The 56,712-nt window shown below is 53.6% G+C and carries 56 protein-coding genes, 1 other RNA gene and 1 pseudogene (2 of these 58 cut by a window edge); 20 read left to right on the top strand and 38 right to left on the bottom strand.

Translation table 11 applies throughout. The features are described from left to right. Positions 1-441, top strand: partial view of a tRNA-modifying protein YgfZ gene (gene ygfZ / locus SAQUA_RS05485; RefSeq protein WP_380674037.1) — the final stretch only. Its footprint begins 552 nt before the window's first position; only the last 441 of its 993 coding nucleotides appear in the window; its start codon lies off the left edge, out of view; the stop codon is at positions 439-441. A 43-nt stretch (positions 442-484) separates the two neighbouring features. On the opposite strand, the pseudogene SAQUA_RS05480 reads toward ygfZ, so the two are convergent. Then, positions 485-643: pseudogene (locus SAQUA_RS05480) on the bottom strand (DUF2165 family protein); the annotation flags it as partial. Positions 644-649: 6 nt separating this feature from the next. Further along, positions 650-1,324 carry a hemolysin III family protein gene (locus tag SAQUA_RS05475; RefSeq protein WP_380674038.1) on the bottom strand — a complete coding sequence of 225 codons (675 nt, stop codon included), beginning with the start codon at positions 1,322-1,324 and terminating at the stop codon, positions 650-652. A gap of 169 nt (positions 1,325-1,493) precedes the next feature. Here SAQUA_RS05475 and SAQUA_RS05470 point away from each other — a divergent pair, with 169 nt between their 5' ends. Further along, complete coding sequence (locus SAQUA_RS05470; protein ID WP_380674039.1) at positions 1,494-2,102, top strand: HD family hydrolase; 609 nt, start codon at positions 1,494-1,496, stop codon at positions 2,100-2,102. Positions 2,103-2,108: 6 nt separating this feature from the next. Here SAQUA_RS05470 and SAQUA_RS05465 read toward each other — a convergent pair whose 3' ends face one another. The 8 genes from SAQUA_RS05465 to SAQUA_RS05430 all read right to left on the bottom strand — a co-directional run bounded on the left by SAQUA_RS05465 (position 2,109) and on the right by SAQUA_RS05430 (position 12,467). Next, entirely contained in the window at positions 2,109-2,855 is a 747-nt protein-coding gene (locus SAQUA_RS05465; RefSeq protein ID WP_380674040.1) for an SDR family oxidoreductase, read from the bottom strand. A gap of 120 nt (positions 2,856-2,975) precedes the next feature. Next, complete coding sequence (gcvP, locus tag SAQUA_RS05460) at positions 2,976-5,855, bottom strand: aminomethyl-transferring glycine dehydrogenase (RefSeq protein WP_380674041.1); 2,880 nt, start codon at positions 5,853-5,855, stop codon at positions 2,976-2,978. Between the two features lie 155 nt (positions 5,856-6,010). Beyond that, complete coding sequence (gene gcvH, locus SAQUA_RS05455) at positions 6,011-6,397, bottom strand: glycine cleavage system protein GcvH (RefSeq protein ID WP_380674042.1); 387 nt, start codon at positions 6,395-6,397, stop codon at positions 6,011-6,013. 30 nt (positions 6,398-6,427) lie between these two features. Continuing rightward, complete coding sequence (gene gcvT / locus SAQUA_RS05450) at positions 6,428-7,525, bottom strand: glycine cleavage system aminomethyltransferase GcvT (RefSeq protein ID WP_380674043.1); 1,098 nt, start codon at positions 7,523-7,525, stop codon at positions 6,428-6,430. Between the two features lie 491 nt (positions 7,526-8,016). Then, entirely contained in the window at positions 8,017-9,219 is a 1,203-nt protein-coding gene (ubiI, locus tag SAQUA_RS05445) for an FAD-dependent 2-octaprenylphenol hydroxylase (RefSeq protein ID WP_380674044.1), read from the bottom strand. 84 nt (positions 9,220-9,303) lie between these two features. Further along, positions 9,304-10,482, bottom strand: a complete 1,179-nt coding sequence (gene ubiH, locus SAQUA_RS05440) for a 2-octaprenyl-6-methoxyphenyl hydroxylase (RefSeq protein WP_380674045.1) — start codon at positions 10,480-10,482, stop codon at positions 9,304-9,306. Position 10,483: 1 nt separating this feature from the next. After that, positions 10,484-11,797, bottom strand: coding sequence for a Xaa-Pro aminopeptidase (pepP, locus tag SAQUA_RS05435; protein WP_380674046.1), 1,314 nt, complete (start codon positions 11,795-11,797; stop codon positions 10,484-10,486). A gap of 91 nt (positions 11,798-11,888) precedes the next feature. Then, positions 11,889-12,467: a YecA family protein gene (locus SAQUA_RS05430; RefSeq protein ID WP_380674047.1), complete on the bottom strand. Its 579-nt coding sequence runs from the start codon at positions 12,465-12,467 to the stop codon at positions 11,889-11,891. A 308-nt stretch (positions 12,468-12,775) separates the two neighbouring features. Here SAQUA_RS05430 and zapA point away from each other — a divergent pair, with 308 nt between their 5' ends. From zapA to SAQUA_RS05415, 3 genes are all read left to right on the top strand, one after another. Further along, positions 12,776-13,105 carry a cell division protein ZapA gene (gene zapA, locus SAQUA_RS05425; RefSeq protein ID WP_380674048.1) on the top strand — a complete coding sequence of 110 codons (330 nt, stop codon included), beginning with the start codon at positions 12,776-12,778 and terminating at the stop codon, positions 13,103-13,105. Between the two features lie 41 nt (positions 13,106-13,146). Further along, positions 13,147-13,330: non-coding RNA, 6S RNA (ssrS, locus tag SAQUA_RS05420), on the top strand. Positions 13,331-13,384: 54 nt separating this feature from the next. Beyond that, positions 13,385-13,981, top strand: coding sequence for a 5-formyltetrahydrofolate cyclo-ligase (locus SAQUA_RS05415; RefSeq protein WP_380674049.1), 597 nt, complete (start codon positions 13,385-13,387; stop codon positions 13,979-13,981). A gap of 35 nt (positions 13,982-14,016) precedes the next feature. Here the strand turns inward: SAQUA_RS05415 and SAQUA_RS05410 are convergent, their stop codons facing one another. The 4 genes from SAQUA_RS05410 to rpiA all read right to left on the bottom strand — a co-directional run bounded on the left by SAQUA_RS05410 (position 14,017) and on the right by rpiA (position 17,492). Next, complete coding sequence (locus SAQUA_RS05410; RefSeq protein WP_380674050.1) at positions 14,017-14,475, bottom strand: RES family NAD+ phosphorylase; 459 nt, start codon at positions 14,473-14,475, stop codon at positions 14,017-14,019. Beyond that, complete coding sequence (locus SAQUA_RS05405; RefSeq protein ID WP_380674191.1) at positions 14,472-14,918, bottom strand: antitoxin Xre/MbcA/ParS toxin-binding domain-containing protein; 447 nt, start codon at positions 14,916-14,918, stop codon at positions 14,472-14,474. Before SAQUA_RS05405 ends, SAQUA_RS05410 begins: the two co-directional genes overlap by 4 nt. 188 nt (positions 14,919-15,106) lie before the next feature. Next, positions 15,107-16,345, bottom strand: a complete 1,239-nt coding sequence (gene serA, locus SAQUA_RS05400; RefSeq protein ID WP_380674051.1) for a phosphoglycerate dehydrogenase — start codon at positions 16,343-16,345, stop codon at positions 15,107-15,109. A gap of 490 nt (positions 16,346-16,835) precedes the next feature. Next, positions 16,836-17,492 carry a ribose-5-phosphate isomerase RpiA gene (gene rpiA / locus SAQUA_RS05395; RefSeq protein ID WP_380674052.1) on the bottom strand — a complete coding sequence of 219 codons (657 nt, stop codon included), beginning with the start codon at positions 17,490-17,492 and terminating at the stop codon, positions 16,836-16,838. 259 nt (positions 17,493-17,751) lie between these two features. On the opposite strand from rpiA, the gene SAQUA_RS05390 reads away from it, so the two are divergent. Further along, entirely contained in the window at positions 17,752-18,645 is an 894-nt protein-coding gene (locus tag SAQUA_RS05390; protein ID WP_380674053.1) for a LysR family transcriptional regulator ArgP, read from the top strand. A 44-nt stretch (positions 18,646-18,689) separates the two neighbouring features. Here the strand turns inward: SAQUA_RS05390 and SAQUA_RS05385 are convergent, their stop codons facing one another. From SAQUA_RS05385 to SAQUA_RS05375, 3 genes are all read right to left on the bottom strand, one after another. Continuing rightward, on the bottom strand, positions 18,690-19,421 hold the full coding sequence (locus tag SAQUA_RS05385; RefSeq protein WP_380674054.1) for an oxidative stress defense protein: 732 nt from the start codon (positions 19,419-19,421) through the stop codon (positions 18,690-18,692). Positions 19,422-19,504: 83 nt separating this feature from the next. After that, entirely contained in the window at positions 19,505-20,122 is a 618-nt protein-coding gene (gene argO, locus SAQUA_RS05380) for an arginine exporter ArgO (RefSeq protein WP_380674055.1), read from the bottom strand. Positions 20,123-20,242: 120 nt separating this feature from the next. Next, complete coding sequence (locus tag SAQUA_RS05375; RefSeq protein ID WP_380674056.1) at positions 20,243-21,061, bottom strand: IclR family transcriptional regulator; 819 nt, start codon at positions 21,059-21,061, stop codon at positions 20,243-20,245. Positions 21,062-21,414: 353 nt separating this feature from the next. Here SAQUA_RS05375 and SAQUA_RS05370 point away from each other — a divergent pair, with 353 nt between their 5' ends. The 11 genes from SAQUA_RS05370 (at position 21,415) to araD (ending at position 32,182) form a co-directional block, all read left to right on the top strand. Beyond that, positions 21,415-22,956, top strand: coding sequence for a sugar ABC transporter ATP-binding protein (locus SAQUA_RS05370; RefSeq protein WP_380674057.1), 1,542 nt, complete (start codon positions 21,415-21,417; stop codon positions 22,954-22,956). Beyond that, complete coding sequence (locus SAQUA_RS05365) at positions 22,946-24,031, top strand: ABC transporter permease (protein ID WP_380674058.1); 1,086 nt, start codon at positions 22,946-22,948, stop codon at positions 24,029-24,031. Before SAQUA_RS05370 ends, SAQUA_RS05365 begins: the two co-directional genes overlap by 11 nt. A gap of 16 nt (positions 24,032-24,047) precedes the next feature. Further along, the gene (locus SAQUA_RS05360) at positions 24,048-25,148 is read left to right on the top strand and encodes a substrate-binding domain-containing protein (RefSeq protein WP_380674059.1); all 1,101 of its coding nucleotides are present in this window, start codon (positions 24,048-24,050) and stop codon (positions 25,146-25,148) included. Between the two features lie 19 nt (positions 25,149-25,167). Further along, the gene (locus SAQUA_RS05355; protein WP_380674192.1) at positions 25,168-26,013 is read left to right on the top strand and encodes an SMP-30/gluconolactonase/LRE family protein; all 846 of its coding nucleotides are present in this window, start codon (positions 25,168-25,170) and stop codon (positions 26,011-26,013) included. 243 nt (positions 26,014-26,256) lie between these two features. Beyond that, positions 26,257-27,255 (top strand): 3-dehydro-L-gulonate 2-dehydrogenase, encoded by a 999-nt coding sequence (gene yiaK, locus SAQUA_RS05350; protein ID WP_380674060.1) that lies wholly within the window; start codon positions 26,257-26,259, stop codon positions 27,253-27,255. A 9-nt stretch (positions 27,256-27,264) separates the two neighbouring features. Next, a complete protein-coding gene (locus SAQUA_RS05345) occupies positions 27,265-27,744 on the top strand; it encodes a YhcH/YjgK/YiaL family protein (protein WP_380674061.1) in 480 nt (159 codons plus the stop codon). A gap of 279 nt (positions 27,745-28,023) precedes the next feature. Next, positions 28,024-28,479 (top strand): hypothetical protein, encoded by a 456-nt coding sequence (locus SAQUA_RS05340; RefSeq protein ID WP_380674062.1) that lies wholly within the window; start codon positions 28,024-28,026, stop codon positions 28,477-28,479. Beyond that, positions 28,479-29,972, top strand: coding sequence for an FGGY-family carbohydrate kinase (locus SAQUA_RS05335; RefSeq protein WP_380674063.1), 1,494 nt, complete (start codon positions 28,479-28,481; stop codon positions 29,970-29,972). The genes SAQUA_RS05340 and SAQUA_RS05335 overlap by 1 nt, the downstream gene beginning before the upstream one ends. Further along, positions 29,969-30,625 (top strand): 3-keto-L-gulonate-6-phosphate decarboxylase UlaD, encoded by a 657-nt coding sequence (gene ulaD, locus SAQUA_RS05330; RefSeq protein ID WP_380674064.1) that lies wholly within the window; start codon positions 29,969-29,971, stop codon positions 30,623-30,625. Before SAQUA_RS05335 ends, ulaD begins: the two co-directional genes overlap by 4 nt. A gap of 1 nt (position 30,626) precedes the next feature. Then, the gene (locus SAQUA_RS05325) at positions 30,627-31,487 is read left to right on the top strand and encodes an L-ribulose-5-phosphate 3-epimerase (protein WP_380674065.1); all 861 of its coding nucleotides are present in this window, start codon (positions 30,627-30,629) and stop codon (positions 31,485-31,487) included. Beyond that, entirely contained in the window at positions 31,481-32,182 is a 702-nt protein-coding gene (gene araD, locus SAQUA_RS05320) for an L-ribulose-5-phosphate 4-epimerase (protein ID WP_380674066.1), read from the top strand. Before SAQUA_RS05325 ends, araD begins: the two co-directional genes overlap by 7 nt. A gap of 66 nt (positions 32,183-32,248) precedes the next feature. Here araD and mscS read toward each other — a convergent pair whose 3' ends face one another. The 4 genes from mscS to epd all read right to left on the bottom strand — a co-directional run bounded on the left by mscS (position 32,249) and on the right by epd (position 36,867). Continuing rightward, positions 32,249-33,106: a small-conductance mechanosensitive channel MscS gene (mscS, locus tag SAQUA_RS05315; RefSeq protein WP_380674067.1), complete on the bottom strand. Its 858-nt coding sequence runs from the start codon at positions 33,104-33,106 to the stop codon at positions 32,249-32,251. Between the two features lie 275 nt (positions 33,107-33,381). After that, positions 33,382-34,461 (bottom strand): class II fructose-bisphosphate aldolase, encoded by a 1,080-nt coding sequence (gene fbaA / locus SAQUA_RS05310; protein WP_380674068.1) that lies wholly within the window; start codon positions 34,459-34,461, stop codon positions 33,382-33,384. A 157-nt stretch (positions 34,462-34,618) separates the two neighbouring features. After that, on the bottom strand, positions 34,619-35,782 hold the full coding sequence (gene pgk, locus SAQUA_RS05305; protein WP_380674069.1) for a phosphoglycerate kinase: 1,164 nt from the start codon (positions 35,780-35,782) through the stop codon (positions 34,619-34,621). A gap of 68 nt (positions 35,783-35,850) precedes the next feature. Beyond that, a complete protein-coding gene (gene epd, locus SAQUA_RS05300; RefSeq protein ID WP_380674070.1) occupies positions 35,851-36,867 on the bottom strand; it encodes an erythrose-4-phosphate dehydrogenase in 1,017 nt (338 codons plus the stop codon). Positions 36,868-37,333: 466 nt separating this feature from the next. Here epd and SAQUA_RS05295 point away from each other — a divergent pair, with 466 nt between their 5' ends. Then, positions 37,334-37,621, top strand: coding sequence for a putative quinol monooxygenase (locus tag SAQUA_RS05295; protein ID WP_380674071.1), 288 nt, complete (start codon positions 37,334-37,336; stop codon positions 37,619-37,621). A 63-nt stretch (positions 37,622-37,684) separates the two neighbouring features. Here the strand turns inward: SAQUA_RS05295 and SAQUA_RS05290 are convergent, their stop codons facing one another. Then, on the bottom strand, positions 37,685-38,644 hold the full coding sequence (locus tag SAQUA_RS05290) for a LysR substrate-binding domain-containing protein (protein WP_380674193.1): 960 nt from the start codon (positions 38,642-38,644) through the stop codon (positions 37,685-37,687). 82 nt (positions 38,645-38,726) lie between these two features. On the opposite strand from SAQUA_RS05290, the gene SAQUA_RS05285 reads away from it, so the two are divergent. Further along, entirely contained in the window at positions 38,727-39,812 is a 1,086-nt protein-coding gene (locus tag SAQUA_RS05285) for a tartrate dehydrogenase (RefSeq protein WP_380674072.1), read from the top strand. A 284-nt stretch (positions 39,813-40,096) separates the two neighbouring features. Here the strand turns inward: SAQUA_RS05285 and tkt are convergent, their stop codons facing one another. After that, positions 40,097-42,091, bottom strand: coding sequence for a transketolase (gene tkt / locus SAQUA_RS05280; RefSeq protein ID WP_380674073.1), 1,995 nt, complete (start codon positions 42,089-42,091; stop codon positions 40,097-40,099). Between the two features lie 240 nt (positions 42,092-42,331). Between tkt and SAQUA_RS05275 the strand changes: the two genes are divergently transcribed. After that, positions 42,332-43,084 carry a M48 family metallopeptidase gene (locus SAQUA_RS05275; protein WP_380674074.1) on the top strand — a complete coding sequence of 251 codons (753 nt, stop codon included), beginning with the start codon at positions 42,332-42,334 and terminating at the stop codon, positions 43,082-43,084. Between the two features lie 199 nt (positions 43,085-43,283). Here SAQUA_RS05275 and SAQUA_RS05270 read toward each other — a convergent pair whose 3' ends face one another. From SAQUA_RS05270 to rluF, 15 genes are all read right to left on the bottom strand, one after another. Next, complete coding sequence (locus SAQUA_RS05270) at positions 43,284-44,921, bottom strand: thiamine pyrophosphate-binding protein (RefSeq protein ID WP_380674075.1); 1,638 nt, start codon at positions 44,919-44,921, stop codon at positions 43,284-43,286. Between the two features lie 97 nt (positions 44,922-45,018). Then, positions 45,019-46,488: an aldehyde dehydrogenase gene (locus SAQUA_RS05265; protein WP_380674076.1), complete on the bottom strand. Its 1,470-nt coding sequence runs from the start codon at positions 46,486-46,488 to the stop codon at positions 45,019-45,021. Positions 46,489-46,504: 16 nt separating this feature from the next. Further along, positions 46,505-47,299 carry an aspartate dehydrogenase gene (locus tag SAQUA_RS05260; RefSeq protein ID WP_380674077.1) on the bottom strand — a complete coding sequence of 265 codons (795 nt, stop codon included), beginning with the start codon at positions 47,297-47,299 and terminating at the stop codon, positions 46,505-46,507. Between the two features lie 12 nt (positions 47,300-47,311). Then, positions 47,312-48,106: an SDR family oxidoreductase gene (locus SAQUA_RS05255; protein WP_380674078.1), complete on the bottom strand. Its 795-nt coding sequence runs from the start codon at positions 48,104-48,106 to the stop codon at positions 47,312-47,314. Beyond that, positions 48,103-48,921, bottom strand: a complete 819-nt coding sequence (locus SAQUA_RS05250) for an alpha/beta fold hydrolase (protein WP_380674079.1) — start codon at positions 48,919-48,921, stop codon at positions 48,103-48,105. Before SAQUA_RS05250 ends, SAQUA_RS05255 begins: the two co-directional genes overlap by 4 nt. Further along, the gene (locus SAQUA_RS05245) at positions 48,921-49,445 is read right to left on the bottom strand and encodes a cupin domain-containing protein (RefSeq protein ID WP_380674080.1); all 525 of its coding nucleotides are present in this window, start codon (positions 49,443-49,445) and stop codon (positions 48,921-48,923) included. Before SAQUA_RS05245 ends, SAQUA_RS05250 begins: the two co-directional genes overlap by 1 nt. A gap of 18 nt (positions 49,446-49,463) precedes the next feature. After that, positions 49,464-50,726 (bottom strand): MFS transporter, encoded by a 1,263-nt coding sequence (locus SAQUA_RS05240; protein ID WP_380674081.1) that lies wholly within the window; start codon positions 50,724-50,726, stop codon positions 49,464-49,466. Positions 50,727-50,749: 23 nt separating this feature from the next. Next, the gene (locus SAQUA_RS05235) at positions 50,750-51,961 is read right to left on the bottom strand and encodes an NAD(P)/FAD-dependent oxidoreductase (protein WP_380674082.1); all 1,212 of its coding nucleotides are present in this window, start codon (positions 51,959-51,961) and stop codon (positions 50,750-50,752) included. After that, positions 51,958-52,899: a VOC family protein gene (locus SAQUA_RS05230; protein ID WP_380674083.1), complete on the bottom strand. Its 942-nt coding sequence runs from the start codon at positions 52,897-52,899 to the stop codon at positions 51,958-51,960. The genes SAQUA_RS05235 and SAQUA_RS05230 overlap by 4 nt, the downstream gene beginning before the upstream one ends. Before the next feature lie 106 nt (positions 52,900-53,005). Further along, complete coding sequence (locus tag SAQUA_RS05225; protein ID WP_380674084.1) at positions 53,006-53,800, bottom strand: IclR family transcriptional regulator; 795 nt, start codon at positions 53,798-53,800, stop codon at positions 53,006-53,008. 37 nt (positions 53,801-53,837) lie between these two features. Beyond that, positions 53,838-54,593 (bottom strand): SDR family oxidoreductase, encoded by a 756-nt coding sequence (locus tag SAQUA_RS05220; protein ID WP_380674085.1) that lies wholly within the window; start codon positions 54,591-54,593, stop codon positions 53,838-53,840. Then, positions 54,590-55,633, bottom strand: coding sequence for a Rieske 2Fe-2S domain-containing protein (locus SAQUA_RS05215; protein ID WP_380674086.1), 1,044 nt, complete (start codon positions 55,631-55,633; stop codon positions 54,590-54,592). The genes SAQUA_RS05220 and SAQUA_RS05215 overlap by 4 nt, the downstream gene beginning before the upstream one ends. Positions 55,634-55,652: 19 nt before the next feature. Next, complete coding sequence (locus SAQUA_RS05210) at positions 55,653-55,961, bottom strand: recombinase-like helix-turn-helix domain-containing protein (protein WP_380674087.1); 309 nt, start codon at positions 55,959-55,961, stop codon at positions 55,653-55,655. 2 nt (positions 55,962-55,963) lie between these two features. After that, the gene (locus SAQUA_RS05205; RefSeq protein ID WP_380674088.1) at positions 55,964-56,281 is read right to left on the bottom strand and encodes a Rieske (2Fe-2S) protein; all 318 of its coding nucleotides are present in this window, start codon (positions 56,279-56,281) and stop codon (positions 55,964-55,966) included. A gap of 260 nt (positions 56,282-56,541) precedes the next feature. Then, positions 56,542-56,712, bottom strand: the end of a protein-coding gene (gene rluF / locus SAQUA_RS05200) for a 23S rRNA pseudouridine(2604) synthase RluF (protein ID WP_380674089.1). 693 nt of this gene lie beyond the right edge of the window; the window shows 171 of its 864 coding nt (coding positions 694-864); its start codon lies off the right edge, out of view; the stop codon is at positions 56,542-56,544.

The following is a 56,712-nucleotide window of genomic DNA, read 5'->3' as shown; positions in this document are numbered from 1 at the left end:
AACGACAGTCGCCAATGGTTAGCGCTAGATATTGAAGCCGGTTACCCGGTGATTGATTCGGTAAACAGTGCTCAATTGCTGCCGCAGGCCACCAATCTACAGGCGCTGGCGGGGATCAGCTTCAGTAAAGGGTGCTACACCGGGCAAGAAATGGTGGCTCGCGCCAAATTCCGTGGTGCCAACAAGCGCGCTATGTATTGGCTGGAGGGTAAAGCCAGCCGTACGCCTCAGGCTGGCGAAGATCTGGAGTTAAAACTGGGCGAAAACTGGCGCCGTACCGGTAACGTACTGGCCGCCATTACGCTGGCAGACGGAACGCTTTGGGTACAGGTGGTGATGAATAACGATCTGGAGGCTGACAGCGTGCTGCGCGTGCGTGATGACGCCAGTAGCCAGCTTGCCATCAAACCCTTGCCTTATTCTCTGGCTGAAGAAAAGTAACCCATCCTGCCGCAGGTGTTAACACCTGCGGCTTTCCTCGGCGCTATTCCTCAAGATCACCGTCACGCGGTACCAGATAGATCAGCACCAAAAGGATTGTGACAAAAAAACGGAAAGCACTGGGCACACCGTTCCACTCTGTTGACATCCACATGCCAAACCACTCCCCACCTATGGACATGAAAGCCACTTGCCAGGTCAGGAGACATCAGACGTAGAGGTAAATCGCCATAAAGTGGCATAAGCTGCCGCCAAGCACAAAACCATGCCAGATAGCGTGACCAAAGCGAATGCGTTTTGAGGCATAAAAAATCACCCCCAGCGTATACACCACACCACCAACCGCCAGCAGCGTTACCCCGCCAACCGCCAACTGCGTCGCCAGTTGATAGATAACGATCAACGACAGCCAGCCCATGGTCAGATAGGTGACCAACGACAGCACTTCAAAACGATGCGCAAACGCCAGTTTGAATATCACGCCAAGCAGTGCTAACCCCCAGATCACCGCCATCAGCCCCCTCGCCAAGGGTGAATCCAACCCCACCAGCAGGAAAGGCGTATAGGTACCGGCAATCAGCAGGTAAATGGCACAGTGATCGAACTTTTTCAGCCAGTGTTTGGCCCGTTGATGTGGTACGGCATGATACAAAGTAGAAGCCAGAAACAGCAGGATCATACTGCCGCCGTACAGGCTGTAGCTGGTAATAGCTGTCGCATCTGCACCGGAATTCACGGCCTGAACCAGTAACAGAACCAGACCGACAATACCAAATACCAGCCCTATGCCGTGGCTGATGCTGTTAGCTATCTCTTCTGCCCATGGGTAACCCGCTGCTGGCAAGCTGTCAGCAGCGGTTTTTATTTGATCCCTTTTTGCCATAACGCCTAAGTCCTCAAACGACCGCTGTTATTTGTGATTACCGCTGTTGAGATTAACTGAGAATAATTCCAGTGTACACGTGTACGCTCAAATAAAAATGTGAAGACCTGTAACACGGCTAAGCTAAAATCGGCAGGTTTTGCCAATCATCCACTTTGAGGTTCGTATCATGTCATCCGCTGTACCCGTGTTAGATTTTGGTTCAATGACTCAAGTTATCCACTTCCTGATGGAAATCGACAAACTGAAAAGCATTCAGCGCCGTACCAAAGTGATAGGCACTCAGCGCCAGGAAAACTCTGCCGAGCACAGTTGGCACTTTGCTATTGCGGCAATGAGCCTCGCCCCTTATGCCAGTAAGGAAGTGGACATTCAGCGTGTGATCCAGATGGCTCTGCTGCACGACATCGTCGAAATCGATGCCGGTGATGTCTTTGTTTACGATCTGGCTGCGCGTGCAGCGATCCACGATCAGGAAGTGGCAGCCGCCAAACGGTTATTCGGCCTGTTACCAGAACCTCAGTGCGAACACTTCACCGCGCTATGGCAGGAATATGAAGAGGGTGAAAGCGCCGATGCCCAATTTGCCACGGTGTTGGATCGCAGTATGCCAATGCTGATGAATCTGCATAATGAAGGTCAGAGCTGGATAGAGAACAACGTCAGCCTGGAGCAGGTGCTGGCGCGCAATGGGATGATTGCAAATATCTATCCAGAACTCTGGCAATACCTATTCAGACACTTACAAGACGCCCAACGCAAAGGTTGGCTGAAGTAATCTGTGTCAACGCCCACCGGCAGCATCGATAAAGCTGCCGGTTACGTAAGAGGCCGCGTCAGAAAGCAGCCAGGCGATAATCTGCGCTATTTCTTCCGGTTGACCACCACGCTGCATCGGTAAAAGTGCTTTTACCCGATCCACACGCCCCGGCTCGCCGCCACTGGCGTGCATGTCGGTGTAGATCAAACCGGGCCTCACGCCGTTAACGCGGATCCCCTGCGCCGCTACCTCGAGTGCCAGACCGGTGGTCAACGTATCAACCGCACCTTTTGATGCCGCGTAATCAATGTATTCTCCAGGCGCTCCAAGCCGCGCCGCTGCGGAAGAGACGTTGACAATAGCGCCCCCCTGCCCGCCATGACGCAACGCCATACGTTTTACCGCTTCACGGCAGCACAGAAAACAGCCCGTGACGTTGGTTGCAAACACGCTATTGATACGCTCGGCGGTAAGATGCTCAATACTCGTCTGCTGGAATAAAATGCCAGCATTATTTACCAGTGCGTCTATTGGGCCGAGCGTGGTATCCAGTTCGGCAAACATCGCCACAACTTCAGCTTCCACAGCAATATTTGCCTGCAAGGCGTGTGCTTTGCCCCCCTGCTCATGGATTAACGCCACTACCTGCTCTGCTGCCGCTTTATCCTGCAGGTAGTTAACGCCAATCGAATAACCCTGCTGGGTAAGTAATAAGGCTGTTGCACGGCCAATACCCCGGCTGGCACCGGTGACTAAAGCCACTTTTTTCATGCACTCCCCCACTGGGTCAAAATCTACGGCAATAATAAAGGGGCATCGCGTTAAACGGTGCCCCTCGGTGCGCTATGCCCGTGTACCACGGGCTCAACGGCGACTTTGTCATCAACCTCGTTATTCGTATTCGCTCATGGGTACGCAAGAGCAGAACAGATTACGATCGCCGTAGACATCATCCAGACGCTTCACGCTCGGCCAGTATTTATTCTCACGCACTCCCGCCACCGGGAACACCGCCACTTCACGGCTGTATGCATGCTGCCAGTCGCCAACCAGCTCGGCCTGGGTATGTGGCGCGTTGACCAATGGGTTATCTTCCAACGGCCACTCACCTTTCTGTACCAGGTCGATCTCATTGCGGATAGCCAGCATCGCATCGATAAAACGATCCAGTTCCGCTTTACTTTCCGATTCGGTCGGTTCAACCATCAGCGTGCCCGCCACCGGGAACGACATGGTCGGCGCATGGAAACCGTAGTCGATCAGGCGCTTGGCAATGTCCATTTCGCTGATACCGGTCTCCTCCTTCAGTGGCCGGATATCCAGAATACACTCGTGCGCCACACGATCATCGCGGCCAGTATAAAGCACCGGATAAGCCTGTTTTAGGCGAGTGGCGATGTAGTTGGCATTAAGGATCGCCACTTGGCTGGCCTGCTTCAAACCTTCTGCCCCCATCATGCGGATATACATCCAACTGATCGGCAGAATTGAAGCGCTACCGAAAGGTGCCGCAGAAACTGCCCCCTGTTGCGTAGTGACGCCATCAATCTGCACGACGCTGTGGCCCGGTACGAACGGAGCAAGATGGGCTTTTACCCCAATTGGCCCCATACCCGGTCCACCGCCACCGTGCGGAATACAGAACGTTTTGTGTAGATTAAGGTGCGAAACATCCGCGCCGATATAACCCGGCGTGGTGATCCCCACCTGCGCATTCATGTTGGCACCGTCAAGGTACACCTGGCCACCGAACTGGTGCACAATCTGACACACTTCACGGATGGTTTCCTCATACACACCATGGGTTGAAGGATAGGTAACCATGATGCAGGAGAGCTCATCCCCCGCCTGTTCAGCTTTCACCCGCAGATCGTGCAGATCGATGTTGCCGTTCTTGTCGCAAGCTACCACCACCACGCTCATGCCCGCCATCTGGGCGGAAGCCGGGTTAGTACCGTGTGCCGAGCTGGGTATCAGGCAGATGTGACGGCCTGCTTGATTGCGGCTTTCGTGATAACGGCGGATTGCCAGCAAACCGGCATATTCGCCCTGTGCGCCAGAGTTTGGCTGCATGCATACCGCATCGTAGCCAGTCAGCTGTACCAGCCACTGGGAAAGCTGGCCAATCATCTGCTGATAGCCCGCAGCCTGCTCAGGTGGGCAGAACGGATGCAGTTCCGAGAATTCGGGCCAGGTGATCGGGATCATTTCTGCCGCAGCGTTCAACTTCATGGTGCATGACCCCAACGGGATCATGGCCTGATTCAACGCCAGATCTTTGCGCTCCAGACGATGCATATAACGCATCATCTCGGTTTCGCTGTGGTAACGGTTGAACACCGGATGAGTGAGGATCGGATCTTTTCGCAGCATCGCCGCCGGGATCGACGAGCTTTCCCGGCTTACCGCTGCATCCAGTGCCTCGATATCCAGGCCGTTATTATCACCAGCCAGCAAGGCAAACAGCGTCTGCACATCTTCACGCGAGGTGTCTTCATCCAGGGTAATACCTACGGCACCGTGAATATCCGTGCGCAGGTTGATACCAAAGCTCAATGCGCGCTCCAGTACCGCCGCCTTGTCTTTCACTTCAACGGTCAAGGTATCAAACCAGGTTTTGTGACGCAGTTGCAGGCCCGCTTTCTGCAAGCCTGCTGCCAGAATATCGGTCAGGCGATGGATACGCCCAGCGATACGCTGTAGGCCCTGTGGGCCATGGTACACCGCGTACAGGCTGGCAATATTGGCCAGCAGTACCTGCGAGGTACAGATATTCGAGTTAGCCTTTTCGCGGCGAATGTGTTGCTCACGGGTTTGCATCGCCATACGCAGCGCAGTGTTACCGGCAGCGTCACGGGAAACACCGATAATACGGCCAGGCATTGAGCGCTTGAATTCATCGCGACAAGCAAAGAACGCGGCGTGTGGGCCACCGTAACCCATCGGCACACCAAAACGTTGGGCAGAACCGAACACCACATCAGCCCCCTGTTTGCCCGGAGCAACCAGCAATACCAGCGCCATTATGTCGGCCGCTACGCTGCTGATGATTTTGCGCACTTTCAGCTCAGCCAGCAGGGCACTGTAGTCATGCAGTTCACCGGTGGTGCCAACCTGTTGCAACAGCACGCCGAACACGCCTTGCAGCTCCAGCACTTTCGCTGGCTTATCGACGATCACCTCAAAACCAAAGGTTTCAGCACGGGTACGGACTACGTCCAAGGTTTGCGGATGAACATCGTCAGCCACAAAGAAACGGTTGGCATCCTTTAACTTGCTGGCACGTTTGGCCAACGCCATCGCTTCCGCTGCGGCAGTGGCTTCGTCCAGCAATGAGGCGGAGGCCAGATCCAATCCGGTCAGGTCAAGCGTCACGGTCTGGAAGTTAAGCAGCGCTTCAAGGCGACCCTGTGACACTTCTGGCTGGTAAGGCGTGTAGGCGGTATACCAGCCTGGGTTTTCCAGCATATTGCGCAGGATCACTGGCGGTGTCAGCACCGCGCTGTAGCCCATGCCGATATAGGATTTATAGCGCTGATTTTGTGCGGCAATCGCCTTCAGTTCAGCCAATGCCTGATGTTCAGTTGCTGCATCCCCCACCGGTGGTGGCCCCGGTAATTGGATGTCCGCTGGCACAATCTGTTGGATCAGCGCGCTGAGCGAGCGAGCGCCCACCGCTTCCAGCATCTGCTGCTGTTGCTGTGCAGAAGGGCCGATATGACGTTCTATAAACGCTTCGCTGTGTTCAAGTTGGCTGAGTGTCTGGGTCATTGCTACACATTCCTGAATGCTTGCGGAGGTTGGGATTTACCCGTCGTTTTTCGAGCAGCAGTGGTGTTGACCGACGACAGCTTGAAATTACCTGGGTATCATTCCTAAACTGAAAAACGCCCCAAGGTGGGAACACTCATGGGGCGTAATACTGATTATTCGTCGATGGAGGCCAGATAGGCATCGGCATCAAGCAGTTCGTCGAACTCAGCCTCGTTAGAAGCCTTGATGCGGAACAGCCAGCCTTCACTGTACGGCTCACTGTTAACCAGTTCTGGAGAGCTTTCCAGCGCATCGTTAACGGCAATGATTTCACCGCTGATTGGCGCATAAATATCAGATGCCGCCTTTACTGATTCGGCTACCGCGCAGTCATCACCAGCAGAAACCTCGGTACCGACTTCCGGCAGATCGACAAACACCATATCGCCCAGCAGTTCCTGCGCATGCTCTGTGATACCTACTACGTATTCGCCGTTACCTGCGTCACGCACCCACTCATGGGATGCGGCATATTTTAGTTCTGTTGGCACATTGCTCATTGGCCTGCTACTCCTTTGAATAAATAAAAACTAATTGATCAGTGATTTACCGGCACGCACAAAACCCGGCTTGATGACTCTAACTGGCATCTCACGGTTACGGATCTGGACGATAGCCTGCTCGCCGATACCGGCAGGAACGCGTGCCAGCGCAATACTGAAGCCCAGGGTCGGTGAGAAGGAACCGCTAGTGATCACTCCAACCTGTGCCTGGCCATTCGCGTCGGTGAAGTGCACCGGCAGCTCATTACGTAATACGCCTTTTTCCGTCATGATCAAGCCCACAAGCTGTTGCGTGCCTTTTTCGCGCTGCATTTCCAACGCCTCACGGCCGATAAACTGACGATCCTGCGGTTCCCAGGCAATGGTCCAGCCCATATTGGCCGCCAGTGGGGAAACGCCTTCGTCCATTTCCTGGCCGTAAAGATTCATTCCCGCTTCCAGGCGCAATGTATCACGTGCGCCCAACCCAGCAGGTTTTACACCTGCAGCCAGCAGTTTCTGCCAAAAATCAACCACCTGCTCTTTCGGCAGTGCAATCTCGTAACCCGCTTCACCAGTGTAGCCAGTGGTGGCAATAAACAGATCCCCAGCCTGTATGCCAAAGAATGGTTTCATCCCTTCCACGGCCTGATTTTGTTCTGGGGTAAACAGAGTAGCGGTACGCGCTTTGGCCTGAGGCCCCTGAACGGCAATCAGTGCCAGATCGTCGCGCACCGTCAATTCAACACTGTACGGCGCGGCATGTTGCTCGATCCAGGCCAGATCTTTCTCACGGGTTGAGGAGTTAACCACAAGGCGGAAATAATCTTCAGTGAAAAAATAGACGATCAGATCGTCGATCACACCGCCGGACGCATTCAGCATACCGCTATACAGTGCTTTTCCAGATTGGGTGAGCTTGGCGACATCGTTCGCCAGCAGGTAACGCAGGAACTCGCGGGTGCGAACGCCGTGCAGATCCACAATGGTCATATGGGAGACATCGAACATACCAGCATCCTGACGCACGGCGTGGTGTTCATCGATCTGGGAGCCATAATGCAACGGCATCATCCAGCCATGAAAATCGACCATGCGCGCACCGCACGCCACATGTTGGTCGTACAGTGGGGTTTGCTTTGCCATCTTTTCCCTCTTTCCACTCGAATAGCCGAAGACAGGGTGTTGCTACGCAATAAGGCCGGTGTAACTTGCGAACCTGACTGCGTGGCGCACGCTGACTGATCAACACAAATTGCCGCGTCAACGGTTAGCGAAAACACAACTCATCGTCGCGACGCAAACGATACCTTTACCCTTGACGTTATCACCGAACGCCCCTATTAACCATAAGTTAAAATATGACCAACAGCCTTCACGCTGGGTAAATTGCCGCGCAAGTTTGCAGATTTTTCCACTGAAAAACTGCGCTTCAAGGCGCAAAATTAACAATTAAGCAGGTAGATAAACGAAGTTATATAACAAATGAGTGATGGGAAGGAGAATTTCTATTTTTGATAACCGGTTATGGAATTAGAAAAAGTAATGGGAAAATATGACTGGAATTAGAATTTCTCAAATGAAAATGCCATATAAGAAAAGCCATCGATGCAGGGGCGTAGCAAGCCCCTGACACGTTATAACAACCAATCTGGCAAATCGTTGAGCCCCATTGCCTGGCGGACCAGTTTCGGTTTTACACCCGGCAGGCTATCTGCCAGCCTCAGGCCAACATCACGCAGCAACTTCTTCGCCGGGTTGTGGCCCGCAAACAGCTCCCGGAAGCCTTGCATACTGGCCAGCATCACTGCCGCACCGTGCTTGCGACGGCGTTCATAGCGGCGCAAATACAAATGCTGGCCAATATCCTTGCCCTGACGCTGGAGGCGCTTGAGTTCGGATATCAACTCGGCAGCATCCATGAACCCCAGATTCGCCCCTTGGCCAGCCAGCGGATGTACCGTATGCGCAGCATCGCCCACCAACGCTAAACGATGGGCTGCAAAGCTACGGGCATAACGGCCAGTCAGTGGGAAAGTCAGCCTGTCGCTTTCAAGCTGGCAATTGCCTAAACGCATATCGAAAGTCATTGCCAACTGACGATTGAAAGCCTCAGGTTCAAGCTGGCTCAGGCGTTCAGCCTCTTCTGGTGCAACCGACCAGACAATCGAACTTAAATGTGGATCACGGAACGGCAGAAATGCAAGTATCCCTTCGCCATGAAAGACCTGACGGGCCGTGGCCTGATGGGGTTCTTCAGTGCGGATGGTTGCCACCAGCGCGCTGTGGCGATAGTCCCAGAAGGTTAATGGAATATCCGCGTGCTGCCGCAGCCAAGAGTTGGCGCCATCGGCACCGATCACCAGCCGGGCAGTCAACATGCGGCCATCTTCCAGCGTGACGAAGGCATCATTCTCCCCCCATGCCACCTGCTTGAGCGCTGCCGGGGCCAGCAGCGTTACGTCGCTCAGCGTTTGCGCCTTGTTCCATAACGCCCGCTGGATCACATCGTTTTCAATGATATGGCCTAGATGGCTGAAACCGCATTCGTCCCCACGAAATGCAATCTTGCCGAAGCTGTCACGTTCCCAGACTTCCATCGCGTTGTACGCGCTGGCACGCAGGCTGAGGATACTTCCCCATACGCCAATCTGTTGCAGCAACCGTTCACTGGCAGCATTGATGGCGGATACGCGTAACGCTGGCTGTTCCTGAAGCGGTAACATTTCCGGTTGCCGGTGTTCCAGTACCGCCACACGCAGGCCGCTGCCCTGCAAACCGCAGGCCAGCGCCAACCCCACCATACCGCCACCGGCGATAATCACATCAAATGATTGCATGCTGCTCCAGTTCCTTACGTTTTACGGATGCCCTGTTCTGCAAGCAGAAGGCGCTATTCATTCAAAAACAACCAGGGATACAGCCTAACGTTCAACCCAGCCTAATGTGCGTTTGGCAAAGGCATCACGTGCTGCTGGCAACTGCTCCATTGCCATTAGCCCCAGATTACGTCCGGCAACCAACGGAGCATAACCATTGGCAAACAGCCGGATCAAACCGTCAGTCACCCCAATGGTGGCTTGCTGATCTTGCTGACGCCGTTGCTGATAACGACTCAACAGCGGATAAGCCCCCAGATCCACACCTTCGTTCACAGCTTCTGCCAGGGTTTCCGCCAGCGACATAACGTCACGCAAACCAAGGTTGAACCCCTGCCCTGCGATAGGGTGCAGCGTTTGGGCGGCATTGCCGACCAACGCCAGACGATGGCTGATGTGTTGGTTAGCCTTTAGCAAGCAGAGCGGGTAACTGTGACGCTTGCCCACCTTCAGTATTTTGCCCAACCGCCAACCGAATGCCTGCTGCAACTTGCTGAGAAAAAGTTCGTCGGTCCAGCTATCTACCTGCTCACGCTCTTCACGTGCATGGCACCAGACCAGGGAGCTACGGCCATTAGACATCGGCAACAGCGCCAATGGGCCGTGGCGGGTAAAACGCTCGAACGCTCGCCCCTGCGGTGCCTCGGCAGTAGTAACGTTGGCAATGGTAGCAAACTGGGCGTAATCGCTCTGTTGCCATTGGATATTGCAGGCCTGCGCCAACGCCGAACGTGAGCCATCGGCAGCCACCAGCAGTTGCCCTTGCAGACACTGCCCGTTATCCAGTTGTACTTCAACACGGTCGACAGTACGCAACACATCAAACACTCTGGCTGGGCAATGTACTTTGACCCCCGGCGCTTTCGCCAACAGAGCAAACAAGCGCTGCCCGGCATCATGTAGCTCAATAACCTGCCCCAGCGCATCCACCTGATAATCCTGCGCATGCAGATTCACAAAACCGGCATGACCACGATCGCTAACGTGAACGTGAGTGATCGCAGTCGCACAGTCTCGCAATGCTGGCCAAACGCCAATGCGCGCCAACTGCTGGCAGGTTCCATGCGCCAACGCAATCGCCCGGCCATCATAACCCGGATGCGCACCATCGTTTGGCTGAGCGGCCTCAACCAGGTTGACCACCACCGTTCCTTGAGTCAGCGATGAAATCGCCAACGCCAGCGTCGCACCGGCCATTCCGCCACCAACAATGATTACGCTCATATTATCTGGCCGCCGCCATCAGGGCTTCAATTGCGTCCGCATCCTTCACCACGCTTTCGGTCAGGTTTTCATTACCGTCTTCAGTGATCAAGATGTCATCTTCGATACGAATTCCGATGCCACGATATTCTGCGGGCACATCGGCATCAGGCTGAATATACAGACCCGGTTCGACGGTTAACACCATCCCCGGCTCTAATATGCGGTCGCGGCTTGGTGTTCCGTAGTGGCCTACGTCATGCACATCCAGCCCCAGCCAATGGCTCAGGCCATGCATAAAGAATGGGCGGTGTGCCTGTTCCGCAAACAGTTGCTCCACATCCCCCTTCAGCACGCCCAAGTCAACCAGACCGGAGATCATGATCCGTACTACCTGATCGTTCACCTCGCGGATGCTGACGCCCGGTTTAAACATCTCCAGCGCCTTGTTGATCGAAGCCAGCACAATGTCATACACCTCACGTTGAGGTTTGCTGAATTTACCATTAACCGGGAAAGTGCGGGTGATATCACCGGCATAGCCGAGATATTCACATCCGGCGTCGATCAGGACCAAATCGCCGTCACGCATTTGGCACTCGTTTTCGGTGTAATGCAGGATGCAGCTATTTTCGCCGCTACCGACGATGGTGTTGTAAGAAGGGTAACGTGCACCCAGGCGCATAAACTCGTGCAGGATCTCCCCTTCCAACTGATATTCGAACATGCCAGGGCGGCATTTTTCCATGGCGCGAGTATGCGCCATGGCGCTGATCTCGCCAGCTCGACGCATCACGGCCACTTCATCAGCGGATTTAAACAGGCGCATTTCATGCAGCCATGGGCGATAGTCAGTGATTGTCGCAGGCGCGGCCAGATTCTGGCGGAAGCCTTTACGCAATTTATCCAACGCACCAAACAGAATTTCATCGGCATAGGCATATTGACCCTGCGCGTGATAAACCACATCCAGGCCGTTGAGTAACAGGTGTAATTGAGCGTTGATTTCATCAAAAGCCAGTGCTCGATCGACTCCCAGTTTGGCCGGTGCAGCCTCTTGCCCAAGGCGACGACCAAACCAGATTTCTGCCGTGAGATCGCGAATGCGGTTAAACAGCACGCTGTGATTATGGGTTTCATCGCTTTTAACCAGAATCAGCACCGCTTCCGGCTCATTAAATCCGGTCAGATACCAGAAGTCACTGTTCTGGCGGTAGGGGTATTCAGAATCCGCACTGCGCGTCGCTTCCGGTGCAGCGAAAATAACTGCCGCACTGGCCGGAGCCATCTTCGCCAACAACGCCTGACGGCGGTTGTGAAATTCCTGCTGGGTCATTACCTTCTCCTGAAATCGGTTTGCTGCACCTGATTGAAAATGACAGCGCCAATCAGGTGAGCGTTAAAACTAACTGACATCATTACGCCGCTTAATGCAACGTCGGCTTTCTGTTTTCCGGTGCCGTCGGCTTCTGACGCGTAAACTCAGTATGGCAAAGCAGTGCGACTACACGCACATATTCGATGACCTCTTCGAGTGACTGGGCCAACTCTTCCTGATCTTCGTCTTCGTCGTAACCCAGTTGAGCGATATTGCGCAAATCGTCAATCGCCTCACCCACTTCATTTTTTATCTGTGCCAACTTCGGCTGCATCAACCCCAGCCCAAGCAGAAAGTGGTTGACCCAACCGGCCAGCGCATCCGCACGTTCAAACACGCTAACGGTTTCGCCATCAGGCATCATCAACTGGAACATGAATTCATCATCTTCCAGCGTCTCGCGCGTGATTTCATGCAACTGCAGCAACGGCTGGCTCAGAGCCTGCGGGAAAGCGATCCCTTCGTTGGTCAGTTCATACACCAGTGTCTGCCAACTGGCATCGCGGTTGCCGCCACACAGCAGGCCACTGATTAAGCCGTGCATCTCTGCTGCGGTTAATGCTACCGCCTGCTGGTTGAGAGCAACGGTCAAAGATTGGTAACTTGGAAATGTATTCTGTATAGACATGCGCATTCGTCGTCGTTGGCAGGATAAGTTCGTGTTATGCTACCATCAAGGTCCGTCGGTATACCAGTTGAGTGCAACACCTCAGTGGCCAGTTGTAGTCGGAGTGTCTCACTCTTTCCACCCGATAGAATCGCGGTAAATACTCATTTCGTAACCCTTTTTTGTCTGGTAATGTTCGGCGCAATAGATTACAACCGGGTACTGAAAAAGTGTTGAATCTTGGTACCGAGGTATATATAGTGGCGCCCGCTTTGGTGGTCCGGTAATGGTAGACCAGCGTTGGCGCGAAATTTAGGCAGGAAGGTGGCATGTCCGCACAACCGGTAGATATTCAAATTTTTGGCCGTTCCTTAAGAGTCAATTGTCCGCCAGAACAACAAGATGCGTTGAACATGGCAGCAGACGACCTTAATCAGCGGTTGCAAGATCTTAAAGTTCGCACTAGAGTCACAAATACAGAGCAACTCGTTTTTATCGCGGCATTGAATGTTTGTCACGAACTTGCTCAAGAGCGCTTGAAAACGCGTGATTATGCAGCCAATATGGAACAACGAATTCGTATGCTGCAACAGACCATTGAACAAGCGCTGCTTGAACAGGGTCGCATCTCTGAACGTCAGGATGCACATTTCGAATAACTTAAGTTGCTGAAGTTGAAGGTTTCGGCAATGAGTGAAAAATTTCTCTGAGATGTTTGCCAGCGGGCCAGTCCCCTGAGCCGATATTTAGTACCAACAGAATGTGATGTTCCGCGACCGGTGTGCATGCTCGGCCCGTCCGAGAAGCCTGAAGGTTGTGACAGCGCGTTCACCTTGAACCATGGGTTCAAGGGTTACAGCCTGCGACGGCATCTCGGAGATTCCCTTCATCCTGTAGTTTCAATGTGTTAACCGAACATATCTTGCAAATCTGGCGCTATGTCCTTTGAATCCCAATATGCTCAGCAACGCCAACTCATCCGCAATGAAATCCGCCAGCGGCGACGCAATTTAACGCCTGCACAGCAACATGACTCTGCGTTACAAATTGCCAACTGTATTTCACGACACCCACGAACTCTGGCGGCGCGCAACATTGCGGCGTTTCTCTCTTTTGATGGTGAACTGGATACAGGCCCACTTATTGAGCATTTGTGGCTGTTGGGCAAACAGGTTTATCTCCCCGTTCTGCATCCATTCAGCACCGGTAACCTGCTGTTCCTACATTACACCGCACAGACACCCTTGGTTTATAACCGCTTCAAAATTCTTGAGCCTGCGCTTGATGTGCGTAACGTCCTGCCCTTTTCTCGGTTAGATTTACTGCTGGTACCGCTGGTCGCCTTTGATTCACAAGGGCAACGATTGGGCATGGGTGGTGGGTTTTACGATCGTACCTTGCAGAATTGGCAGTTGGGTAGCCCCTACCCGCTAGGGGTAGCACATGATTGCCAGCAAGTCTCTCATTTACCGGTGGAACACTGGGATATACCGTTACCAGAAATCATCACCCCTTCAAAGAATTGGGTCTGGTAGGGCACTTCTTCTCAATTGACCGCTGTTTATCTAAGTTACTTCAACCTTGGGTCAAATATATGCGGCATTGCCTGCACGCTGCCAAGGTAGGTAGCAAAATCAGAATGGTGGGGATTAATCAGTATGTTGTTTTCCATAGGCACCACCGATGAGGGAACCAACAAACCAACAGACGATCCAGAGTCTAGCCATTCAGAACCGATATCCATCGTTTCTTGCGGTGCAGCCAGTTGTTGCCAGTTCACCGGTAATGCACTGGGCTCCAAAGCAATAATATCCGTGTCCGGCACATCAATGCTCAGCAAGGTGTAATGTTGCAGCAGGGCTGAATCATCGAAGTGGACCAGACATTCCAGCATTGCCAATGAAACCGACGCCGCCAAATAGATCATGGCTTTGCCTTTGTGGTTCCAGCGGCCTCCGTACTGTTGGGCACCATAACCCGTCCATGCGGTGTCCAGGTACTTGGTTTTCACGATACGAAAACCGATCATGAAAAAACGCCATGCTCAAGTCTGCCGATAAGATCTAGAACCTCGACCGCCCCGCTTTCTGTATTAAGCAGACTCTCAGGAGACTCGTTACCCAACCCGCGAACAGGCTTACGCATCCAGCTTACTGCTTTCTCACGATCGCCCTCGAAGAGATCGACCGCCGCATCAGCAACGCGGATCAAACGCGCAATCTTTTCGCTTTCTTCCGGGCTTAATATGCCTGTTCCGGCTTTCCTTCGGCTCAAGGTCTTGGCATTGATCCCAGTGATCCTCAGTATGTCGGCTTTAGGGAAACCGGCCCAACTGTGTATGGTTTCAATCACAGATACCGGTAACCCCTGCCGCAGGCGCAGTATTAGTTCGGGCCCTCGGCTGGCAGGAAAACCCGCCGAACGCCACAATTGGTTACTGACGGGCCTTTTAGATGGACTGAATGTGCGCATCATCCTTTTCCTCTGACTTTCTCATTTGTCTCACCCCAGTGTAGACACTTGTCCATTCCGGTGCAACATTGGTGCATGCCCAGGCGTGGATGAGCAATAGGTTGGTTTATTTAACTAGGCGAAGGGCGTCGGTTGCAGATAGTTTAAGGCCGGATTGCTCCGGCCTTGGGTTTTCCGTACGTGAGAAATCAGAGTAACAAGCGTGCGCGGATAGTGCCTTCAATCGCTTTCATACGTTGCAATGCAACTTCTGCACGATCGGTTTCCGCTTCGATGTCGATCACCACATAGCCAATTTCTGAGCTGGTCTGCAGATACTGGGCGGCAATGTTTACCCCTTCTTCAGCGAAAATCTGGTTAATCTGCGTCAGAATACCTGGACGGTTTTCATGAATGTGCAGCAGACGGCTGGAGTTTGGGCCATGCGCAGGCAGCGATACTTCCGGGAAGTTGACCGCAGAAAGCGTAGAACCGTTATCGGAGTACTTGGCCAGTTTCCCAGCCACTTCATCACCGATATTCTCCTGCGCTTCCTCAGTTGAGCCACCGATATGCGGCGTCAACAGCACGTTGTCGAATTCACACAGCGGAGATTCGAATGGATCGCTATTGGTTGCCGGTTCTTCAGGGAAGACGTCGATAGCCGCACCGGCCACATGATTGCTGGCCAGAGCGTCACACAGAGCAGGGATATCCACCACGGTACCACGCGAAGCATTGATCAGAATCGCTCCCGGTTTCATCAGTGCCAGTTCTTCCGCACCGATCATATTTTTGGTCGATGGCGTTTCCGGCACGTGCAGTGTGACAACATCGCTCATATTGAGCAGGTCAGACAAGTGGCGTACCTGTTGCGCGTTCCCCAATGGCAGCTTGTTCTCGATATCATAGAAGAACACTTTCATACCCAGGCCTTCGGCCAGGATACCGAGCTGAGTACCGATATGGCCGTAACCGATGATCCCCAGTTTCTTGCCGCGTGCTTCGTAGGAGCCCACAGCCAGTTTCTGCCACTGGCCACGGTGCGCCTTGGCGTTAGCCATTGGGATACCACGCAGCATCAGCAGCAGTTCACCCAGCACCATTTCAGCAACGGATCGGGTATTGGAGAACGGGGCATTAAACACAGGGATGCCGCGTTTGGTTGCTGCTTTCAAATCAACCTGGTTGGTGCCGATACAGAAACACCCCACTGCCACTAACTTCTCTGCGGCAGCAAAAACCTCTTCGGACAGATGCGTACGCGAACGTAGGCCGACGAAGTGTGCATCACGGATGGATGCCTTTAGCGATTCGGTGTCTAACGCACCTTTATGATATTCAATATTGGTATATCCGGCAGCGCGCAGGTTATCTACCGTGCTCTGATGAACCCCTTCAACCAACAGGAACTTAATCCTGTCTTTCTCCAAAGATACTTTTGCCATTTACCCGACCCTATATTCAGACTTCAGAAGTGGCTGTTATCCCAATTACCTTTCGCATTGCGGCATGGTTAACCTAAGCGCGAAATCGACAGCACGTTGTCCAACATAACAAAAATAACGCGCCCGGCAATACAAACGATTGCTTGCCTTTCAGCACAAGGCTCAGCGTTACCGGTCGTTTCTGGTGGAAAATACTATTGGGAAGGAGTTCAGCAGGAGCTTAATGGAGGTAATTAACAATATGTGACATATGTCACCAAAATAGATGGTTTTAAGAAAAGATGCTTTAAACCAAAAAGCCAAACGCCCAGAGCTTAAACATGCTGCCCCTCTTGGGTATACGTCTTATCGGGCATCAGACAAGACATATTTTCCACCTGCTGGCGGGGCAGAGATATTTTCTGTCAGGTTTATACTCATCATACTTCAAGCTGCATGGGTGTTGGCTGAGACCGACTACATGCAACTCGAATTATTTAGAGTACAGCGCTTACTTAACCACTTTAACGCCGTCTGGCGTTCCGACCAGCGCAACGTCCGCACCACGGTTGGCAAATAGGCCAACGGTAACCACACCGGCAATCCCGTTAATCTGGTTTTCCAATGCAACCGCATCAAGAATGTTCAGATTGAACACATCCAGGATCACGTTGCCATTGTCGGTCAGCACGTTCTGGCGATACTCAGGCAAACCACCCAGCTTAACCAATTCACGCGCCACATAGGAACGAGCCATTGGGATCACTTCCACCGGCAGTGGGAATTTGCCCAGAACATCAACCTGCTTGGTTGAATCAACAATGCAGATAAACTGGCGAGCAATCGCCGCGATGACTTTTTCGCGAGTCAGGGCTGCGCCACCACCTTTGATCATTTGCATATGGCCGTTGATCTCGTCAGCGCCATCCACGTAGATATCCAATGAATCCACTTCATTGCTATCAAAAACGTGGATCCCCAGGCTTTTCAGCTTGGCCGTCGAGGCATCTGAGCTTGATACCGCTCCTTCGATCTGGTGTTTGATCGAAGCCAGTGCGTCGATAAAGTGCGCGGCGGTAGAACCGGTACCTACCCCAACGATAGTGCCTGGTTTCACGTAATCCAATGCAGCCCAGCCTACCGCTTTTTTCAGTTCATCCTGAGTCATGATATGTTCATTGCCTTTGTACGAAAACGTGCCCGTATTATAGGGTAAATTATCGTTTGCACCTTAGACTAAAACTCGCTTGTTCAAGCTGAAGCACATTTCTCACCTTCCCGCAAAGATTTCAGGTTATGGTAAGACGACAACCTAGGCAGAATACCGGTAAGCAGCCGCTGTCATCATGGCGTGATTTTTCAACCGGGAAACGGCAAAAATATGGCATATTGCCTGAATCAAATTATCTAATAGGGATATCTCTGCGATGAAACGCCCAGACTATAGAACGCTGCAAGCGCTGGACGCGGTGATCCGTGAGCGAGGCTTTGAGCGCGCGGCACAGAAACTTTGTATCACCCAATCGGCAGTATCCCAACGCATCAAACAGTTGGAAAACCTGTTCGGCCAGCCGTTGCTGGTTCGCACCGTGCCGCCGCGCCCTACCGAGCAGGGCCAGAAACTGCTGGCCTTGTTGCATCAGGTGGAATTGCTTGAGGAAGAGTGGTTAGGGAATGACAATGGCATTGATACGCCGCTGCTGCTGTCGCTGGCGGTCAACGCCGACAGCCTGGCAACCTGGCTGCTACCGGCGCTAAAACCGGTTCTGGTCGACTCCCCGATCCGCCTGAATCTGCAGGTTGAAGATGAAACCCGTACTCAGGAGCGTCTGCGTCGCGGCGAAGTTGTAGGGGCAGTGAGTATCCAGCCTCAACCGCTGCCAAGTTGCCTGGTCGATAAACTCGGCGCGCTGGACTATCTTTTCGTCGCCTCAAAACCCTTTGCAGAGCGTTATTTTCCCAACGGTGTTACCCGCTCAGCGTTGCTAAAAGCCCCGGCTGTAGCCTTCGATCATCTCGATGATATGCACCAGGCGTTTCTGCAACAAAACTTTGATCTTTCCCCTGGCAGCGTCCCCTGCCATATCGTTAACTCGTCAGAGGCGTTTGTGCAGTTGGCACGGCAAGGCACCACCTGCTGTATGATCCCGCATCTGCAAATCGAGAAAGAGCTCGCATCGGGGGAGTTGGTCGACCTGACTCCCGGCCTGTTCCAACGGCGTATGCTGTTCTGGCACCGGTTTGCTCCAGAGAGCCGCATGATGCGCAAGGTTACCGATGCGCTGCTGTCACATGGGCATCAGGTGTTAAGGCAAGATTGAGTTTAAATGTGGGCGCACCTTCATGCGCCCATATATGACACCGACTACGGCGCTGCGTTGGGTTGCAGTTCAAACACCACATCCACCTGATCGTCGAAGTGAATGCTTTGCTGTTCGTAAGTCTGAGCCGCGTCCGCTTCCGGCGCAGCAGAAGCCACTTTAAACATCCGGGCGACGGGCATTGGCGGCGGATTGGCGGCCTGATACCGGATGCTATATACCGGCCCAAGCTTGGCCTTAAAGCCTTTTGCCAATGAGGCAGCTTGCTGAGTAGCATTTTCAATCGCTTTCTGGCGTGCCTGCTCGCGATAAATTTCTGGCTCCGCCACGCCCAACTCCACCGCACGGATCTCATTCAGACCCGATTTCAACGCCCCATCCAGCAGCTCATTGAGTTTATTCAACTGACGCAATGTCACCTGAACCTGGCGTACGGCACGATAGCCCTTAAGCACTGACTCACCGGTTTTCAGGTAATCATATTCTGGCTGAGTACGCAGGTTTGCCGCACTGATATCTTTCTTCTCAATGCCATTTTTTTGCAGGAAATCGACATATTGCGCCACGCGCTCATCAACCTGCTTTTTCGCCTGCGCGGCATCTTTCGAGGCAACGCTAACTTCGATCGTTAACCGGGCCATATCCGGAGTGGCATCCACGCTCGCCGTGCCGGAAGTCACCACGTGTGGCCCTGCGGGTAATTCTGCCGCCTGCAGCGTCAAGGGTAACGTCCCTAATCCAATCATAGCGGCCAGGGCCAATGCGTTTAGTTTCACGGTATCTCCTTGAGTGACTGGTTGTACAGCCTACGAAGCTAGCACATCAGGCAGCGCTTTAAATTCAGATTAGTGACAAATTTTCATAGGTTGGCACCGTGCCAGGCCAATTTCAGCGCAATTGTCCACATAACAGCCCCAACCAGGACGTTGATGATCCGTTGTGCCATTGGGGTTTTCAGCCAAGGGGCCAACCACGAAGCCAGCAACGCCAGAGCAAAGAACCAGATAATTGAAGCGCTGACCGCCCCAAGGGCAAACCATGAACGGATTTCTGGTGCAAACTGCCCCCCCAGGCTGCCAAGTATCACTACAGTATCGAGATAAACGTGTGGGTTCAGCCAGGTCACCGCCAGCATGGTGACAATAATACGCCAGCGGCTTTTCCTCATCTCTTGCGCCGCAACCACTGCCAGATGCTGACTAAAGGCGGTACGAAAAGCACCCCAGCCATACCACAGCAAGAAAGCCACACCGCCCCAGGTTACCAGCGCTAGCAACAGTGCAGAACTGCCAAGCAGGGCGCTGCCACCAAAAATACCAATACAAATCAGAATAATGTCACTCAATGCGCACAGTGAGGCTGTCATCAAATGATATTGGCGGTGGATCCCCTGATTCATCACAAATACGTTTTGTGGCCCAAGCGGCAGGATCATTGCGGCGCTCAAGGCAAAGCCCTGTAAATAGACGGCTAACATGATGTTCCCTTCGAATAAAGGCGCCGGAAGAGGCGCGTGCTGTTCAACACGCGCATCATACGAAGATAGTATTATTAGGGGAAATTGATATTTCTAATTGCACATTAGAAATACTGATAATCAATCGTGGGTGACAAATCCTAACTCCTGGGAAATACCCTGCGCCGTCGCCAGCAACGGTGCCATTAACGTATCCACCCCAACCTGCTGTAGTTTGGCTGTCGGCAACGAAACCGAAACGGCATAAGGCACGCGCTGTTGAATATCGAACACCGGAGCCGCTATGCAGGAAACGCCAAGTTCATTTTCCTCACGATCCATCGCCACTCCCTGCTGGCGGATATCGGCCAGCTCTTCATACATTTTCGGCAGTTTGGTGATGGTGTTGTGCGTCAGAGGCTGGATCTCATGCTGATGGGTTTGCCAGTAGCGATCAGGGTAATCGCTTTTGCCATAAGCCATGAATATCTTGCCCATCGCCGAGCAATACAGCGGCATATGCTGGCCGATATAAGCGCGGGTACGCATCATACCCGTGGTGGGCTCCAGCTTGTAGATCAGGATTACGTGGTCATCTTCGCGGCTTGAAAAATTGACCGTTTCCCCCACTTCCAGGTTCAGTTTTTCCAGATGCGGGGCTGCTACGTGGATAATATTCAGTGAAGAAAGCGCCTTCTGACCAATAGAAATAAACTTGGTGGTCAGGCGATAGCTACCGGGTGAAGGGGCCTGCGTAACATAACCGCTGGTGTGTAACCCCTGAAGCAGGCGGTGCACCGTGCTTTTGTTCATCTCTGCCAGTTCAGAAAGATGTGCCAGCGGGCAACCGTTCGGAAAATTACTCAATATTTCAATCAACTGCAAACCTCGAAACAGGCTCTGGCTGCCTAGCGGTTTGTCCTTCTTATCATCTTTATCTTCAACGGCTTTCAGGCTCATAGCGCAATATCTCCAGTACAGAGCCGCCAGCCATTACCGCAGCGTGAAAAACGGCCTCATCAGGGGAATGTTACCCCAAGGGTCGCATCAGGTGAAGTTGGAACACCACTTGATTGACGATAATAGGGTTAGAATGAGCAACATTCTGGCAACCTCTGAAGTGAGTTATGTGTCACAAATTCGCAAAATTAAAATTAACCTATTGTTTATTAACAACAACTAAAAGATTTTCAGCTTTGCTTTAAATCCTCGTTCGTCATATCATTTTTGAAATTCAATTTCGCATATTGAAATTATAAGTTCACTTAAACACCAATTCGCAAATTGTGCGAATAGCAACAGGGGCGCATCACATGATTCAAGACAATGCGGATCAACCCATTCTCACACTCAGCCATATCGTGAAGCGATTTGGTGGCAACATTGCAGTCAACGATGTCAGCCTGCAGGTGATGCCCGGTGAAGTACTGGCGCTATTGGGGGAAAACGGTGCGGGTAAGTCCACCTTGATCAAAGTGCTGGCCGGTGTTTATCCCCGTGACGGCGGCGATATCAACTTTCAAGGTACCAGCATTGCCTCGGCAGCGGCGATAAAGAGTGACAGCCGCCAACCGATTGCCTTTATCCATCAGGATCTAGGGCTGATTGAATGGATGACGGTGGCAGAGAACATGGCGCTAGTGATGGGTTTTCCCCGCCGTTTCGGGTTGATTGATTGGAGTGCCATTCGCCGCCGTGCGCTAGCGGCAATGCAGGAGGTTGGAATTGCACTGGATCCCGATGCCCGCGTATTTGAGCTTTCCCGCACCGAGAAGTCGTTGTTGGCTATCGCCAGAGCCGTGGCGGTAAATGCTCAACTTCTGGTACTTGATGAACCCACCGCCTCCCTGCCCGCCAACGATGTGCGCCACCTGTTTGAGGTTATCAACCGGTTACGGGCCAAAAAGGTCGGCATGATTTACGTTACCCATCGTTTGGATGAGGTGATCGAAATTGCCGACAGAGTTTGCGTAATGCGTGACGGGCGCTATGTCGCCGGGGGGAATACCGCAGATTATTCACTGCGCGATCTGGTGCAAATGATTGTTGGAGAAGCGATGGCTGACGATCAACGTGAACCGTTACCGCAACAGCAACCGCCAGTGTTGCAGTTGAAAAACGTCACCGTTGGCGATATCGGGCCGGTCAGTTTCAGCCTGCAGCCGGGTGAGATGTTAGCCCTGGCCGGTTTGCGTGGTGCTGGGCAGGAGGAGATTGGTCGCCTGCTGTTCGGCCTGCGTGAGCGTGACGGTGGGGAAATCCAGTTCCGCGATCTGCCCTATACCGCCAGTAACCCGCAGCAGGCGATGGCTAGCGGTGTCTCACTGGTTGCCGGTGACCGTACCGGTGAAAGCCTGGTGATGTCGATGAGCGTACGTGAAAACCTGTTTATCAACCCTTGTGCCAGCGGCCACCGCCTGTTCTCACGCTACAGCCGCGGCGCCGAAGTCGCCGCCAGTTGGTGGAAAGTTAAACTGTTCGATGTGCGCCCCAAGGACGTCAATATCGACATCAGTGCGCTGTCTGGGGGGAACCAGCAAAAAGTAGTGATGGCTCGCTGGATGCACCTCGGGGCGCCATTGCTAATCCTGGAAGATCCTACCGCCGGTGTCGATGTGGGGGCCCGGGCAGAAATCTATCACTTGTTAAATAAATCCCTGGCCGATGGCGTGGCGGTATTGGTGATCTCCAATGACTTCGAGGAAATCGCCCATATCTGTAACCGTGCTCTGGTGTTCAACCGAGGGAAAGTCGTCGGCGAGCTCAGAAACCAGCAGGTCTCGTTCGCTAATTTGTTGGAGCTGGCGTCTGCCAGCACTGCGAAAGCCGTTGTGGAGGAATATCATGTCGAATAAAACATCCGTCAAGTCAACGGCGTTGGAGCAGCGCGTCAGTCTGTCTCAGGATGGCGCTGGTCCGTGGCTAATGCAAATCTTCACCCGCTATGGTCTGCTACTACTTTGTATAGCGCTGGTGATCCTCTTTTCCCTGGCCACGCCGTCATTCGCCTCCATGCTGACACTGCAGGCGATCCTCTCCAGCAAGGCAAAAATTGCCTTACTGGCGCTGGCCGCCACTATTCCGATGATCGTCGGCAAGATCGACCTTAACGTCGGTTTCGGTATTGTGCTTTGGCACATTCTGGCGATCACCCTGCAGGTCGAGTACGGGTTCTCCTGGCAAATGGCTGTGCTGGCGGTGCTGATTATTTCCGCCCTGTATGGCCTGCTTAACGGCATTCTGGTCGCGCTGGCGGACATTGACAGTTTTGTCGCTACGCTGGGTTCCGGCACCGTGCTGTATGCAGTGGCGCTATGGCACTCCGGTGGGCGGCAGATCGTCGGCGACCTGCCCGAAGCATTTATCGCCCTGCATCACACGGATATTGCCGGGATACCCATCGTGGCGTTCTACGTGTTAATCGTGGCGATTATCCTGTGGCTTATCACCGAGCATACCCCGCTAGGCCGTTGCATGTATGCCGTGGGCGGTAATCCTGCGGCTGCTCGGCTGAATGGGATCTCCGTCAATCGTTTCACCATTGGCGCTTTTATTGCCTCCAGCGTGCTCACCGGCTTCAGCGGCGTGCTGATCGCAGCGGAACAAGGCGTGGGCCAGGCCAGCGTCGGCATGGACTATCTGTTACCTGCGCTGGTGGGGGCTTTCCTCGGCAGTACCACCATCCGCCCCGGACGGGTGAATGTCTGGGGTACCGTGGTCGGCATTGCCATTCTGGCGATCGGTATTGCAGGTATTCAGCAGTTTGGCGGTGAATTCTGGGTCGAACCTCTGTTCAACGGCGCCACGCTGCTGCTTTCCATTACGCTGGCAGGCTATGCGCAACGCCGCCGGTTACTCAATCAAAAAGCGGTACAACGCAGTCAGGCGGCATCCGCCGAAAACAATAACCAAAAAGCGATCAATCCTTAATCAGGAGCATAACCCTATGAAAAAAATTTGGATTTTGCCAGGGATCACCTCTCTGCTTTTAGCCACAACGCCTGCCTGGGCGGATAGCTATCTCGACCAGGCAACGGCGGCCATCGCTAAAGCAACGACCAGCAACACCCAATGGGATGGACCTACCACTGGCCCACAGTTGCAACCGAACAAAAAAATTATCTTCATAGCCTCCGATATGAAAAATGGTGGTGTCCAAGGCGTGCAGCAGGGGCTCAGCGAAGCGGCCAAAGCGACCGGTTGGCAGTTGGATACGCTGGATGGTGGTGGTTCAGTGAAGGACCAGTTGTCATCCCTCAATCAGGCTATTGCTCAGAAACCTGACGGTATCGTCATCGGTGGCTGGAACCCTAACGTCGCCAAGATCCCACTGAAGAAAGCCATTGAGCAAGGCATCATACTGGCAGCCTGGCACGCCGTGCCAGAGCCGGGCCCGATAGCGAAATACAATGTGTTCTATAACGTCACTTCCGACTCCAACGAAGTCGCCCGCATCGCTGCACAATATGCCGTGGTGAAGTCGGGCGGGCAGGCCAATGTGCTGATCTTTACCGATTCGCTTTATCAAATCGCCTTGGACAAGGCCAATGTGATGAAAGAAGAAATTGGCAAATGCAGCGGCTGCAAGGTCATAGAGTTTATCGACACTCCGCTGGCAGACACCTCTAACCGTATGCCAGCCATGACCTTTAGCCTGTTGCAGAAATATGGCGACAAATTCCAGTACGCACTGGCGATCAACGATCTCTATTTCGATTTCATGGCTCCCGCGCTGAAAACTGCCGGTAAGGGGGGCCAGAACGCCCCGTACAACATTTCAGCCGGTGACGGCTCCATTTCTGCCTATCAACGTATCCGCTCCGGCGACAGCCAGTCTGCCACGGTGCCAGAGCCACTGAAACTGCACGGCTGGCAACTGCTGGATGAGTTCAACCGCGCCTTTGCCAAACAACCGCCTTCAGGTTATGTCACCCCAGCACATTTGGTTACCCGTGAAAATATCGCCCACGACGGCGGCCCCAACAACATGTACGACCCGCAAAATGATTATCAGGGCCACTACAAAGCTATCTGGGGCGTGAAGTAACAAGGGAGTAGACACCATGATGGAACAGCAACTGGAACGTTTATGCTCCCCCGCCATCTGGGCCGAAGGCCCGGTATGGTTACCGCAGCAAGATGCGGTGGTGTTCAGCGATGTGAAAGGCAACCGTATGTTCCGCTGGGCACGCAATGGCGAGCTCAGTCTATGGCGTTCTGCTTCTCACTATGCCAACGGCAATACACGCGATGCCGAAGGAAGAGTCATCAGTTGTGAACATGGGCGGCGTGGCATTAGCCGCACCGAACACGACGGGAGTATTACAGTGCTGATCGATAGAGTTGATGGAAAGCGTTTCAACTCACCGAACGATGTTGTTATGCGCTCAGATGGCACTCTTTGGTTTACCGATCCTCCTTACGGCATCGTCGGTGATGAAGAGGGATATAAATCAGAAAGCCAGGTGATCGGCTGCTATCTCTATTGCTTCAATCCTCATAATGGCGCGTTGAACATTGCAGCCAGCGATCTACAACGGCCAAACGGACTGGCTTTTTCACCGGATGAACGCTTGCTGTACGTGTCCGATATGTCGATCGTCGATTTCCCTACCCACGGGCGCAGCGAGCTAAGGGTTTATTCGGTTGCCGGTCAGGCACTGGAGAATGGCAGGCATTTTGCACCTGTTTTGCCGGGTTTCCCTGATGGTTTCTGCGTGGATGCCGCCGGTAATCTGTTTTGCAGCAGTGCCGATGGCGTGATTATTTTTAATCCTATGGGGGAGCAAACTGGCAAAATACCAGTACCCGAGCGGGTGTCCAACTGTACCTTCGGCGGACCGGATGGCAATGAACTGTATATTACCGCCACGACATCGCTGTACCGGATCGTCCTGAATACTCGCGGATAATTCGTTAGCAAGGTGAGCACACCTCACCTTGCTTTGTTACGCCTGTAATAAGCAAATAATGCTAAACGTGGTACCGATCACAAAACCACGAATTTAATGTAACTCAATGTTTTTATGAAAAATCTTAATTCTATCCCGCTTTGACTTCTCATCTTGGCAGGTATAGCATTAAATGAAACTCAATTTCGCATATTGAAATATATAGAACACAAAGTATGTAAAGCACCGTAATGGAGAAGTTGCATGAGAGTGAGTTACACAGAGCTGAAACAGCAATTCAAGCGCGTACTACTAGCGCGGGGCGTAGCGGAGCAGACGGCAGAAGAGTGTGCGACCATGTTTGCGGACACGACCGAAAGCGGTGTCTATTCCCACGGTGTGAACCGGTTCCCCCGCTTTATTCAGCAATTGGAAGCCGGTGACATTATCCCTGATGCCGAACCGAGCAAACTGTTGTCTTTGGGCGCGATAGAACAATGGGATGCTCATCAGGGGATCGGTAACCTGACCGCACGAAAAATGATGGATCGTTCCATGCAGTTGGCAGATCAACATGGTATTGGTTTGGTGGCACTGCGGAATGCCAATCACTGGATGCGCGGTGGCGGCTACGGCTGGCAGGCGGCCGAGAAAGGCTACATTGGGATTTGCTGGACCAACTCTATCGCCGTGATGCCTCCCTGGGGTGCCAAAGAGTGCCGGATTGGTACCAATCCGCTGATCGTCGCCGTACCGGGCAATCCCATCACCATGGTGGATATGTCGATGTCGATGTTCTCTTACGGCGCACTGGAGCTCAATCGCCTGGCAGGTAAAACGCTGCCGGTGGATGGCGGTTTTGACAATGAAGGCAACCCAACGCGCGATCCGGCAACGATTGAAGAAAACCGGCGTATTCTGCCAATGGGTTATTGGAAGGGTTCTGCGCTTTCAGTGGTACTGGATATGATCGCCACCCTGCTTTCAGGTGGCTCTTCGGTGGCAGAGGTTACCGAAGATAACCGCGATGAGTATGGTATTTCGCAAGTGTTTATCGCCATCGAGATTGAGCGGTTGATCGACGGCAAAACGCGTGATGAAAAACTGCAGCGCATTATGGACTACATTACCAGCGCCGAACGCGATAACCCCGAAGTGGCGATCCGTTTACCGGGCCACAAGTTCCCTAGTATCCGTGCCGAAAACCAGCGCGATGGCATTCCAGTGGACGACCGAGTCTGGGCACGCATTCAAGCCCTCTAGGAGAATTTGATGATCTTCGGCCATATTGCCCATACGACAGCAGCGCACTATCCCCCGGCGATTGCCAAAGCCGTGGCCTATCTACAGAAAACCGACTTCTCTGCCCTCCCCTCCGGGCGCTATGAAGATGATCAAACCGGTTATATCGTCCAGGTACTGGATTTACATACCCAGACTAAAGATGAATTGCGGCCTGAAGTTCACCGTAAAAATATCGATGTGCAATTTCTGGTTAGTGGCACCGAACTTATTGGTGTTGCCATTGATAGCGGTAATAATATTATTCATCAGGAATTATTAGCGCAACGCGACATTATTTTCTATCAAGACGTTGATAATGAATCCTGGTTAACCATGCACCCTGGTAATTTTGCGGTATTTTTCCCGCAGGATGTTCATCGCCCCGGCTGTATTAATCAATACCCATGCAATATTAGGAAGGTGGTAGTCAAGATCCCAGTGGAGCTATTCTCCGTTATGGCTGAATAAAGATTATATACCTATTTTTTTCCAAGCTGTAGAGAACAGGCAACGTAAGCTGTAAGTTTGTATCTTGAAGAGCGAAGGTGCTTGAGGAAGAAACCAGGGCTAACCCTGGTTATTTTTCCGCGCTAATATCTTAAAGACAATAATAAAAATACTCCACATAGAGACATTAAAAATTCAATTCATACCATTGATGTCATTTGAAATATATAAAACCGATTACCGAAAGTAAAAATGCGAATTAATTTCGCAGCACTCATATTACCTGAAGGTATATATAACATGAATACAGCCTCTGTTTCTATTAGCCATAGCCAAGCCATCCCTAAGTTACGCTGGCTAAGAATAGTTCCTCCTATTCTTATTGCCTGCATTATATCTTACATGGCCCACGTTAAAATCGCGTTTGCCATGCCCGGTGGAATGGATGAGGAGTTGGGGATCATTTCCACCCTTTCTGATCGTACTGGCAAATGCAAAATCTTCGTTTCTCTGCCACTGGCCTGCTTTGCTATCTGCATGGCGCTTTCGGTGCTGCTTAAAGAACACATCTGGTGGCCCTATACCGCATTGGTCAGCTGCGGTGTCTTTATTCAAGCCGCTGCGGGCGTGTTCTGGACCATTCCACCCAAGCTGTTTAACGCCGGGGGCTACAGCCTGGCTGTTTCGTTAGCGATTGCTTCAGTGCTGGCGCTGATGTTGCCGAACAAATGTGACCAAAGCGCGAGGAGTCATTAATGAAATACTGGTTAGGACTGGATTGCGGCGGCACCTTTATCAAAGCTGGCATCTATAACGCTGAAGGTAAAGAGCTAGGGATTGCCCGCAAGAATCTGGCTATCGCTTCGCCCCACCCCGGTTGGGCTGAACGGGATATGCCAACCTTGTGGCAAACCGCCGCCAGCGTGATCCGCGAAGTGCTCAACCATTGTGGTGTCGCAGCACAGAGCATACAGGGGGTGGGCATTTCTGCGCAGGGAAAAGGGCTTTTCCTACTGGATAAACAGGGCCAACCGCTCGGAAATGCCATTCTCTCCTCTGACCAACGGGCGCTGGCTCTGGTACAGGCATGGCAAAAAGCCGGTATCCCGCAGGACTTGTATCAGCAGACCCGTCAGACATTGTGGACCGGCCACCCGGTTTCACTGTTGCGTTGGGTTAAGCAGCATCAGCCTGAACGTTATCAACAGATTGGCAGCGTATTGATGGCGCACGATTACCTGCGCTACTGCCTGACCGGTGAACTGGCCTGCGAAGAGACCAACATTTCTGAATCCAATCTGTATCAGATGGAGTGCGGTACTTATGACCCCGCGCTGGCACGGCTACTCGGTATTGGCGAAATCATACCCGCCCTGCCACCCATCGTAGGTTCAGCGGAGATCGCCGGGCGGATCAATGCCACAGCTGCGGCGGCAACCGGTTTACAACCGGGTACCCCGGTAGTCGGCGGGTTGTTCGACGTGGTGTCTACCGCACTCTGCGCTGGGTTACAGGATGAAACCCGGCTGAACGCGGTGATGGGAACCTGGTCGGTGACCAGCGGGATCACCCAGGCGATAGAGCCCGGCTTCGATTATCCGTTTGTTTATGGCCGTTATGCCGAAGCGGGAAAATACATTGTTCACGAGGCCAGCCCAACCTCAGCAGCCAATCTGGAGTGGTTCTGCCAGCAATGGGGAATACACGACTACGCCGCGCTTAACCACTGTGTAGCGGCTCTGCCTAAAGCGGGCAGCCAACTGTTGTTCACCCCCTTCCTGTATGGCTCCAACGCCGGGTTGGGATTGAGTGCCAGTTTCTACGGCATGCAGGCTTTCCACCAGCGCGAACACCTGATTCAGGCCATTTTTGAGGGCGTGGTGTTTTGCCATATGGCCCATCTGAACCGCATGCGCCAACGTTTTCCGCATACCTCGGCGTTGCGCCTTACCGGGGGCCCCGCCAAATCTGCGCCCTGGATGCAAATGTTTGCAGACGTCAGTGGACTGCCGGTGGAGTTGCCACAGGTGGAAGAAACCGGCTGTCTGGGGGCAGCGATGGCCGCCATGGTCGGTACCGGCGCGTTCAGTGACTTTACTACGGCCCAGCAGGCTCTGGCACCACGCATCGAAACCGTACAGCCGGATGCCTCGGCACGCGAGGCTTACCAGCAAAAATACCAACGCTATCTGGCGCTGGTCACAACCCTACAGACATTGCAGAACACCGATTTCAAGGAGACTTTATGACCACCAAGCCACGCCTGCAACTGGCGCTCGATCACACACGGCTGGACGCTGCTTTGCTCACGGTTGAACGCCTGCATCCGCATGTCGATATTATCGAGGCCGGAACCATTTTATGCATCAGCGCCGGGATCCAGGCGGTTGGCACTCTGCGTGAACGTTGCCCTCAACATACGCTGGTCGCCGATCTGAAAGTTGCCGATGCTGGCACTACTCTGGCCGAGCAAGCCTTTTCACAAGGTGCCAACTGGATGACCGTGATTTGTGCTGCCCCTCTGGCCACCATGGCCGCCGCGTTGGAGGTTGCGGAACGCTATCAGGGAGAGATCCAGATCGAACTGTTTGGCCGCTGGACGCTGGAGGATGCCAAAGCGTGGCGTGCTCTGGGGATCAAGCAGGCTATTTATCATCGGGGACGCGATGCGCAAGCCAGCGGGCAAACGTGGGGCCAACAGGATCTGGACACCATGAAGGCGCTTTCGGATCTGGGTATTGAGCTTTCAATCACCGGTGGTATCACCCCGCCCGATTTGCCGCTGTTCAAACAGATTGCCGTTACGGCGTTTATTGCTGGACGTGCCTTGGCAGAAGCTGCCGACCCGGTTGCTGCTGCACGACAGTTTCACTCCGCCATCAATGAAATCTGGAGGTCTTGATATGCGCCAGCATCCACTGGGAATTTATGAAAAAGCGCTGCCAAAACAGCTGACTTGGCCAGAAAGGTTGGCACTGGCAAAGGCGTGCGGCTTTGATTTTGTCGAAATGTCGGTAGATGAAAGCGATGAGCGCCTGTCACGCCTGAGTTGGAGCAAAGAGCAGCGTCTTTCGTTGGTCAGTGCCACGCTGGAAACCGGCATTACCATACCTTCGATGTGTCTTTCCGCGCATCGTCGCTTCCCGTTCGGCAGCCATGATGAGGCTACGCGGCAGCAAGCTTACACCATCATGGAACAGGCCATTCAGTTGGCAAAAGACGTTGGCATCCGCACTATTCAACTCGCAGGTTATGACGTTTATTACGAGCAACAGGATGAAAGCACCCTCGCCCGCTTTACAGAAGGTATGCATTGGGCAGTAGAGCGAGCCGCCGCCGCGCAGGTCATGCTGGCCGTCGAGATCATGGATACCGCGTTTATGAACTCGATCAGTAAATGGAAAGCTTGGGATGCTTGCCTGGCTTCGCCATGGTTCACAGTCTATCCCGACGTTGGCAACCTCAGCGCCTGGGGGAACGATGTTGCTCAGGAACTTCGGCTTGGCATTGATCGCATCGCGGCAATCCACCTAAAAGACACGCTACCGGTTACCGCTAGTTCTCCCGGCCAGTTCCGCGATGTTCCTTTTGGCGAAGGTTGCGTCGATTTCGTTGCCCTGTTCCGCACGCTGAAACAGCTTAACTATCGCGGGGCATTCCTGATTGAAATGTGGACCGAGAAAGCTGACGAACCGGTAGCCGAAATTGTGCAGGCGCGCCGTTGGATCGAACAGAAAATGCAGCAAGGGGGAATGACATGCTGACTCTGCCACAACTCAAGCAACAGGTGCTGGAAGCGAATCTTGATCTTCCTCGCCACCAGTTGGTGACTTTCACCTGGGGTAATGTCAGTGCCGTCGACCGTGAAAGAGGGCTGGTGGTGATCAAACCTTCCGGTGTGGAGTATCAACACATGACGGTGGTGGATATGGTGGTGGTCGATCTTGCCGCAGGGCATACGGTTGAGGGCAATAAAAAACCCTCTTCGGACACCGCCACTCATCTTGCACTGTACCGCGAGTTTACCGACATAGGTGGCATCGTTCATACCCATTCACGCCATGCCACCATTTGGGCACAGGCTGGGCTGGATATTCCTGCCTGGGGAACCACCCATGCGGACTACTTTTACGGTGCCATCCCTTGTACCCGATTGATGACCGCAGACGAAATTGAACACGATTATGAATTGGATACCGGCAGGGTGATTATTGAAACCTTCCGCCAACGTGACATCAACCCGCTCGATATTCCGGCGGTACTGGTTAACGCCCACGGGCCGTTTGCCTGGGGCAAAGACGCCCATAGCGCAGTTCACAATGCAGTGGTACTGGAGGAAATTGCCTATATGGGGATTTTTTCACGGCAGTTGACGCCGGGGATCGGTAGTATGCAGCAAGTACTGCTCGACAAGCATTACCTGCGTAAGCACGGCAAGAACGCCTATTACGGCCAATAACGGTTGGAGTACTTAGTGTGCCGGATACCAAAGTGGTTGGTATCCGGCGCAGAACGATTATTCAGGCTATTCAGCCGATTTTTCCACGTGGCGGAGATGCACATCCATCTGTGGGTAAGGGATACCAATCTTGTGGGCGTCCAACTGACGTTTAAAGTTTTCCATCAGATCAAAATAGACGTCCCAGTATTCGGCATTAGTGGTCCAGGAGCGGGTCACGAAAATCAGTGAGGAGGGAGCCATTTCCCTCAGGCGCACGGTTACCCCGTTGTCGTGCATAATGCGGCTGTCAGCGGCGATCACATCACCCAGCACTTTCTTCACTAAGTCGATATCGGCATCGTAGGCCACTCCAACATCGATATCAACACGACGGTTCGGCTCACGGGAGAAATTGATGATATTGCCGGAGATAATTTTACCGTTGGGGATCACGATGGTTTTGTTATCTGCGGTACGCAGCGAGGTTGAAAATATTTGCACCTGATCGACCGTACCTGCCACGCCGCCAAGATCGACATACTCACCAGCTCGTAGCGGACGGAAGGCCACCAGCAGCACCCCGGCTGCAAAGTTGGACAGCGAACCTTGCAGCGCCAACCCCACGGCCAGACCGGCAGCACCCAACACAGCTATCACCGACGTGGTCTGTACCCCAACTCGCCCAAGCACGGCAATCACGGTGAATGCCAGAATGCCATAACGCGCCATTGCCGCCAGGAAGTCAGCTACGGTGGCGTCAATGCCCCGCAGTTTCATTACGCGGCTAAGCGCATTGCTGGCAACGCGCGCAATGATCGAACCAATAATAAAAATAACGATCGCAGCAACAACGTTCACCGCATATTGAATCAGCATATCCTGATGGTTTATCAACCAGCTGCTGGCTTCATTAATACTATCCACTACGTTGAGATCTTTCATTCCGACGTCCTACTTTAAATCCCTCTAAAAGGGGAATGGGCAAAATACACTGATAAGACGCAATCAGTAAGGAAACCACGGCTAAGGGTAACCAACATTTGCCTAAGCCGCCAATTGCTAAAATCTGAAAGCGAAATAATTCGCGCATAAGCTGAGTGAAAAAAGCTTAGAGACCGCTTTGAACATTGCTCTACCAGCAACGGAGGATAGTGATGCACAAATAGAAAAGGCCCCCACAGTGGGGGCCTTGAAGCTTAAATACTGACGAGAAAAGATTACAGAACGTCTACAGCGTTCAGCTCTTTGAATGCCAGTTCCAGACGGGTAATCATGGAAGTCTGGGCAGAACGCAGCCATACGCGTGGATCGTAGTATTTCTTGTTCGGCTTATCATCACCTTCTGGGTTACCCAGTTGGCCCTGCAGATAGCCTTCGTTCTTTTTGTAGTAAGTCAGAATACCTTCCCAAGTTGCCCATTGGGTGTCGGTATCGATGTTCATTTTAACCACACCGTAGCTGACCGCTTCTTTGATTTCAGCCGCAGTTGAACCTGAACCACCGTGGAATACGAAGTTCAGCGCATTGTGCGGCAGGTTATGTTTCTTGGAAACATAATCCTGAGAGTCACGCAGAATGGTTGGGGTCAGTTTAACGTTACCTGGCTTGTACACACCGTGCACGTTACCGAAAGAGGCAGCGATAGTGAAACGTGGGCTGATAGCGTTCAGTTTTTCGTATGCATAATCAACGTCTTGCGGTTGAGTATACAGAGAAGAAGCGTCCATGTGGCTGTTGTCCACACCATCTTCTTCACCACCGGTGCAACCCAGTTCGATTTCCAACGTCATACCGATCTTCGCCATGCGAGTCAGATATTTGCTGCAAATCTCGATGTTTTCTTCCAGTGACTCTTCAGACAGGTCAATCATGTGTGAAGAGAACAGTGGCTTACCGGTTGCGGCGAAGTGTTTCTCACCAGCGTCCAGCAGGCCGTCCAGCCATGGCAGCAGTTTCTTCGCACAGTGGTCAGTATGCAGGATCACTGGCACGCCATAATGTTCAGCCATCTGGTGAACGTGGTGTGCGCCAGAGATTGCGCCCAGAATCGCAGCACCTTGTGGAACGTCAGTCTTGATGCCTTTACCGGCGATAAACGCAGCGCCACCGTTAGAGAACTGAACGATAACCGGTGCACGCACCTTCGCTGCTGTTTCCAGTACGGCGTTGATGGAGTCGGTACCGACACAGTTTACTGCCGGCAGAGCAAAGTTATGCTCTTTAGCAATTGCGAATACTTTCTGAACGTCATCACCAGTGATGACACCCGGTTTTACGAAATCAAAAATTTTAGACATGGGGCTTTGTCCTGTTTCGTTGGCCGAATATACCCACCGTCTTTCAAGCTACTGCATGAAAGGTGGCGGGTAGCGATGGATGAATATTGTTTCCCGGCGCCACAGTATGCAACGAGGGATAAAACAAACGGGCAGCTTTCGCCTCCCGTTGTTTGAATTACTTCTTGGCGCGCTCTTCCAGCATCACTACTGCAGGCAGTTGTTTCCCTTCAACGAATTCCAGGAATGCACCACCACCGGTAGAGATGTAGGAGATCTTGTCAGCGATACCGAACAGATCGATTGCTGCCAGAGTGTCGCCGCCGCCCGCAATGGAGAAGGCTTCGCTATCTGCGATAGCACGAGCAACAATTTCGGTACCCTTACGGAAGTTAGGGAACTCGAATACGCCAACCGGGCCATTCCACAGAATGGTTTTGGCGTCTTTCAGGATATTGGCCAGACGCTCTGCAGAGACATCGCCCAGATCCAGAATTTGTTCGTTGTCTTTGATTTCGCTGGCTGGCTTCAGGGTTGCCGTTGCGGTTTCAGAGAACTCAGTGGCAACACGAACATCGGTAGGAACCGGAATATCACAGGTTTCCAGCAGCTTTTTCGCTTCAGGGATCAGATCCGCTTCGTACAGGGATTTGCCTACGTTATGGCCTTGCGCCGCCACGAAGGTGTTGGCAATACCGCCACCGACGATCAGTTGGTCGGCAATTCTGGACAGGGAATCCAGTACGGTCAGTTTGGTAGAAACTTTAGAACCACCAACGATAGCCACCATCGGACGAGCAGGGTTACCCAGCGCTTTACCCAATGCTTCCAGTTCAGCGGACAGCAACGGACCCGCACAGGCGACCGGAGCAAACTTGCCTACGCCGTGGGTAGAAGCCTGCGCACGGTGTGCAGTACCGAAGGCGTCCATCACATACACGTCGCACAGCGCCGCATATTTCTTGGACAGGGTTTCGTCGTCTTTTTTCTCGCCTTTGTTGAAGCGCACGTTTTCCAGAACAACCAGTTCGCCTTCAGCAACCTCTACACCGTCAAGATAATCCTTCGCCAGACGTACCGGAGACTTCATATGCTCTTTCAGGTAGTTAACCACTGGCAGCAAGGAGTATTCTTCGTTGTACTCACCTTCGGTAGGACGGCCCAGGTGGGACGTTACCATGACGCGCGCGCCTTGCTTTAACGCAGCTTCGATAGTCGGCAGGGAAGCACGGATACGTGCATCTGAAGTCACTTTACCGTCTTTTACTGGTACGTTCAGATCGGAACGGATCAGAACACGTTTACCTGCCAGATCCAGATCGGTCATCTTAATTACAGACATGGTGAACCCTCTTTGTTGATTCTCTATAAAGTTGCCTGAAAGACACATCGATACCAAGCCGATGCTGCCTAAAAACCGCTTGCGGCCATTGCCTGTGTTGTATCCAACATCCTGTTGGCAAAGCCCCATTCGTTATCGCACCAGACCAAGGTCTTTATCAGGTGCTGCCCACTGACCCGAGTCTGCGTTCCATCAACGATGGCGCTGTGTGGGTCATGGTTAAAATCTATCGAGACTAATGGTAGTTCCGTGTAGTCAACTATACCACGAAATGATCCCTGTGCTGCCTTTTGCAATAGCTGGTTGACCTCTGTCACCAACACTTTGGCACTGACACTGACGCTAAGATCGATAGCCGTAACGTTAATGGTCGGTACACGCACCGAGATCGCCTCAAAACGATCGCAGAACTGCGGAAAGATACGCGTAATCCCCGCCGCCAGCTTGGTGTCGACAGGAATAATCGACTGGCTCGCTGCTCGAGTGCGCCGCAAGTCCTGATGATAAGCATCGATCACCGGCTGATCGTTCATTGAGGAGTGGATGGTCGTCACTGTGCCGGATTCGATACCAAAAGCATCATCCAGCAGCTTGATAATCGGAATAATACAGTTGGTGGTGCAGGACGCATTCGACACTATGCGGTGCTCACCACGCAGTGTCTGGTGGTTGACCCCAAACACAATGGTGGCATCCAGATCGTTACCACCGGGGTGGGCAAACAGCACCTTTTTGGCACCAGCAGCCAGATGAGCCTCGCCATCTGCCCTGCTGCCATACACACCGCTACAGTCCAGTACCACATCCACGCCCAACTCGCCCCAAGGTAGCTGTTGCAACGCAGGCTGATGCAGTAAGCGAATATTGTCATCCCCAACGGAAAGAACATCCCCTTCCTGACGAACATCCCAGGCAAAGCGACCATGGCTCGAGTCGTACTTCAGTAGATGAGCCATCCCTTCGGCATTGGCCAGTTCGTTGATGGCGACGACTGAAATTTCGGCGCGTCGTCCCGATTCATACAGTGCGCGTAAAACGCTACGGCCGATGCGGCCAAAACCGTTTATCGCTATGCGGATTGTCATGCTATTCCCTGATAAAGGGCCTTCCCCACCGGGGATATTCCCCTCAGGGCTGGCGCAGACTGGTTATCATTACTCGCATAGAGTACGTTAGCCAACTGCCTACTGTGAATCGCTGTATTGCATTATTCATCAAACCTTGTCGCTTATCGCAACCACTCACTCAGCTATTCAGTGAAATTCAGCACCAACTGAAACGCTTCAGCCGAGCATAAACCAAAGTTTTGTCAAAAGGAACAGGCGCGACGAGAAGCCTGTCATGTAGGCGCAATTTTGCGAAAATAAAATGATCTAGCGCACATTTTTGCCCGCCATCATGAGCGTGGGATTATGGCAAAAGCACGCAAAAACTTGCTGGTAACGATAAGTGCACCATAATGTGCTCAGCGTTCGTTGGGTAAAGCGCTTGGAGCGCAGGTAACAACGCTGCTGTTTGCAACACAATAGGTATTCATAACAAGGAGCCAAAATGAGTGAAGTCAAAGTAGTCGCCCTGATCAAAGCCAACCCGGAACATCGTGCCGCCGTGGACAAAGCCGTGCGCGCAATGGTTGCACCAAGCCGTTCTGAGCCAGGCTGTATCCAATATGATTTGCATGAAGAACAAGGGCATCCGGGCGCGTTTGTGTTTATCGAACGCTGGACTTCAGAACAAGCGCTGAAAGAACATATGGCAATGCCTTACCATGATGCCTTCCTGGCAGAACTGGAAGGCAAACTGGTCAGTCTGGAAGTGAAAAAACTGACTCAGCTGTAATCGTTCACTTTAGGCTGTGCTCCTCAACTGCATATGAGGGATGCGGCCTAACCCTTTGTTGTTCTAGCGCCGGAGCAGGTATTCAGATAGCGGGGCTACCTCTCCGTAATGTTGTTGGAAATAACTGCGCAGGAACTCGACAGTGACCCGTATTTTTGCCGAAGTTGCCAAGCGCGAAACGTAGACTGCCCAGATATTCGCGGGTTGCGTGTACTCTGGCAGGATCTGCACCAACCGGCCATGCTCAATACTCTCTTTCACATCCCACAATGATCGCAGCGCGATCCCCTGCCCATCCAGACACCACTGATGCACAATCTCCCCGTGATTTGAAGAGAGAGCGCCGGTTACTTTGACCGTTTCTTCACCGCCGGGGCCCTGCAACCGCCAAAGCCCGAATGGATGGTCGCGCTCCTTGATCACCAGACACGCCCGCCCGGAAAGCTCACTCAGACTCTTGGGCACCCCGTGCTTCGCCAGATATTCTGGCGCTGCGCACAAGATACGGTGGTTGTGCGCCAGCTTGCGCGCAATCAGGTTGGGAGCGATATCATCACCAATGCGAATATCCAGATCGAATCCTTCGCTGACCATATCCAGCAAACGATCTGACACATCCAACCGTAGTTCCAGCCCTGGATATTGCACGGCCAGTTCAGACAGTGCCGGAGCGACAAAGCGCCGGCCAAAACCAAAACTGCTGACAATGCGCAACATACCCTGTGGCGCCTGCCGGGCCTCGGACATCTCGTCCATCATTTGGTCCACATCGTTAAGAATGCGCTGAGCCCATTCGTAAATACGTTCGCCATCTTCGGTAATCGCTACCCGGCGGGTAGTTCGATGCAGTAACGAGACTTCCAGCGTCTTTTCCAGCAATGCAATGCGCTTACTGATGAAGGCGGGTGAAACACCAAGTTCTTCCGCTGCGGCAGCAAACCCCGCGCGGCGTGCCACCAACACGAACACCCGAAGATCGCTCAAAATAGGCATATTGTTCATGATTCGTGTTTTATGTTTCACCATTTGCATTATTGATTATAAAACAGTCAATTATAGGATGAATGGGATGTCAACGTTCTCTACCAATAAGTGAGACCTCTGTATGAGCAAAACCTATAAAATAGCCGCGATACCCGGAGACGGTATCGGGCAGGAAGTGATGCCTGAAGGCCTACGCGTATTGCAGGCAGCGGCTACACGTTGGGAACTGTCGCTAGAGTTTGAAACCTTCGATTGGGCCAGCTGTGATTATTACCAACAGCATGGTCAGATGATGCCGGAGGATTGGTTCGAACAGCTAAAAGGCTTCGACGCGATCTATTTTGGTGCCGTTGGCTGGCCGGATAAAGTACCCGACCATATCTCACTCTGGGGCTCATTACTGAAATTCCGTCGCGACTTTGATCAATACGTCAACCTGCGTCCAGTGCGTTTATTCCCCGGCGTCCCCTGCCCACTGGCCAATAAAAAACCGGGAGACATCGACTTCTATGTGGTGCGGGAAAACACCGAGGGGGAATATTCCTCATTGGGTGGACGCATGTTTGAAGGTACCGATCGTGAGATGGTGATCCAGGAATCGGTTTTCACCCGCCACGGTGTGGATCGCATCCTGAAATATGCCTTTGAGCTGGCCCAGCAGCGCCCGCGTAAACGCCTGACCGCTGCCACCAAATCCAACGGTATGGCCATCAGCATGCCTTATTGGGATGAGCGCGTCGCCGTTATGGCACAGCAGTACCCTGAGATTGCCTGGGACAAACAGCATATCGACATTCTTTGCGCCCGCTTCGTGCTGAACCCGGAACGCTTTGATGTAGTGGTTGCTTCCAACCTGTTTGGCGATATCCTCTCCGATCTTGGTCCAGCCTGTGCGGGTACCATCGGCATTGCACCGTCAGCCAACCTCAACCCGGATCGTCACTTCCCGTCACTGTTTGAGCCGGTACACGGTTCCGCGCCGGATATTTTTGGCAAGAACATCGCTAACCCAATAGCCATGATCTGGACAGGAGCGATGATGCTCGATTTTCTTGGTGATGGGGACGAATGCTATCGCCAGGCGCACGACGGCATACTCGCGGCGATTGAACAGACCATTGCCAGTGGCCCACGCACGCCAGATCTGCAAGGCCAGTCCTCAACTCAACAAGTCGGTCAGGCTATCGCCGCCCAACTGCTAGGCTGAGTCCCTTAACTGGACGCAAGCGCCGCTGGTGGTCATTTTTTTAGATTGAGCAGACAGAAAAAAGCTTTGTCTCAGGCAAAAATAAAGGGGCGAAAATATTCGCCCCTCAGACTGCTGACAAACCCCGTTATTAGGGAGAGCGTGCCGATGGGGTCGTAACGGCGTAAGCCGTCGGAGCGCCCCTCGGTGCGCTAGGCCCGGGTATCTCGGGTCAGAAGGCGACTTTGTCATCAACCTCAAAGGGGCGAAAATATTCGCCCCTTATGCTTAATAACCGTTAGGGGTTATTTCAGCAACGCTTTGGCCTTGGCCACAACGTTATCAACAGTGAAACCAAACTCTTTGAACAGCAGTTCTGCCGGAGCAGACTCACCGAAGGTGGTCATGCCAACAATCGCGCCGTTCAGGCCGACATACTTGTACCAGTAATCTGCAATACCGGCTTCTACTGCCACACGCGCCGTCACGGCGGCAGGCAACACAGATTCACGGTAGGCAGCATCCTGCTTGTCGAACGCATCGGTAGACGGCATGGAAACCACGCGCACTTTACGCCCTTCGGCGCTCAGTTTATCCGCTGCTTCCACGGTAATGCCCACTTCAGAGCCGGTAGCAATCAGGATAACTTCTGGCGTACCCACGCAATCTTTCAGCACATAGCCGCCACGATAGACGTTTGCCAACTGCTCGGCGGTACGTGGTTGCTGAGTCAGGTTCTGACGGGAGAACACCAGCGTAGTCGGGCCGTCATTACGCTCGATGCCGTATTGCCAGGCAACAGCAGACTCTACCTGGTCACAAGGACGCCAGGTGCTCATGTTCGGGGTCACGCGCAGGCTGGCCAACTGCTCTACCGGCTGGTGCGTCGGGCCATCTTCACCCAGACCGATGGAGTCGTGGGTATAGACAAACAGGTTGCGGATCTTCATCAGCGCCCCCATACGCACCGCGTTACGGGCGTATTCCACAAACATCAGGAAGGTAGCAGAGTACGGCAGGAAGCCACCGTGCAACGCGATCCCATTGGTGATGGCGGTCATGCCGAATTCGCGCACGCCGTAGTGGATATAGTTACCTGCCTGATCGTCGCTCAGCGACTTGGAACCAGACCACATTGTCAGGTTGCTCGGTGCCAGATCGGCAGAGCCACCGAGGAATTCCGGCAGGATTTTACCGAAGGCTTCCAACGAGTTTTGAGAGGCTTTACGGCTGGCAATATTGGCCGGGTTGGCCTGCAATTGCTCAACGAATTTCTTCGCTTCGGCTTGCCAGTTGGCAGGCAGTTCACCGTTGATACGGCGTTTGAACTCGGCAGCCAGCTCCGGGAAAGCCTTAGAGTAGGCAGCCAGTTTCTCGTTCCACGCAGCTTCTTTGGCTTTGCCTGCTTCTTTGGCATCCCACTGGGCATAAATGTCCTGCGGGATTTCGAAAGCGGCATATTTCCAGCCCAGAGCTTCACGGGTGGCGGCAACTTCCGCTACGCCCAATGGTGCACCGTGCGAATCATGGGTGCCCGCTTTGTGTGGTGAACCGAAACCAATCACGGTCTTGCACATCAGCAGAGAAGGCTTGTCGGTGACTTTATGTGCTTCTTCAATCGCTGCCTTGATCGACTCGCTGTTGTGGCCATCAACGCCACGCACCACGTGCCAGCCATAGGCTTCGAAACGTTTGGCGGTATCATCGGTGAACCAGCCTTCAACGTGACCGTCAATGGAGATACCGTTGTCGTCGTAGAATGCCGTCAGTTTACCCAGCTTCATGGTACCGGCCAGCGAACAGACTTCGTGGGAGATGCCTTCCATCATGCAGCCATCACCCATAAAGGTGTAGGTGTGGTGGTCGACAATCTCGTGCCCTGGGCGGTTAAATTGCGCCGCCAGAGTGCGTTCGGCAATGGCGAAGCCGATAGCGTTGGCAATACCCTGCCCCAGTGGGCCGGTGGTGGTCTCTACGCCAGGGGTATAACCGTACTCCGGGTGACCCGGGGTTTTAGAGTGCAGTTGACGGAAGTTTTCCAACTCGCTCATCGGCAGATCGTAACCGGTAAGGTGCAGCAGGCTATAAATCAGCATTGAACCATGGCCGTTGGAAAGGACGAAACGGTCACGATCAGCCCATTGTGGGTTGGTAGGGTTATGGTTGAGGTAGTCACGCCACAGGACTTCGGCGATATCGGCCATGCCCATCGGGGCTCCAGGGTGGCCGGAATTGGCTTTTTGTACGGCATCCATGCTGAGTGCACGGATAGCGTTGGCAAGCTCTTTACGAGAGGACATGTTTTACTCCAGGTCGGATTAATAAAGCAGTCAAGTTTTCTATTTTCTCAGACTAAGCATGAAAACGGCAATCCCTAATACGAAATGTGATCAAAATCACAATTTATTAGCAATTCAGGGCAGCTTTTCAGATTACATCTATTTTATTGAAGCTGTGTCCGCATTAGGCTGTAGCGCAAAAATATTCTAAACAAACTATGTCACAGAATCCCTCTATTACTATCATAGGAAGATAGCTTTATGAAAATTCGTACTTCTTTAATTGCATTAAGTATTGTCACACTGTTAAGCGGCTGTAAGAACCTCGATACCAATGCTCTTATGCAATCCGGGACACAGGCATTCCAAGCTGCCACCCTTAGCGATGATGACGTCAAAGCGTTGAGTAACAAATCCTGCGCTGAAATGGACAGCCAGTCACAAGTTGCGTCAGCAAACAGCGACTACACCAAACGACTGAACAAAATTGCCGCCAGACTGGGGGATAATATCAATGGTACCCCGGCGAACTACAAAGTTTACGCCACAAAAGATGTGAATGCCTGGGCAATGGCCAACGGCTGTATCCGCGTTTACAGTGGGCTGATGGACATGATGAACGACAATGAGGTAGAAGCAGTGCTGGGGCATGAAATGGGCCACGTCGCGTTGGGCCATACACGCAAGGCGATGCAGGTAGCTTATGGCACCGTGGCCGTGCGCACTGCGGCAGCTTCAGCCGGTGGTGTAGTAGGTTCCCTTTCTCAGTCACAGCTGGCAGATCTGGGAGAAAAACTGGTCAATGCTCAGTTCTCGCAGAAACAGGAAAGCGACGCTGATGATTATTCATTCGAGTTGCTGAAGAAACGTGGGATCGATCCTAACGGCTTAGTGACCAGTTTCGAAAAACTGGCAAAGATGGATTCAGGCCATGAAAGCAGTATGTTCGACAGCCATCCACCTTCGGAAGCCCGCGCTCAGCACATTCGTGAACGCATCGCGGCAGGTAAATAACAATTAGCAAAGAGGGCACTGTGCCCTCTTCAGACTGCTGACAAACCCCGTTATTAGGGAGAGCGTGCCGATGGGGTCGTAACGGCGTAAGCCGTCGGAGCGCCCCTCGGTGCGCTAGGCCCGGGTATCTCGGGTCAGAAGGCGACTTTGTCATCAACCTCAAAGAGGGCACTGTGCCCTCTTTGACCGCTACCAGTAATCAGTATAATTTTTGCGGTGGCCCGGCAAAGGTGAGTGGCCCGACGTTTTTCATATCCACTTCCACCACCGATGGCCCTGGATAGTTAATTGCTTCCGCCAGTACACCGCTAAACTGCGCCGCATCGCTCACCTTCCAGGCTTTCAACCCCATGGCCTCGGCCACCTGACAGAATGCTGGTGTATGCAATTCGTTATAGTACTGACGCCCACCGAAATACTTATCCTGAATGCCGCGCATCACACCATAGCCACCGTCATTCATGATCAGCAACGTAAGGTTGGTCTGTTCCTGTGCCATAGTAGCCAGCTCACCCAATCCCAGCGCTAATCCGCCATCACCAACCAAACCAACCACTTTACGCTGCGGGTTGGCAATAGCGGTACCAATCGCCATCGGTAAACCCATACCGATCGCCCCAGCCAGAGAGTGAATATTGCACAGTGGCAGCGATGCACGGAATAGGCGGCTCCCCCAGACGCTGCCAGAAACCGTAATATCCCGCACCAACAGGCCGTCGTGCGGCAACGCGGCGGCAATAGCATCGTTGAGCTTGGCATATTCACCAGATTGCTGGCGCAAGGCGGCTTCTGCCTGTTGTACCGCGCGAACAATCTCACTATCCCATTCAGCATTCACTTTTTCGCCCGGCGTCAGGCGTGCTGCCAGCGCCTTGAGCAGTGCTCCACAATCGCCATTAACCTGTTCATCCGCCAGGTAGTTGCGGTTGGCTGCAGCCGGATCAATATCAATCTGCACCAATGGACGCGGCAGCGGCAATGTCCATGTCCGTGTCTCGTTACTGCGCAAGCGGGAGCCTGCAACCAACGTCAGATCGCACTGCGTCAGGATCGCCTCAACGCTGGGTGAATTATGGAAAGCGCGCAGGCTACGCGGATGGCTATCTGGCAAAATCCCGCGCCCATGAGTACTGGAGATCACCACAACCCCGGCATCCGCCAACTGTTTTACCGCCTCGCTACAGGCCAAGGCTCCACCGCCCACCCACAGTAAAGGGCGCTTGGCGCGTTTTAAATGTTGATACAGACGCTCAACGGCACTCTCATCTGCCGCAGGCAACGCTGGGGGAGGCAGCGCTTGCCCGACAACGCTGGCAGCGACCAGACTGCCCTGAATGTCAATCGGGATCTCCACGGCAACCGGGCCACAGGGCGCAGTCTGCGCATCCTGAATGGCACGCTGGATCACCGCCACCGCCTGCTCTGGTGAATTCACTCGATAAGCCCGTTTAGAACAGGCGCGCAGGAATCCTAACTGATCTTTGGTTTCATGGATAAACCCGGCATCCGCATCCAGATAGGCTTTCTCAACCTGCCCGGTAATGTGCAGTAGCGGCGTGTTGGCATTCAGCGCTTCTATCATCGCGCCCACCGCGTTACCTGCTCCGGCACCGGTACTGGTCAGCGCCACGCCCAGGCCAGAAAAACGCCCATGTGCATCCGCCATGGTAACTGCCCCCGCCTCCCCACGGGCCGGTACAAAGCGGATTGCCCCCCGTTGACCAACGGCATCAGCAATCGGCAGGTTATGGATCGAGATAATGCCGTACATCGCCGACACGTTATACTGTTCCAGAGTTCGGGCTATTGCCTCGCCAACCGTTATTTTTTCGCTCATCGTCTGCCTTCTTATGGTGTCTTGTTTTGTGGGGAGCAATAGGCTGTGCCCCTTAAATGACCGCCAGCGGCGCTCGCGTGCAATTAAGGGACGCAACCTAATCACTCCAGCGGTTGGGCTGATTGCTGAGAGAGAGGTACAAACTCTTTTGCTGCATATAGGCATGAATACCATGCAAGCCCTTTTCGCGCCCCAGACCGCTTTGTTTAAATCCGCCGAATGGCGTGGAAATCGAGAATGTCTTGTAGGTATTGATCCACACGGTGCCGGTTTCCAACTGCTCGGCCAGCGCCATAGCACGAGGGAAGTCACGGGTCCAGATACCGGCGGCCAAGCCATAAACCGAATCGTTGGCCTGTTCGATCAACTGCTGCTGATCATCAAACGGCATAACCACCAGCACCGGGCCGAAGATCTCTTCCTGGCAAGTGCGAGCACTGTTGTTCAACCCTTCGATAATGGTTGGCAGGTAATAGCTGCCCTGCGCCAACTGCGGGTCGGCGGGAGCTTCCCCCCCTATCAGCACCCGGCCACCTTCTTGCTGCGCCAACGCCACATAGTCCGCCACGCTTTGACGATGTTTGTGGCTGATCAGCGGGCCAAGGTGGATCCCCGGCTCAAAGGGATCGCCAATGCGCAACCCGGCGGTCAGTTCACATAAACGGGCCAACAACGGTTGATACAGCGAGCGGTGAACAAACAGCCGTGAACCGGCAATACAAGCCTGCCCGGCCGAACTGAAGATGCCGTAACAGATGCCGCGTGCCGCCTGTTCCAGATCGGCATCCTCCAAGACGATGGTGGGCGATTTCCCCCCCAACTCCAACGAGGTGGGGATCAGCTTTTCCGCCGCAATATGTGCCAGATGACGCCCGGTGGAAGTGCCACCGGTAAAGGAAATCTTCTTCACTAGCGGGTGACGAGCCAGTGCCTCGCCAATCACCGAGCCCTTGCCCAGCAACACGCTGAGTAACCCGGCTGGCAATCCCGCCTGTTCAAACAGTTCGGCCAGTTTAAGCGCCATCAGCGGTGTGGCCTCCGCCGGTTTAAGCACAACTGCGTTGCCTGCCGCCAGCGCCGGAGCCACTTTCTGCATTTCACTGGCAATCGGTGAATTCCACGGCGTGATGGCGGCAATAACCCCCAGAGGTTGATACTGACTCAGCGTCATCACTTCACGATTGCGCTGAGTGGGCAGTTCCCCCTCCAGCACTTCGCAAACCGCAGCGAAATAGCGCGCCGTGGCCGCAGCGCTCATCACCAATCCACGGGTTTCCGCCAGCGGTTTACCGTTGTCGCGGGTTTGCAATTGCGCCAATGATTCAACCTGTTCAGTAATTAAATCACTGACGCGATGCAGGATCGCCGCACGCTGATGCGCCACCAATCCGCGCCATGCCGGGTCCCGCCAGGCTTTCTCTGCTGCGGCAACGGCTTCCTCAACGTCTTCAACATTGGCCGCCCGTAATTGCGCATTTACGCTACCATCGGCGGGGAAAACAGAATTCATCAGTTCCCCACGCCCTTCACACCAGCGCCCGGCAAGAAAAATCTTTAACGTTTCCATGCTTTGCTCCTGCCCTTTAGGCAATGAAACCACCGTTAACCAGACAGCGGCAGGCTTGTACCGCACTCAGTGCCGCCAGCGTTGAGGTTTTCGGGTTACTCGCCAGCGGATTACCACACAGCTCAAACTGGAATTCACCAAACTGACCGCGCACCTGTAGACGATGAGTATTACGTTGGGTATGAGGATCGACCTGCAAGCGAACCCGCGTGGCATCCATTCCCAAGCCATAGAGCGCAATGGTCGCCGCTACATTGGCATTCGCCGGAAACATACGTGCCGCCTCTCGCGCCGAACCTTCGAAGAACACCTTCGCTTCGCTGACGCTATCCAGATCGATCAGCTTTTCCGCCAGACTGCCGCGCCAACTGGCAGGGCTTTTGCTGGATTGGTAGGTCACACTTTCCAGCCCCCCTTCCCGCGCCGACGCCAAACCATCCATTCCGGCCACCGCACCGGATAGCACCATTAACTGGCCATTGTGGCGAATACAGGTCTGCTGCAGCCGCAGTTGTAACGCGGCATCGGCCAACGCACCGGTAGAAATCACCGCCAATCGCCAGCCGCGCTTGAGCACCGCTTCGCCAAATTCCGCTACAGCCTGTTGGCTGGCGCATTCCAAGACCAGGTCGGGCTCGCCGCTGCATTGGTCTGGATGGGTCAATGCCTGTATCCGCCCGGCAAAGGTTTGGTTAATCTCGGCATGATATTTTTCACGCGCCAGGATCCAACCTGCCTCCACCCCTTCCGGCAGACGCGCCAGCACCTCTTTCGCCATTGCGCCGTAACCCATCATCATGATCTTCTTCATTTGTTGATCCTTTCAGATATGCCGGTTGAAACCGCCGGAAACGTCCAGCGCCGCCCCAGTGGTAAAAGAGGCCATCGGCGAGGCGAGAAACAGCAGTGCCCGTGCCGGTTCCTGCGGTTTACCCAAGCGCCCCATCGGTATGCCACGCCGTTCGGCGATGGCCGCCGTCCACTGTTCCCAACTCTGCTGTTGGTCCTGACGCTCGGCAAAACGCCGCCGCCATTGGCCCGACTCCACCATGCCCAGCAGAATGGAGTTGACGCGGATCCCCTTGCTGACCAGTTCTTTCGACAGCGTCAGCGTCATATTGAGCAATGCGGCACGCGCCGCGGAAGTGGCGATCATGTGCTCTTCCGGTTGCAGTGCCAATAGCGAGTTAACGCAGGTAATAGAGGCGATATCCGAACGCTCAAGCAGCGGTAAAAATGCCTGTACCGGATTGATCACGCCGAACAGTTTGAGCTCGGCCTCATGTAACCAGGCGTCGCGCGGTGTTTGCGCAAAATGCGCCACAAATCCCTGCCCGGCGTTATTGATCAACATATCTACCGCACCAAAATGGTCGCTGACCTGTTTGGCAAACTGGGCAATCTGTTCGGTATCGAGTACATCGCAGGGCAGCGCCAGGATCTCCGCCTGTGGGAACTCCGCACGCAGGCTGGCTTCTGCGGTGGCAAGTTTGTCCTGATTGCGCCCACAGAAGGCCACTTTCGCCCCTTCACTCAACAGCAGGCGTAGCGTTTCAAAACCGATCCCCGAAGAACCCCCAGTGACCACCGCCACCCGCTGCTCAATCTGAAAATTCATGGTTGAATTGCTCCCGTAACGTCCTGCAAATAACGGTTAAATACCATTGGCGCATCGAGATAGCTGGCATGCCCCGCAGCCTCAATCAAACGCATCCTCGCTCCTTGTTGCTGTGCCAACGTTGCAACCCCTTGCGGCGGTGTAATGCGATCATCACTGCCGCACCATACCTGTAACGGGCCCCGATAACGTGACAGGTACTGAGTGATATCGTCATTGGCCAACATCCAGGCAGCGCTGAGAAAGCCGAGCGGATTAAGTTGCTGCATGCCGCTGCGTACCCAGGCAATATCCTGTTGATCCGCCCCCTCGCGCAGCAACGCAGCCGCACGCTGCTCGCCATACCCTTGCGGCCCCAGCGTTTCGATCATCTGTTTGCGCTGGTCATACACTTGTTGGCGTTTTTCTGTGGGTGCAGTGGCATAGCCTTGAGCAGGATCCGCCAACACCAATCCACTCAGGCCCGTAGGATAAGCTGCCGCATAGGCACTACCGATCAATGCCCCGAGCGAATGCCCGACAATCAGCGGCTGCTCTAATTCCAGTTCAGCGACCAGCGCCGCCAGCGCATTGGCATAGGCGGATGCCTTTGACTCAGCCACTGGCAACGCCGCACTGCCGCCATAGCCAGGGGCATCCCAGGCAATCAGGCGGTGGCCGGCGATCAAGGCACGATCGCTAAACTGCTTCACCCAGGACGCGGAACCGGAACTGATGCCATGCAGTAGTATCACTGCCCGGCCATACCCGGCTTCGCGCCAACTAAGCCAAAAGCCACTACAATCTTCCTGCTGGCGTTCCGGTAAGGCGTTCATCAGTAACGTTTCACCTTGGAAAGTGGATGATCCGCCGGGTAGGTCGGGGTTTCTGGTTTGGAGGTACCAAGCATCACGCACATCAGCGCCTCTTCTTCACCGTGATTAAACAGTCCACGGTAAATGCCTGCCGGTACGGAGATCAGGTCACGCTCTTTGAGGATGGTTTCGTAATACTCTTCACCATCCTGGATCATCAGCGTAATGCTGCCTTTAAGCATGAAGAACACTTCTTCCACGTCATCATGCAGGTGCAGTGGCCCTTCACATTTGGACGGCAACACCATGGTAGAGAAGGTAAAATGCTCCGCCGCAACCGTGTTGGTATCGCTGACCACCCCGGTCGCCCCGGTGCCGATATAGCGCATCTGCGCACGGCGGTATTTCGGATCGTAATCAGCCTGGAACTTCAGCGCATTCCAGTCATATTTGCGGCCTTCAAAGCGGGCAATGCGCGACTCCACCCACTGTGCCATCGACAGATCCTGCGGCTTGATGCCAACTTTATTCTCAACCTGGGACATGTTGTTTCTCCTTCGTTGTCAATATTTCTTCAGCAGCGGCAGCAGAATGGTGCTGCCGACCAAGGCCATCACCACCAGGAACAGCAGGCCGTTATCCATGTTGCCGGTGGCAGCGATCAGCGCCCCCATCAGCACCGGTGCCAAGGCACCAGCAAAATTACCCAGTCCGTTAAAAATGCCACCGGCAGTGGCGCTCACCCGGCTGCTGGTGGCCTTCGCTAATAGAGCGAAAATGTTCGGCGCTCCAGCACCCCACATAAAGGTGCTGAAGGACATGGCGGCGATCACGCTGTATGTGCCTTGTAAATGCAGCACGATCCCCAGCCCAAGCCCGGCACCACACAGGGAGATAAAGCAGGCCAGCGCGCGGCGATCCAGTTTGTCTGAAAGCCAGGCCCCTACCACTTCCCCCAACAGCATGGCGATAAACGGCAGCGATGACAGATAACCGGCATGCTCCAGATGGATCCCCTTGCCTTTGATCAGGTAGCTGGGCAGCCAGCCGTTCATTCCCCACAGGTAGGTCAGAAATGCGATATTGAACAGGCAGATCATCCAGAAATGCGGAGCACTGAACAGTTCACGGCGCAGCTGTTTGCGTTCGGCAACCGTCGGTTGCGTGACGGTACTTTTTTCCGAACGGGCCACATTCAGATGGCGTAAGCCAAACATCACCAGCAACATCACTGGCAAGGTCAGAAATGCCATAAAGAAGAAGGTGGTTTGCCAGTCAAAACGGCTGAGGATAAACAGCGTCACCGGGAACCCTAGCGCCGCCCCTATCGGCGTTCCCAGTAGCCACATCATGGTGGCTCGGGCCTGCAGGCGCTGTGGGAAGGCGTGACGGACGATCGCGTAAGCTATCGCTATCAGCGGGCCTTCGGCGATGCCTAGCAGAATGCGCAACGTCATCATGGTATGATAAGAACGTGCCAGCCCCATCAGCACCATCAGTACACCCCACACCACCATCATGCCGATCAACACCTTGACCGGGTTCAGCCGATCGCCAATGCCGCTCAACAGCATGGAAGAGAAGCCGTATGAGAACAGAAAGGCACTCATCAACAGCCCGAGCCTAGTGGGATCAAAACCGATGCCCATCGCCTCCTGGAATGCAGTGTCAGAAAACAGTGCCGCAATGCTGATCTTGTCGAAAAACGCCAACAACACGCAGGCAAACAGGGCAATCGGCACCGACCAGCGCACGCGGGTTGGCTGATTTTCGGCAACAGCACTCCCCGCCCGAATGCTTTGGGCGTCCATATCTTGCGTAGTCATAAAACGCTCCCTCAGGTCGGGCGTTATTTAAGCGCCATCAGAGAAAACTCCACATCCGCCAGTTGCTGCGGATCCAATACTCGACCACTGGCTAGCCAGCGTTTGCCGAGTTTGATGGTGCGCGCATCGTTAAACGCGATCATCTGTACCAGTTGCCGATCGGCATTCAGGGTGAAGAACAGCTGTGAGTGCGGCGTTCGCCTCACGACCTGAAGCACACCACCGGTGGGTACACCAAGGATCTGAATATTGGTGTCATATTGATCTGACCATAGCCAGGGCACATCGTCGTAAGGAGCGGCAAAAGCATCGAGCATCGCGCAGGCGGTGCTTATTGCCTGGTTCTGTGCATAAGCCCAGGATTGCAAGCACAAGCCAAGCGCTGGATGCTGTGCCACATCGCCGGCAGCAAAAATAGCCGGGTGGCTGGTGCGCCCCTGCCCGTCGACCACTATGCCCCCCTCAACCCGTAACCCAGCCGTATGCGCCAGTTCCAGATTCAGTTCAACGCCAATGCCAACCACCACCAGGTCGAAAGGTTGTGCTGGGCTGCTTGCAGTGCCGATCCAGGCTTCTCCTTGGCGATCTTCAAGGGTGATATCGCCACAGCCGCAGTACACCGTAACCCCTTGTTGCTGGTGCAGCTCCAGCAATGCCTGGGAAACATCGGCTCCGACACTGCGCATGCAGAGCGCAGGCTGACGTTCAAAAACCGTAACTTCAACCCCCAGCCTGCGTGCAGAGGCAGCGATCTCCAACCCAATCCAACCACCACCAACCACCGCCAGTTTTTTGCACTGCTGCAAGCCTTGACGCAGGCGCGCCGCATCGTCCCATGAACGCAGAGTCCTCACCCTTGGGTGCTCTGCCCACCCACTATTGGGCAGACGGGGGCGGCCCCCGGTGGCAATCAGCAACTGTTCAAACTGCAGTTGCCGACCATCGCTGAGGGTTACGATCTGTTGTTGGCCATCGATGGCTACTGCCCGTAGTGGGCGGTACCAATCGAGATTGAGCCCGGCAACCACCTCTTCACTGAACAGGCGGCTCAGGGGCGCATTGCTATCCAACAACGCCGCTTTAGAAAGCGGTGGACGTTCGTAAAAATCGTAGGGTTCATCGCTCACTACCGTTAACTTGCCGCCGTAGCCGTGTTCACGCAGCGTTTTTGCCGCCCAACCACCCGCTTGACCGCCGCCGATAATGACTATCCCGGCTTGGATTGGCTGACTCATGCGGCCCCCGCTTTCTTATGTTGACGACGGGTATCATGATCGATTCCCCCTTCTACCGCCCATTCAGTAAACGAAACCAGTGAATGTTCCAACTCACGTGGCTGCCAGTTTTCTGTCAGGAAATCATCATTGGTGTAGTACTCGAAAGCGCCGCCGGTTGGACTGTTGACGTACCAGAAATAGGCCGATGAAATTGGATGGCGGCCTGGACCAATAAAGGTGCTCCACTGCTGTTTGTTCATTGCAATACCGCCGCCGATCACTTCATGGATATCACGCACAGTGAAGGCAACGTGGTTCAAACCACGCGGGCGGTTAGGTAACTTCAGCAAGAACAGGCTGTGGTGCCCTCCACGTACCTGGGCCCGCAGGAATACAGCGCGATCGATGTATCGATCCGAAACCTGAAAACCAAGCTGCTCACAGTAAAACTTTTCTGTCGCGGGAAGATCCTCAACGAAGAACACCACGTGACCAATATTGACCGGTTCTGCCTTGGCATAAACCGGACTTGGCTGGTCGATGCGGCGCACATCGCCCCATTGGTTGATCGGCAAAACCGGCAGTTGCACCGGCTGTTGAGCGGTAACAGCAAAACGCAGCGTCATGCCGTTGGGATCGAGGCATTCCAGCTCTTCACCAACCTGACGAAAACCGGGCATCTGAGCCAAGCGTGGTTGCAATGCGGCCAGCCTTGCTGGGCTCTCAACCCCCCATGTCATCCGGCGCAGGGTAGAACCAGCTTCAAACGCGGCGGGTAACTCCTCGCTGTTCTGCGGGTATAGCTCCACGCTGGCACCACTCAATGTGGTGAACACGCGTCGCGCTTCCCCCCAATGTTGCAGCATGGGTTGTAAGCCAAAGTCCTGCATGAATTTCTCGCACGTTGGCAGATCTTCAACGCCAAACTCCAGCTTTTCGATGCCGATTATGCTCATTATTGTGCCTCACGTTATCGCTGAATACGTTTTTCAGGCGTGAGCGGATCCCGACCCATTAATAGCCATGAGTCTTATCCCTGCCTGAGTCAGAAAGCCTTGTCAGTTAACCCACATTGGCCTGTGGCGGTGCGCCTAACAAACCGGATATTTTCACTGCTGCATCCCGTACTTCCATCCGCAACCGCTCGCGATCCGCTTTAGGGATCTCATCGAACGGCACCATAATGCTGACTACCGCTTCTACCCGTTTTTCACGGTTAAAGATCGGGTAGACGATGGAAGAGATACCGATGCGAAAGAACGATTCGCCGATCACATAGCCGCGAGCTTTATCCTGCTGCACCATTTGCCACAATGCCTCACGATTGGCCGGCGTTCCTGGTGCCGCGTCGGGTAACGCATCATTCGGGAACAGACGTTCAAACTCTTCGCGGCTGGTGCTGGTCAGCAACATGCGCCCGAGGGACGTACGATGTACCGGCAGACGCGTGCCCACGCTGACCTGATTGATCTGGGAACCGGCAGCGCTGACACGGGCGATATAGATCACGTCATGCCCATCGCGGATCGCCAGATGACTGCTACACTGGCTACGATCGCGCAGTTGCTCAATCACCGGTTGACCCGCCTGTGCAACATCCAGCGAGGCGATATATTCAAAGCCCAAGCGCAGAACTTTGATCCCCAATGCAAAGGTGTTAGTACGCGGGTTTCGTTCCAGAAAACCCAAGTGCTCCAGCGTCTGTACCACTCGATAGGCTGTGGCCTTGGGCATATCGACTAGGCGATGGAGCTCTGCAAAGGTCATCTCTTTATGCTGCTCGCTGAATGCCAATAGCAGCTGTAACCCGCGATCCAGACCTGGGATCAAATACTTACACGCTTGCTCGTCTGCCATGTGCTACTCCTGAAATGTTTGCCTGCCCATCAAAAGGTCAGTTAAACACGAAACCACCGTTGACCGGTATTAGCTGACCGGTAACAAAATCCGCCAGCGGTGACAGCAAGTAAAGTACGCTGCCGGTAACATCGTCGGGATGTTGTGCCCCAGCCAACGCGCGGCCTTGTTCGTAAAGTTGATGACGTTCAACTGGAACGTATTCGGTGGCTTCCACCCTTGTCAGCCCCGGTGCGATAGCATTGACGCAGATCCCCTGCGGCCCCAGTTCACGCGCCATGGAGCGGGTCATCGAGATGATTGCCCCTTTGCTTGCCACATAGGCCATCAGTCTTGGTGCCCCCCAAAGTGCGGTGTCTGAAGCGACATTGACGATTTTGGCATGCGGCGTTTGCGCCAGTAACGGCACCGCCGCCTGACTCACCAGCCAGGTCCCTCGGACATTGACTTGCATCACTCTGTCCCACAGGTCAATGTCGTACTCCATCATGGTTTTGCCGCCAACCCCGGTCGCCAGCGCAGCGTTATTGACCAACCCGTCGATCGCACCGCCTTTGGCTATCGCAGCGAACGCTGCGGTGATGGATTGCGGTGAAGCCAGATCGATAACCTGAGCCTCTACCTGTGCCCCTTGGTCACGCAGGCTGGCTGCGCTGTCTTGCAACTCTTGCGCCAGAATATCGCACATCACCACGTTGGCCCCGGCCTGGGCTACCGCAGCGGCAAAGCTGCGCCCCAGCCCGCGAGCCGCCCCAGTGACGACAATGCGTTTTCCCGCCAGCAAACCATTCACTGTGCCGCCTCCGCTTCGCTGAGCATCGCCAACTGTTTTTGTGCTTCTTTCTGCATCATGCGGCGCAGGCGGGAGAGACCGACGTCATGCTGGTAAAGGTACTCGCGGCTTCGCGCGTTCGGTGCCATGTTCTCCAACACGATGCGATCCTGTTCCAGAACGTCCCAATGCAGTTGTTCTAGGCGGTTACGATACATAAAGCGCCACATGTCACGCTGCCAGTCTTTGACCTTACGGATCCGCCAGAAGAATACCCGGCAGTGATCTTTATCTTCCGGCACCACCATACCGATGATCCAGAAGTGACCACCCGGCCCAAAGCGCTTTTTGTATGGGATCGACAGACGCATCCAGTAAGCGCCGCTGCTGCCAAACTCCACCCAGTCGAAGTTCACGCCAATCTGGCCATTCTTTTTAAAGATAAAGCCGCTCTCGGTGGGTTCCAGCGCCATATCCGCCTTACGGTCACCTTCAGCCATCGAGTGAGAGGAAGAGTGCAGATAGGTGCCATGCATCGGATCCATGACGTTTTCCAACGCATATTGATAGTTGCAGTTCCAACTGGCAGTACACAGGAAATGGCTATAGCTGGCATCATCTGCCAGTTCCTGTGGAAAGATCAGTTCTGCCGGTTCTTCATCAGCAGTGACACCAAAATAGAGGAACACCGCACCAAAGGCTTCTTTCGCCGGATAAGAACGCAGGCATTTCTGCCCGACCAACGGGCAGCGATCTACCGCAGGTACATCCTTGACCGTGCCATCGCCACCCACTTCAATGCCGTGATACCAGCAGGCGATGCGGTCACCCAGGTTCCAGCCCATCGACAGGCGAGCGCCACGGTGCGGACAGCGGTCTTCCAGCGCATGGATGCCGCCTTCGCTATCACGCCATAGCACGATCTGTTGCTCAAGCCGGGTGATGCCAACCGGGTTACTGCCAACTTCCCAACTGGCTAACACCGGGTACCAGACTCCGCGTAGCCCCTGATCGAGATAATCTTGTAATACCTGCGTGGAGGATGTTGTATTGGTTGTCATTGTCTTCTCCCTATGCGGTTCAGAAACCGTTAACGTGAAGGAATTCACGGAATGCGGTTTCATTCCATGGCTGACCATTGCGATCAAACAAGCGGCGTTGATTGAGTGCGCTGACGATCTGACTCAGCTCTTCCGCCCCCTGTTCGAAGATCTCTTCCAACGCTGATACCAGCGCAGTTTCAAACCCGTCAGGCACACGTGCGCGAGTTTGCCAGATGACATTCTGAAACTGGCCGGGTTGGTGGATCTGGCCATTACCACCGACACGATCCGGGGTCACCTGTTGGGTGTCCGGCAGCCAGGGGTTGAAATCGGTAATGTGCTGCATTCTTATTCCTCCGCTATAAAGGTGATTTGGATTTGATTGTCGATCACCCGGGTAGGGTAGGTTTGCAGATCACGGCCACCGGGTTCGCGCAGGCATTGGCCGGTACGCACATCGAACACGGCTTCGTGCAGAGGGCACTCCACTTTTCCGTCATCAACAAACCCTTGGCTGAGCAAGGCATAGGCATGCGGACAAACGTCTTCCAGCGCGTAATATTGACCATCAATCAAATAAACGCCGACCTCTTTTCCCTCTACACTGGCAGAGAAAGGAAAATCTTCTTTAACCTGAGACACTTCGCACACATTCTTCCAGCTCATTGCTTCTTTCCTCTATCTGATTGTTTCATATATGAAACTCAGTTTCTTATCTAATACACTCAATATATGTCTGGCGAATCTTTCGTCAAGTCGACAATGGGAGGTTTGTTAATAATTGGTTATTTAAAAGTTACAACTGAGGAATGGATCACAAAAGATGCACTGATAGGAAATAAAACAAAAGCAAAACGCCCTTGGTCATCACTGACCAAGGGCGTTAATCGCCTTGATGCAACAGTCTATGCTCGGAGAGCTAACAATCAGCGCCCTTTCTTTTTGCGCCCTGGCTGAGTAAAACGCTTACGAGTGGCCGGGTTACCTGCGGGTTTGTCGGCCTTTTTCTGCCCACTGGCAGCAGGTTTCTTCACGGCCGGTTTGGCTTTCTTGGTCGGTTTTTCCTCAGACGAGGAATCCTCGATCAATTTAAACAG

It is taken from the genome of Serratia aquatilis (assembly GCF_044865145.1).
Classification (GTDB): domain Bacteria; phylum Pseudomonadota; class Gammaproteobacteria; order Enterobacterales; family Enterobacteriaceae; genus Chania; species Chania aquatilis.
Note: the sequence above shows the minus strand (reverse complement) of the source record. Positions and strands in the feature narration are given on the sequence as shown.

What these genes read in the sequence shown, in the direction of transcription:
- SAQUA_RS05345 (WP_380674061.1), top strand. Translation starts at nt 27,265, where the DNA reads ATGATCTTCGGCCATATTGCCCATACGACAGCAGCGCACTATCCCCCG.
- SAQUA_RS05390 (WP_380674053.1), top strand. Translation starts at nt 17,752, where the DNA reads ATGAAACGCCCAGACTATAGAACGCTGCAAGCGCTGGACGCGGTGATC.
- argO (WP_380674055.1), bottom strand. Translation starts at nt 20,122, where the DNA reads ATGTTAGCCGTCTATTTACAGGGCTTTGCCTTGAGCGCCGCAATGATC.
- SAQUA_RS05335 (WP_380674063.1), top strand. Translation starts at nt 28,479, where the DNA reads ATGAAATACTGGTTAGGACTGGATTGCGGCGGCACCTTTATCAAAGCT.
- SAQUA_RS05370 (WP_380674057.1), top strand. Translation starts at nt 21,415, where the DNA reads ATGATTCAAGACAATGCGGATCAACCCATTCTCACACTCAGCCATATC.
- mscS (WP_380674067.1), bottom strand. Translation starts at nt 33,106, where the DNA reads ATGAAAGATCTCAACGTAGTGGATAGTATTAATGAAGCCAGCAGCTGG.
- SAQUA_RS05225 (WP_380674084.1), bottom strand. Translation starts at nt 53,800, where the DNA reads ATGGCAGACGAGCAAGCGTGTAAGTATTTGATCCCAGGTCTGGATCGC.
- ubiH (WP_380674045.1), bottom strand. Translation starts at nt 10,482, where the DNA reads ATGAGCGTAATCATTGTTGGTGGCGGAATGGCCGGTGCGACGCTGGCG.
- SAQUA_RS05235 (WP_380674082.1), bottom strand. Translation starts at nt 51,961, where the DNA reads ATGAGTCAGCCAATCCAAGCCGGGATAGTCATTATCGGCGGCGGTCAA.
- SAQUA_RS05465 (WP_380674040.1), bottom strand. Translation starts at nt 2,855, where the DNA reads ATGAAAAAAGTGGCTTTAGTCACCGGTGCCAGCCGGGGTATTGGCCGT.
- SAQUA_RS05410 (WP_380674050.1), bottom strand. Translation starts at nt 14,475, where the DNA reads ATGATCGGTTTTCGTATCGTGAAAACCAAGTACCTGGACACCGCATGG.
- SAQUA_RS05415 (WP_380674049.1), top strand. Translation starts at nt 13,385, where the DNA reads ATGTCCTTTGAATCCCAATATGCTCAGCAACGCCAACTCATCCGCAAT.
- epd (WP_380674070.1), bottom strand. Translation starts at nt 36,867, where the DNA reads ATGACAATCCGCATAGCGATAAACGGTTTTGGCCGCATCGGCCGTAGC.
- serA (WP_380674051.1), bottom strand. Translation starts at nt 16,345, where the DNA reads ATGGCAAAAGTATCTTTGGAGAAAGACAGGATTAAGTTCCTGTTGGTT.
- gcvH (WP_380674042.1), bottom strand. Translation starts at nt 6,397, where the DNA reads ATGAGCAATGTGCCAACAGAACTAAAATATGCCGCATCCCATGAGTGG.
- gcvP (WP_380674041.1), bottom strand. Translation starts at nt 5,855, where the DNA reads ATGACCCAGACACTCAGCCAACTTGAACACAGCGAAGCGTTTATAGAA.
- SAQUA_RS05255 (WP_380674078.1), bottom strand. Translation starts at nt 48,106, where the DNA reads ATGAATTTTCAGATTGAGCAGCGGGTGGCGGTGGTCACTGGGGGTTCT.
- SAQUA_RS05295 (WP_380674071.1), top strand. Translation starts at nt 37,334, where the DNA reads ATGAGTGAAGTCAAAGTAGTCGCCCTGATCAAAGCCAACCCGGAACAT.
- SAQUA_RS05470 (WP_380674039.1), top strand. Translation starts at nt 1,494, where the DNA reads ATGTCATCCGCTGTACCCGTGTTAGATTTTGGTTCAATGACTCAAGTT.
- SAQUA_RS05215 (WP_380674086.1), bottom strand. Translation starts at nt 55,633, where the DNA reads ATGACAACCAATACAACATCCTCCACGCAGGTATTACAAGATTATCTC.
- SAQUA_RS05245 (WP_380674080.1), bottom strand. Translation starts at nt 49,445, where the DNA reads ATGTCCCAGGTTGAGAATAAAGTTGGCATCAAGCCGCAGGATCTGTCG.
- pgk (WP_380674069.1), bottom strand. Translation starts at nt 35,782, where the DNA reads ATGTCTGTAATTAAGATGACCGATCTGGATCTGGCAGGTAAACGTGTT.
- SAQUA_RS05285 (WP_380674072.1), top strand. Translation starts at nt 38,727, where the DNA reads ATGAGCAAAACCTATAAAATAGCCGCGATACCCGGAGACGGTATCGGG.
- tkt (WP_380674073.1), bottom strand. Translation starts at nt 42,091, where the DNA reads ATGTCCTCTCGTAAAGAGCTTGCCAACGCTATCCGTGCACTCAGCATG.
- ulaD (WP_380674064.1), top strand. Translation starts at nt 29,969, where the DNA reads ATGACCACCAAGCCACGCCTGCAACTGGCGCTCGATCACACACGGCTG.
- SAQUA_RS05405 (WP_380674191.1), bottom strand. Translation starts at nt 14,918, where the DNA reads ATGCGCACATTCAGTCCATCTAAAAGGCCCGTCAGTAACCAATTGTGG.
- SAQUA_RS05475 (WP_380674038.1), bottom strand. Translation starts at nt 1,324, where the DNA reads ATGGCAAAAAGGGATCAAATAAAAACCGCTGCTGACAGCTTGCCAGCA.
- fbaA (WP_380674068.1), bottom strand. Translation starts at nt 34,461, where the DNA reads ATGTCTAAAATTTTTGATTTCGTAAAACCGGGTGTCATCACTGGTGAT.
- SAQUA_RS05365 (WP_380674058.1), top strand. Translation starts at nt 22,946, where the DNA reads ATGTCGAATAAAACATCCGTCAAGTCAACGGCGTTGGAGCAGCGCGTC.
- SAQUA_RS05205 (WP_380674088.1), bottom strand. Translation starts at nt 56,281, where the DNA reads ATGAGCTGGAAGAATGTGTGCGAAGTGTCTCAGGTTAAAGAAGATTTT.
- SAQUA_RS05360 (WP_380674059.1), top strand. Translation starts at nt 24,048, where the DNA reads ATGAAAAAAATTTGGATTTTGCCAGGGATCACCTCTCTGCTTTTAGCC.
- yiaK (WP_380674060.1), top strand. Translation starts at nt 26,257, where the DNA reads ATGAGAGTGAGTTACACAGAGCTGAAACAGCAATTCAAGCGCGTACTA.
- SAQUA_RS05355 (WP_380674192.1), top strand. Translation starts at nt 25,168, where the DNA reads ATGGAACAGCAACTGGAACGTTTATGCTCCCCCGCCATCTGGGCCGAA.
- pepP (WP_380674046.1), bottom strand. Translation starts at nt 11,797, where the DNA reads ATGACCCAGCAGGAATTTCACAACCGCCGTCAGGCGTTGTTGGCGAAG.
- SAQUA_RS05275 (WP_380674074.1), top strand. Translation starts at nt 42,332, where the DNA reads ATGAAAATTCGTACTTCTTTAATTGCATTAAGTATTGTCACACTGTTA.
- SAQUA_RS05250 (WP_380674079.1), bottom strand. Translation starts at nt 48,921, where the DNA reads ATGAACGCCTTACCGGAACGCCAGCAGGAAGATTGTAGTGGCTTTTGG.
- SAQUA_RS05270 (WP_380674075.1), bottom strand. Translation starts at nt 44,921, where the DNA reads ATGAGCGAAAAAATAACGGTTGGCGAGGCAATAGCCCGAACTCTGGAA.
- SAQUA_RS05375 (WP_380674056.1), bottom strand. Translation starts at nt 21,061, where the DNA reads ATGAGCCTGAAAGCCGTTGAAGATAAAGATGATAAGAAGGACAAACCG.
- SAQUA_RS05325 (WP_380674065.1), top strand. Translation starts at nt 30,627, where the DNA reads ATGCGCCAGCATCCACTGGGAATTTATGAAAAAGCGCTGCCAAAACAG.
- SAQUA_RS05210 (WP_380674087.1), bottom strand. Translation starts at nt 55,961, where the DNA reads ATGCAGCACATTACCGATTTCAACCCCTGGCTGCCGGACACCCAACAG.
- SAQUA_RS05265 (WP_380674076.1), bottom strand. Translation starts at nt 46,488, where the DNA reads ATGGAAACGTTAAAGATTTTTCTTGCCGGGCGCTGGTGTGAAGGGCGT.
- ubiI (WP_380674044.1), bottom strand. Translation starts at nt 9,219, where the DNA reads ATGCAATCATTTGATGTGATTATCGCCGGTGGCGGTATGGTGGGGTTG.
- araD (WP_380674066.1), top strand. Translation starts at nt 31,481, where the DNA reads ATGCTGACTCTGCCACAACTCAAGCAACAGGTGCTGGAAGCGAATCTT.
- SAQUA_RS05340 (WP_380674062.1), top strand. Translation starts at nt 28,024, where the DNA reads ATGAATACAGCCTCTGTTTCTATTAGCCATAGCCAAGCCATCCCTAAG.
- SAQUA_RS05260 (WP_380674077.1), bottom strand. Translation starts at nt 47,299, where the DNA reads ATGAAGAAGATCATGATGATGGGTTACGGCGCAATGGCGAAAGAGGTG.
- SAQUA_RS05240 (WP_380674081.1), bottom strand. Translation starts at nt 50,726, where the DNA reads ATGACTACGCAAGATATGGACGCCCAAAGCATTCGGGCGGGGAGTGCT.
- SAQUA_RS05230 (WP_380674083.1), bottom strand. Translation starts at nt 52,899, where the DNA reads ATGAGCATAATCGGCATCGAAAAGCTGGAGTTTGGCGTTGAAGATCTG.
- SAQUA_RS05430 (WP_380674047.1), bottom strand. Translation starts at nt 12,467, where the DNA reads ATGTCTATACAGAATACATTTCCAAGTTACCAATCTTTGACCGTTGCT.
- rpiA (WP_380674052.1), bottom strand. Translation starts at nt 17,492, where the DNA reads ATGACTCAGGATGAACTGAAAAAAGCGGTAGGCTGGGCTGCATTGGAT.
- gcvT (WP_380674043.1), bottom strand. Translation starts at nt 7,525, where the DNA reads ATGGCAAAGCAAACCCCACTGTACGACCAACATGTGGCGTGCGGTGCG.
- zapA (WP_380674048.1), top strand. Translation starts at nt 12,776, where the DNA reads ATGTCCGCACAACCGGTAGATATTCAAATTTTTGGCCGTTCCTTAAGA.